Origin of the sequence: Flaviramulus multivorans, assembly GCF_021728415.1 — a bacterium.
GTDB classification, from domain to species: Bacteria; Bacteroidota; Bacteroidia; order Flavobacteriales; family Flavobacteriaceae; genus Sabulilitoribacter; species Sabulilitoribacter multivorans.
On the sequence record NZ_JAKKDV010000007.1, the window covers coordinates 57,672 to 115,342 of the forward strand.

At 31.6% G+C, this 57,671-nt stretch carries 59 protein-coding genes (2 of these 59 cut by a window edge); 32 read left to right on the top strand and 27 right to left on the bottom strand.

Annotated elements, in window-relative coordinates; translation table 11 throughout:
- Positions 1-416, bottom strand: the 5' portion of a protein-coding gene (gene folE, locus L3X39_RS13540) for a GTP cyclohydrolase I FolE (RefSeq protein ID WP_237232398.1). Its footprint begins 172 nt before the window's first position; the window shows 416 of its 588 coding nt (coding positions 1-416); the start codon lies at positions 414-416; its stop codon lies beyond the left edge, outside the window.
- 210 nt (positions 417-626) lie between these two features.
- Between folE and L3X39_RS13545 the strand changes: the two genes are divergently transcribed.
- From L3X39_RS13545 to L3X39_RS13565, 5 genes are all read left to right on the top strand, one after another.
- On the top strand, positions 627-3,062 hold the full coding sequence (locus tag L3X39_RS13545; protein WP_237232399.1) for a DUF5916 domain-containing protein: 2,436 nt from the start codon (positions 627-629) through the stop codon (positions 3,060-3,062).
- Positions 3,063-3,112: 50 nt separating this feature from the next.
- Complete coding sequence (locus L3X39_RS13550; RefSeq protein WP_237232400.1) at positions 3,113-3,775, top strand: ABC transporter ATP-binding protein; 663 nt, start codon at positions 3,113-3,115, stop codon at positions 3,773-3,775.
- A 100-nt stretch (positions 3,776-3,875) separates the two neighbouring features.
- On the top strand, positions 3,876-4,340 hold the full coding sequence (locus L3X39_RS13555) for a DUF4488 domain-containing protein (RefSeq protein WP_237232401.1): 465 nt from the start codon (positions 3,876-3,878) through the stop codon (positions 4,338-4,340).
- Between the two features lie 74 nt (positions 4,341-4,414).
- A complete protein-coding gene (locus tag L3X39_RS13560) occupies positions 4,415-5,179 on the top strand; it encodes a TIGR02757 family protein (RefSeq protein WP_237232465.1) in 765 nt (254 codons plus the stop codon).
- Between the two features lie 46 nt (positions 5,180-5,225).
- A complete protein-coding gene (locus L3X39_RS13565; protein ID WP_237232402.1) occupies positions 5,226-6,722 on the top strand; it encodes a S10 family peptidase in 1,497 nt (498 codons plus the stop codon).
- Between the two features lie 110 nt (positions 6,723-6,832).
- On the opposite strand, the gene L3X39_RS13570 is transcribed toward L3X39_RS13565, so the two are convergent.
- Positions 6,833-8,728, bottom strand: a complete 1,896-nt coding sequence (locus L3X39_RS13570) for a M61 family metallopeptidase (RefSeq protein ID WP_237232403.1) — start codon at positions 8,726-8,728, stop codon at positions 6,833-6,835.
- Between the two features lie 100 nt (positions 8,729-8,828).
- Here L3X39_RS13570 and L3X39_RS13575 point away from each other — a divergent pair, with 100 nt between their 5' ends.
- The 7 genes from L3X39_RS13575 to L3X39_RS13605 all read left to right on the top strand — a co-directional run bounded on the left by L3X39_RS13575 (position 8,829) and on the right by L3X39_RS13605 (position 15,185).
- On the top strand, positions 8,829-9,836 hold the full coding sequence (locus L3X39_RS13575) for a glycosyltransferase family 2 protein (protein ID WP_237232404.1): 1,008 nt from the start codon (positions 8,829-8,831) through the stop codon (positions 9,834-9,836).
- Between the two features lie 38 nt (positions 9,837-9,874).
- A complete protein-coding gene (locus L3X39_RS13580) occupies positions 9,875-11,800 on the top strand; it encodes a vWA domain-containing protein (RefSeq protein ID WP_237232405.1) in 1,926 nt (641 codons plus the stop codon).
- On the top strand, positions 11,797-13,053 hold the full coding sequence (locus L3X39_RS13585; RefSeq protein WP_237232406.1) for a dihydroorotase: 1,257 nt from the start codon (positions 11,797-11,799) through the stop codon (positions 13,051-13,053). The genes L3X39_RS13580 and L3X39_RS13585 overlap by 4 nt, the downstream gene beginning before the upstream one ends.
- Before the next feature lie 3 nt (positions 13,054-13,056).
- Positions 13,057-13,386: a DUF4870 domain-containing protein gene (locus L3X39_RS13590; RefSeq protein ID WP_237232407.1), complete on the top strand. Its 330-nt coding sequence runs from the start codon at positions 13,057-13,059 to the stop codon at positions 13,384-13,386.
- Positions 13,387-14,043: an alpha/beta hydrolase gene (locus tag L3X39_RS13595; protein WP_237232408.1), complete on the top strand. Its 657-nt coding sequence runs from the start codon at positions 13,387-13,389 to the stop codon at positions 14,041-14,043.
- Between the two features lie 111 nt (positions 14,044-14,154).
- Positions 14,155-14,667 carry a YybH family protein gene (locus tag L3X39_RS13600; protein WP_237232409.1) on the top strand — a complete coding sequence of 171 codons (513 nt, stop codon included), beginning with the start codon at positions 14,155-14,157 and terminating at the stop codon, positions 14,665-14,667.
- Between the two features lie 104 nt (positions 14,668-14,771).
- The gene (locus tag L3X39_RS13605; RefSeq protein ID WP_237232410.1) at positions 14,772-15,185 is read left to right on the top strand and encodes a hypothetical protein; all 414 of its coding nucleotides are present in this window, start codon (positions 14,772-14,774) and stop codon (positions 15,183-15,185) included.
- A 103-nt stretch (positions 15,186-15,288) separates the two neighbouring features.
- Here the strand turns inward: L3X39_RS13605 and L3X39_RS13610 are convergent, their stop codons facing one another.
- From L3X39_RS13610 to L3X39_RS13675, 14 genes are all read right to left on the bottom strand, one after another.
- A complete protein-coding gene (locus L3X39_RS13610; RefSeq protein ID WP_237232411.1) occupies positions 15,289-15,993 on the bottom strand; it encodes a response regulator transcription factor in 705 nt (234 codons plus the stop codon).
- Between the two features lie 2 nt (positions 15,994-15,995).
- Positions 15,996-17,528 (bottom strand): sensor histidine kinase, encoded by a 1,533-nt coding sequence (locus L3X39_RS13615; protein ID WP_237232412.1) that lies wholly within the window; start codon positions 17,526-17,528, stop codon positions 15,996-15,998.
- Between the two features lie 105 nt (positions 17,529-17,633).
- Positions 17,634-18,227, bottom strand: coding sequence for a dephospho-CoA kinase (gene coaE, locus L3X39_RS13620; protein WP_237232413.1), 594 nt, complete (start codon positions 18,225-18,227; stop codon positions 17,634-17,636).
- Positions 18,224-19,051: a CdaR family protein gene (locus tag L3X39_RS13625; protein ID WP_237232414.1), complete on the bottom strand. Its 828-nt coding sequence runs from the start codon at positions 19,049-19,051 to the stop codon at positions 18,224-18,226. The genes coaE and L3X39_RS13625 overlap by 4 nt, the downstream gene beginning before the upstream one ends.
- A 128-nt stretch (positions 19,052-19,179) precedes the next feature.
- Positions 19,180-20,187, bottom strand: coding sequence for a glycosyltransferase family 2 protein (locus tag L3X39_RS13630; protein WP_237232415.1), 1,008 nt, complete (start codon positions 20,185-20,187; stop codon positions 19,180-19,182).
- Between the two features lie 7 nt (positions 20,188-20,194).
- The gene (locus L3X39_RS13635) at positions 20,195-20,833 is read right to left on the bottom strand and encodes a hypothetical protein (RefSeq protein WP_237232416.1); all 639 of its coding nucleotides are present in this window, start codon (positions 20,831-20,833) and stop codon (positions 20,195-20,197) included.
- Positions 20,834-21,084: 251 nt separating this feature from the next.
- Positions 21,085-21,903, bottom strand: coding sequence for an enoyl-ACP reductase FabI (locus L3X39_RS13640; protein ID WP_237232417.1), 819 nt, complete (start codon positions 21,901-21,903; stop codon positions 21,085-21,087).
- 44 nt (positions 21,904-21,947) lie between these two features.
- Complete coding sequence (gene recN, locus L3X39_RS13645) at positions 21,948-23,600, bottom strand: DNA repair protein RecN (RefSeq protein ID WP_237232418.1); 1,653 nt, start codon at positions 23,598-23,600, stop codon at positions 21,948-21,950.
- A gap of 65 nt (positions 23,601-23,665) precedes the next feature.
- Positions 23,666-24,553, bottom strand: a complete 888-nt coding sequence (gene porD, locus L3X39_RS13650) for a type IX secretion system protein PorD (protein WP_237232419.1) — start codon at positions 24,551-24,553, stop codon at positions 23,666-23,668.
- Entirely contained in the window at positions 24,546-25,757 is a 1,212-nt protein-coding gene (coaBC, locus tag L3X39_RS13655) for a bifunctional phosphopantothenoylcysteine decarboxylase/phosphopantothenate--cysteine ligase CoaBC (protein ID WP_237232420.1), read from the bottom strand. Before coaBC ends, porD begins: the two co-directional genes overlap by 8 nt.
- An 8-nt stretch (positions 25,758-25,765) precedes the next feature.
- Positions 25,766-26,095: a DNA-directed RNA polymerase subunit omega gene (locus L3X39_RS13660; RefSeq protein WP_237232421.1), complete on the bottom strand. Its 330-nt coding sequence runs from the start codon at positions 26,093-26,095 to the stop codon at positions 25,766-25,768.
- Positions 26,096-26,107: 12 nt separating this feature from the next.
- Positions 26,108-26,947 (bottom strand): outer membrane protein assembly factor BamD, encoded by an 840-nt coding sequence (locus L3X39_RS13665; RefSeq protein ID WP_237232422.1) that lies wholly within the window; start codon positions 26,945-26,947, stop codon positions 26,108-26,110.
- A 118-nt stretch (positions 26,948-27,065) separates the two neighbouring features.
- Positions 27,066-27,944, bottom strand: coding sequence for a 4-hydroxy-tetrahydrodipicolinate synthase (dapA, locus tag L3X39_RS13670; protein WP_237232423.1), 879 nt, complete (start codon positions 27,942-27,944; stop codon positions 27,066-27,068).
- Between the two features lie 2 nt (positions 27,945-27,946).
- Positions 27,947-28,468 carry a DUF6913 domain-containing protein gene (locus L3X39_RS13675; RefSeq protein WP_237232424.1) on the bottom strand — a complete coding sequence of 174 codons (522 nt, stop codon included), beginning with the start codon at positions 28,466-28,468 and terminating at the stop codon, positions 27,947-27,949.
- A gap of 58 nt (positions 28,469-28,526) precedes the next feature.
- Between L3X39_RS13675 and L3X39_RS13680 the strand changes: the two genes are divergently transcribed.
- The 3 genes from L3X39_RS13680 (at position 28,527) to L3X39_RS13690 (ending at position 30,707) form a co-directional block, all read left to right on the top strand.
- Complete coding sequence (locus L3X39_RS13680) at positions 28,527-29,285, top strand: 5'-nucleotidase C-terminal domain-containing protein (RefSeq protein WP_237232425.1); 759 nt, start codon at positions 28,527-28,529, stop codon at positions 29,283-29,285.
- Positions 29,286-29,297: 12 nt separating this feature from the next.
- A complete protein-coding gene (locus L3X39_RS13685; protein ID WP_237232426.1) occupies positions 29,298-30,215 on the top strand; it encodes a bifunctional metallophosphatase/5'-nucleotidase in 918 nt (305 codons plus the stop codon).
- 111 nt (positions 30,216-30,326) lie between these two features.
- Positions 30,327-30,707, top strand: a complete 381-nt coding sequence (locus L3X39_RS13690; RefSeq protein WP_237232427.1) for a DoxX family protein — start codon at positions 30,327-30,329, stop codon at positions 30,705-30,707.
- A 5-nt stretch (positions 30,708-30,712) separates the two neighbouring features.
- Here the strand turns inward: L3X39_RS13690 and L3X39_RS13695 are convergent, their stop codons facing one another.
- The 4 genes from L3X39_RS13695 to L3X39_RS13710 form a co-directional block, all read right to left on the bottom strand.
- Complete coding sequence (locus L3X39_RS13695; RefSeq protein ID WP_237232428.1) at positions 30,713-31,465, bottom strand: hypothetical protein; 753 nt, start codon at positions 31,463-31,465, stop codon at positions 30,713-30,715.
- 83 nt (positions 31,466-31,548) lie between these two features.
- Positions 31,549-33,549 (bottom strand): NAD-dependent DNA ligase LigA, encoded by a 2,001-nt coding sequence (gene ligA, locus L3X39_RS13700; protein WP_237232429.1) that lies wholly within the window; start codon positions 33,547-33,549, stop codon positions 31,549-31,551.
- Positions 33,549-34,406: a peptide chain release factor N(5)-glutamine methyltransferase gene (gene prmC, locus L3X39_RS13705; protein WP_237232430.1), complete on the bottom strand. Its 858-nt coding sequence runs from the start codon at positions 34,404-34,406 to the stop codon at positions 33,549-33,551. Before prmC ends, ligA begins: the two co-directional genes overlap by 1 nt.
- Positions 34,403-34,894 carry a GNAT family N-acetyltransferase gene (locus L3X39_RS13710; protein WP_237232431.1) on the bottom strand — a complete coding sequence of 164 codons (492 nt, stop codon included), beginning with the start codon at positions 34,892-34,894 and terminating at the stop codon, positions 34,403-34,405. The genes prmC and L3X39_RS13710 overlap by 4 nt, the downstream gene beginning before the upstream one ends.
- A 23-nt stretch (positions 34,895-34,917) precedes the next feature.
- Between L3X39_RS13710 and ribD the strand changes: the two genes are divergently transcribed.
- The 3 genes from ribD to L3X39_RS13725 are packed head-to-tail and all read left to right on the top strand — an operon-like array spanning position 34,918 to position 37,115.
- A complete protein-coding gene (ribD, locus tag L3X39_RS13715; protein ID WP_237232432.1) occupies positions 34,918-35,901 on the top strand; it encodes a bifunctional diaminohydroxyphosphoribosylaminopyrimidine deaminase/5-amino-6-(5-phosphoribosylamino)uracil reductase RibD in 984 nt (327 codons plus the stop codon).
- Positions 35,894-36,505, top strand: coding sequence for an HAD family hydrolase (locus L3X39_RS13720; RefSeq protein WP_237232433.1), 612 nt, complete (start codon positions 35,894-35,896; stop codon positions 36,503-36,505). Before ribD ends, L3X39_RS13720 begins: the two co-directional genes overlap by 8 nt.
- Before the next feature lies 1 nt (position 36,506).
- The gene (locus tag L3X39_RS13725) at positions 36,507-37,115 is read left to right on the top strand and encodes an IMPACT family protein (protein WP_237232434.1); all 609 of its coding nucleotides are present in this window, start codon (positions 36,507-36,509) and stop codon (positions 37,113-37,115) included.
- A 1-nt stretch (position 37,116) separates the two neighbouring features.
- Here the strand turns inward: L3X39_RS13725 and L3X39_RS13730 are convergent, their stop codons facing one another.
- Positions 37,117-37,515 (bottom strand): acyl-CoA thioesterase, encoded by a 399-nt coding sequence (locus L3X39_RS13730; RefSeq protein ID WP_237232435.1) that lies wholly within the window; start codon positions 37,513-37,515, stop codon positions 37,117-37,119.
- Positions 37,516-37,707: 192 nt separating this feature from the next.
- Here L3X39_RS13730 and dnaA point away from each other — a divergent pair, with 192 nt between their 5' ends.
- The 4 genes from dnaA to L3X39_RS13750 are packed head-to-tail and all read left to right on the top strand — an operon-like array spanning position 37,708 to position 41,791.
- On the top strand, positions 37,708-39,135 hold the full coding sequence (gene dnaA, locus L3X39_RS13735; RefSeq protein WP_237232436.1) for a chromosomal replication initiator protein DnaA: 1,428 nt from the start codon (positions 37,708-37,710) through the stop codon (positions 39,133-39,135).
- 12 nt (positions 39,136-39,147) lie between these two features.
- A complete protein-coding gene (locus L3X39_RS13740; protein WP_237232437.1) occupies positions 39,148-39,603 on the top strand; it encodes a low molecular weight protein-tyrosine-phosphatase in 456 nt (151 codons plus the stop codon).
- 52 nt (positions 39,604-39,655) lie between these two features.
- The gene (locus L3X39_RS13745) at positions 39,656-41,074 is read left to right on the top strand and encodes a PQQ-dependent sugar dehydrogenase (RefSeq protein ID WP_237232438.1); all 1,419 of its coding nucleotides are present in this window, start codon (positions 39,656-39,658) and stop codon (positions 41,072-41,074) included.
- A complete protein-coding gene (locus tag L3X39_RS13750; RefSeq protein WP_237232439.1) occupies positions 41,075-41,791 on the top strand; it encodes an SAM-dependent methyltransferase in 717 nt (238 codons plus the stop codon).
- Positions 41,792-41,794: 3 nt separating this feature from the next.
- Here L3X39_RS13750 and L3X39_RS13755 read toward each other — a convergent pair whose 3' ends face one another.
- The 5 genes from L3X39_RS13755 to dapF all read right to left on the bottom strand — a co-directional run bounded on the left by L3X39_RS13755 (position 41,795) and on the right by dapF (position 45,821).
- Positions 41,795-42,457 (bottom strand): peptidoglycan-binding protein LysM, encoded by a 663-nt coding sequence (locus L3X39_RS13755; RefSeq protein WP_379840351.1) that lies wholly within the window; start codon positions 42,455-42,457, stop codon positions 41,795-41,797.
- Between the two features lie 110 nt (positions 42,458-42,567).
- Positions 42,568-43,467 carry a DUF2279 domain-containing protein gene (locus L3X39_RS13760; RefSeq protein ID WP_237232441.1) on the bottom strand — a complete coding sequence of 300 codons (900 nt, stop codon included), beginning with the start codon at positions 43,465-43,467 and terminating at the stop codon, positions 42,568-42,570.
- Positions 43,468-43,478: 11 nt separating this feature from the next.
- On the bottom strand, positions 43,479-44,522 hold the full coding sequence (mltG, locus tag L3X39_RS13765) for an endolytic transglycosylase MltG (protein ID WP_237232442.1): 1,044 nt from the start codon (positions 44,520-44,522) through the stop codon (positions 43,479-43,481).
- A 4-nt stretch (positions 44,523-44,526) separates the two neighbouring features.
- Positions 44,527-45,051, bottom strand: a complete 525-nt coding sequence (locus L3X39_RS13770) for a GNAT family N-acetyltransferase (RefSeq protein WP_237232443.1) — start codon at positions 45,049-45,051, stop codon at positions 44,527-44,529.
- Positions 45,048-45,821 carry a diaminopimelate epimerase gene (gene dapF / locus L3X39_RS13775; RefSeq protein WP_237232444.1) on the bottom strand — a complete coding sequence of 258 codons (774 nt, stop codon included), beginning with the start codon at positions 45,819-45,821 and terminating at the stop codon, positions 45,048-45,050. The genes L3X39_RS13770 and dapF overlap by 4 nt, the downstream gene beginning before the upstream one ends.
- 146 nt (positions 45,822-45,967) lie before the next feature.
- Between dapF and L3X39_RS13780 the strand changes: the two genes are divergently transcribed.
- The 5 genes from L3X39_RS13780 to trmD all read left to right on the top strand — a co-directional run bounded on the left by L3X39_RS13780 (position 45,968) and on the right by trmD (position 50,826).
- Positions 45,968-47,377, top strand: coding sequence for a trypsin-like peptidase domain-containing protein (locus L3X39_RS13780; RefSeq protein WP_237232445.1), 1,410 nt, complete (start codon positions 45,968-45,970; stop codon positions 47,375-47,377).
- Between the two features lie 141 nt (positions 47,378-47,518).
- Entirely contained in the window at positions 47,519-48,967 is a 1,449-nt protein-coding gene (locus L3X39_RS13785; protein WP_237232446.1) for a glyceraldehyde-3-phosphate dehydrogenase, read from the top strand.
- A 140-nt stretch (positions 48,968-49,107) separates the two neighbouring features.
- Positions 49,108-49,734 (top strand): tRNA (guanine-N1)-methyltransferase, encoded by a 627-nt coding sequence (locus L3X39_RS13790; RefSeq protein ID WP_237232447.1) that lies wholly within the window; start codon positions 49,108-49,110, stop codon positions 49,732-49,734.
- A 101-nt stretch (positions 49,735-49,835) separates the two neighbouring features.
- Complete coding sequence (locus tag L3X39_RS13795) at positions 49,836-50,021, top strand: hypothetical protein (RefSeq protein WP_237232448.1); 186 nt, start codon at positions 49,836-49,838, stop codon at positions 50,019-50,021.
- A gap of 127 nt (positions 50,022-50,148) precedes the next feature.
- The gene (trmD, locus tag L3X39_RS13800; RefSeq protein WP_237232449.1) at positions 50,149-50,826 is read left to right on the top strand and encodes a tRNA (guanosine(37)-N1)-methyltransferase TrmD; all 678 of its coding nucleotides are present in this window, start codon (positions 50,149-50,151) and stop codon (positions 50,824-50,826) included.
- Here trmD and L3X39_RS13805 read toward each other — a convergent pair.
- Positions 50,823-50,999 carry a hypothetical protein gene (locus tag L3X39_RS13805; RefSeq protein WP_237232450.1) on the bottom strand — a complete coding sequence of 59 codons (177 nt, stop codon included), beginning with the start codon at positions 50,997-50,999 and terminating at the stop codon, positions 50,823-50,825. The genes trmD and L3X39_RS13805 overlap by 4 nt on opposite strands.
- A gap of 259 nt (positions 51,000-51,258) precedes the next feature.
- Between L3X39_RS13805 and rplS the strand changes: the two genes are divergently transcribed.
- The 5 genes from rplS to L3X39_RS13830 form a co-directional block, all read left to right on the top strand.
- On the top strand, positions 51,259-51,609 hold the full coding sequence (gene rplS, locus L3X39_RS13810) for a 50S ribosomal protein L19 (protein ID WP_237232451.1): 351 nt from the start codon (positions 51,259-51,261) through the stop codon (positions 51,607-51,609).
- A 288-nt stretch (positions 51,610-51,897) separates the two neighbouring features.
- Positions 51,898-52,041: a hypothetical protein gene (locus tag L3X39_RS13815; RefSeq protein ID WP_237232452.1), complete on the top strand. Its 144-nt coding sequence runs from the start codon at positions 51,898-51,900 to the stop codon at positions 52,039-52,041.
- Positions 52,042-52,467: 426 nt separating this feature from the next.
- Positions 52,468-54,678, top strand: a complete 2,211-nt coding sequence (locus L3X39_RS13820; protein WP_237232453.1) for an NADP-dependent isocitrate dehydrogenase — start codon at positions 52,468-52,470, stop codon at positions 54,676-54,678.
- 74 nt (positions 54,679-54,752) lie between these two features.
- Positions 54,753-57,113: a TonB-dependent receptor gene (locus tag L3X39_RS13825; RefSeq protein WP_237232454.1), complete on the top strand. Its 2,361-nt coding sequence runs from the start codon at positions 54,753-54,755 to the stop codon at positions 57,111-57,113.
- Positions 57,114-57,117: 4 nt separating this feature from the next.
- Positions 57,118-57,671 carry the 5' portion of a DUF4249 domain-containing protein gene (locus L3X39_RS13830; protein WP_237232455.1) on the top strand. It continues 259 nt past the right edge of the window, so the window shows 554 of its 813 coding nt (coding positions 1-554); its start codon is at positions 57,118-57,120; the stop codon falls past the right edge of the window.

The following is a 57,671-nucleotide window of genomic DNA, read 5'->3' on the forward strand; positions in this document are numbered from 1 at the left end:
ATACAATCTAAAATCTGTTCTGTAAGACGTTCTTGTACTTGTAATCGTCGAGCAAAAACATCAACAATCCGTGGTAACTTACTTAGCCCTACTATATAACCATTCGGTATATAGGCTATATGTGCTTTACCAAAAAATGGTAAAATATGATGTTCGCAAAGCGAGTATAGTTCTATATCCTTAACAATAACCATCTCGTTATACGACTCCTTGAACATAGCGCCTTTTAAGATTTCAACGGGGTCTTGATGATAGCCTTGAGTTAAAAATTGCATTGCTTTAGCAGCACGTTCGGGCGTTTTTAGAAGTCCATCACGCTTGGTGTTTTCCCCAAGGTCTTCAATAATATTTTTATACCTGTTTTTTACATCATCTGTAATCTGTATGTTGTATTCTTCTAATTTTTTATAAGGCATCGTGTTTCTTTTAAAGCTTAAAAATAAGCATAATTACCGTTCCCATCAAAATAACCAAAACATTAACAAAATCTAAGTTTTTTTAACGTTTAGTTATGAATATCATTTTAAAAGCAATCTTAGATTTGTAATACAAAACTGTAACGTTTTGTTTTTTCTATGGTCTTTTTTTTAAAGATTATAGTACTGTCATCAATCAAAAATCATCAAATGAAAATACGCCACTACGTATTTATTGTCACTCTTTTTAGTATTTCATCAATACTGGCACAAGTAGAAAAAAAATCGCTTAAAATTGAAAAAACAAATACACCGCCTAAAATAGATGGTATTTTAGATGATGGTGTTTGGGAAATCGCTGACGAAGCTAAAGACTTTACACAATTTAGGCCTGAAATGGGTGTTGTTGAAAAACAGCATCAAAAAACCATTGTAAAAATGACTTATGATGACCAAGCCATATATATTGCAGCCTATCTAAAAGACAAACCAGAAGATATACAAAAGCAATTTACTAGTAGAGATAATTTCGGGCAATCAGATTTTTTTGCAGTAGCTTTAAACCCCAATAATGATGCACAAAACGACACTATGTTTTTTGTTTTTAGCTCTGGAACCCAAGCTGATGCTACAGCTTCACCAAGTAACGGAGAGGATTTTGGATGGAATGCTGTTTGGGATAGTGCGGTTAAAATTGTTGATGATGGTTGGATAGTTGAAATGAAAATACCTTATCGGGCTTTACGTTTTTCAAATGACGAAGTACAGACTTGGGGCTTACAATTTCATAGGCGTTTTAGAATTGATAATTCACAATATTCATGGAACCCAATTGATCGTACTAAAGGTAATGTTGGTTTGTATCATGGAGAGCTTACTGGAATAAGAAATATTGAACCACCAACACGATTAAGTTTTTATCCTTTTACCTCGGTAATTTATGACAACATGGATACGCCTAATTATAATATTGGGATGGACGTAAAATATGGTATTACGGAAAATTTCACATTGGATGCGACTCTTATTCCCGATTTTAGTCAGGCAGCTTTTGATAATGTTAGGCTCAACTTAGGACCTTTTGAGCAAACATTTAATGAACAACGCCAGTTTTTTACTGAAGGTGTTGATCTTTTTAATAAGGGTAATTTATTTTTCTCCAGACGTATTGGTAGTAGCCCAACTGGGTCTCCGACAGTTAATGATAATGAAGAAGTTTCCGATTATCCATCAGAAGTAAAAACATTAAACGCTCTAAAAGTATCGGGTAGAACAAAAAAAGGCTTAGGAATTGGTTTTTTTAATGCTATAACCGATGTTACAGAAGCTACTATTACCGATACCCTAACTGGCATATCACGAAAGGAAGTTGTAGAACCATTGGCTAACTACAATATTTTAGTAGTAGACCAACAGTTTAATGGAAATTCATCTGTAAGTCTTATAAATACTAATGTAACTAGAGATGGACATTTTAGAGATGCCAATGTAACGGGGCTTTTAGCTGATATTTCTAATAAAAGAAATACCTATAACATTATTGGGCAAATAAAAATGAGTAATCTAAACTTAACAGAAGGTATTCAAACGGGTTTAAGTTCCCTTTTCTATATTGGAAAATCTCACGGGAAATTTAGATATAGTTTTGATCATAGCTTTGCAAACGAAGGTTACGATATAAATGATTTAGGGCTAAATTTTAGAAATAATTACAGCAATTTTGGGGTTGATGCCAGCTATCAAATTTTCGAACCTACTAAAAAATTAAACAATTTCTCAATAAATACTTATGTAAATTACAGGAGATTATACAAACCTGACACGTTTACGGGTGCCAATTTTGGAATTAATTTAAATGCGCAAACAAAAAAGTTGTTGTGGTATGGATTCAATATTAATTTTGAACCTGGTAAGCAATATGACTATTTTGAACCCAGAGATTTTGAAAACAAACGTTTTTTTATTTATGAAAATTTTGGATTTATTGGAGGGTGGTTTCAAACCAATTCTAATAAAATGTTATCATTAGATTTTAATACTGGAAGCTTTGCCATATTTGATGGCGAAAGGGATTTATTTGGGTATAATTTTAATCTAGAACCAACGGTTCGATTTAATGATAAGTTTAGAATATCTTATGAGTATTCCTATAGAAATAATAAAGGAAGTCGGGGGTTTGTAAATAATATAGGTAATGATATTATATTTGGGGAACGCGACATAATATCGGTTGAAAACAGTTTTTCTGGAGCCTATAATTTTAATCCTTTTCATGCGCTTTCGCTAACACTAAGAAATTTTTGGAGTACCGTTACGTACGATACGGGATTATTTAGTTTAGAACTAGATGGTACCTTAAGTAGAGAAGATGGTTACACAACAGATGATGTTGATAATCCAAATATTAACTTTAATACCTGGAACTTTGATTTAAGATACTCATGGCAATTTGCCCCTGGAAGTCAGTTAACGGCACTATATAGAAACTCGCTGTTTAATTCTAATAATGCATCCAAAGATTCTTATTTTGATAGCTTAAATACCCTATTTGATAAACCTTTGCAGCATATCTTCTCTTTGAGATTGCAGTATTTTATAGATTACAACAATATTAAAGGTGCGTTTAAAAAGAAACCTACTTCATAATTGTGCATCACATCATAATGTAGTAAATTCACAGCTGTTATTTTTTATAAATGATTCAAGCAAAAAATATTCATAAATATTACGGCGATTTACAAGTTTTAAAAGGTGTTGATATTCACATCAAAAAGGGGGAAATCGTATCTATTGTTGGAGCATCTGGTGCTGGTAAAACAACGTTGCTTCAAATTTTAGGCACTTTAGACCGAGCCTCAAAAAAAGAAGAATTTGAATTAATTATCAATAATACCAACATAAACACGCTTGGTGATAAAGCCTTAGCTAAATTTAGAAATGAACACATTGGTTTTATATTTCAATTTCATCAATTATTACCAGAATTTACGGCCTTGGAAAACGTTTGTTTACCAGCATTTATAAAAGGCACTAAAAAAAGTGATGCAGAAAATCGTGCCAAGGAGTTACTCGATTTTTTAGGGTTATCGCATCGTCATCATCACAAACCAAGTGAACTTTCTGGAGGAGAACAACAACGTGTAGCAGTTGCTAGAGCCCTGATTAATAATCCTGATTTAATTTTTGCTGATGAGCCTTCAGGCAATTTAGATAGCGAGTCGGCAGAGAATTTACATAATCTCTTTTTTAAACTGCGTGATGAGTTTGGTCAAACTTTCGTAATTGTAACACACAATGAAGAATTTGCAAATATGGCCGATAGAAAATTAACCATGGTTGATGGAAATATAGTTTCTTGATTTGATTCCTTTCAAAAAATTATTAATGTATTAATAATTAAAGTGTTAAAATTTTTCGTAAATTAGAAGGTATATTTTCGAACTCCTTAATTTTTTAACTATGAGATTTTTCTTCACCACCGTATTAATAGCCCTTTTATTAGTTTCATGTAAAAATGATAAAGCATTAGAAAAAAAAGATGTTTCTCCAGAAAAAGAAAAGCATAGTCTAGTAGGCGTATGGAAAATGGTAGGTTATTATAACTACCAAGATAATAAAGTATCGGATTCTTTTATGAGTAATGAAAGATACCAACAGATAAAGATTTATTCCCCTTCAAAAGTTATGTGGAGCCGTTTAAACAGAATTGACTCTACAGATTGGTTTGGGTATGGCGATTATAAAATTACAGATAGCACGCTAGTAGAATCACTTGTTTATGGTTCAAATACCATGAAACCTGCTATTGAAACTAATAATGTTTTCAGTTTTGAGCTTATTCTAAATGGAGATACATTTAGCCAAATTTCCATTGATGAAAATGGCGATCGTGTATTAGCCGAAAATTATATTAGAATAGAATAGTTTACCCCAAAATAAAGGTTGTTATTTAAAAACTGTTGTTACTTTTGTTGAGTAAAGCTCAATAATTGACAAATATTAACGCTTCTGAATTAAAGGATTTCCTCGATAGTAAGGTCGAACAATACAACAATCCAAAGTTTATTGAAAGTGACCCCATTCAAATACCTCATCAGTTTTCGATAAAAGAAGACATAGAAATTGCTGGTTTTTTAACTGCAACTATCGCTTGGGGTAATCGCAAAAGTATTATTAATAATGCTAGCAAACTGATGTGTTTGCTTGACAATACTCCTTATGATTTTGTGGTGAATCATCAAGAAAGCGATTTGGAAAAACTACTCCCTTTTGTTCACAGAACTTTTAATGGCGATGATTGCATTCAGTTTGTCAAGTGTCTAAAACATATCTATACGAATCATGGCGGACTTGAAAAACTATTCGCCAAAAACGCGGAAGAATATTCCCTTCAAAAATCCATATCAAAATTTAAAGCCACTTTTTTCGAAATTGAGCATTTACGACGCACACAAAAACATGTAAGTGATCCCTTTAAAAATTCAGCCGCTAAACGTATAAACATGTTTTTACGCTGGATGGTTAGAAATGATAAAACAGGCGTTGATTTCGGAATATGGAAAAGCCTCTCTCCCACTCAACTCTCTTGTCCTTTAGATGTGCATTCAGGAAATGTAGCCAGAAAATTAGGTTTGTTAAAACGAAAACAAAATGACGCTAAAGCTCTATTAGAGCTTGATCAAAGCTTAAGAAAATTCGATAAAAACGATCCCGTAAAATATGATTTCGCTTTGTTTGGTTTAGGTGTTTTTGAAGGCTTTTAACAGTTTCTTTTCATATATTTATAAATTATAAACTAACATTATTAAAATGAAATATTATTTAGTTTTTCTTGTATCGTTATCTACTGTAATTGTGTTTTCACAAAAAAGAAAAATTCCTTTAGACACAACTGTTGTCACTAAACATAATACCACTATTAAAGGGGTCAGTTTTTCATATACAGCAACCACTGGTACACAACCCGTTTGGAATACTAAAGATGAGCCAATAGCCACTTTATATTACACGTATTATGAGCGAGACAATGTTAAAGATAGAGCTAACAGACCACTTATTATTTCCTTTAATGGTGGTCCAGGGTCAGCTTCTGTTTGGATGCACGTTGCATATACCGGCCCTAAAATTTTAAACATTGATGATGAAGGTTACCCAGTGCAACCATATGGTGTTAAAAATAACCCAAACTCCATTTTGGATGTTGCCGATATTGTTTATGTAAATCCTGTAAATACTGCGTATTCAAGAATGGTTGAAGACAAAGATGGTAACCTGCCAAAGCGCGAAACCTTTTTTGGTATTAATGCCGATATCAAATACTTAGCAGAATGGATTAACACTTTTGTTTCAAGAAAAAATAGATGGGAATCCCCTAAATATATTATTGGTGAAAGTTACGGTGGCACTCGTGTTATGGGTTTAGCTGAAGAGTTACAAAATAGTCAATGGATGTATTTAAATGGTGTCATTTTAGTATCTCCAGCCGATTATAAATTGTATAGTACGTCTCAACCCATATATTCTGCATTAAACTTACCTTATTATACCGCAGCCGCTTGGTATCAACAAGTTTTACCGGCTGAGTTACAGCAAAAAGATTTATTAGATATATTACCAGAAGTTGAAGATTATACTATAAATAATGTCATGCCAGCCATTGCTAAAGGCGGATTTATATCTGACAGTGAAAGACAAAATGTAGCTGAAAAAATGGCTTATTATTCAGGATTGTCAAAAAAGTCTATTTTACAACATAACTTAGATATTCCTACCTCCTTTTTTTGGAAAGAATTATTACGTGATGAAACTGGACATACTATTGGGCGTTTAGACTCTAGATATTTGGGCATCGATAAGACTGAAGCTGGTAACTCACCCGATTATAGCCCAGAATTAACCATGTGGAATCATGCCTTTACACCTGCAATAAACTATTATATTAGAGAACATTTAAACTTTAAAACAGATACAAAATATAATGTTTTTGGTGATGTGCATCCTTGGGATAGAAGAAATGACAATACGCGTGAAGGTTTACGACAAGCTATGGCACAAAATCCGTATTTAAAAGTATTAATACAATCTGGATATTATGATGGTGCTACAACCTATTTTGCTGCAAAATATACGATGTGGCAAGTAGATCCGAGCGGTAAAATGAAGGATAGATTTACTTTTAAAGGCTATAGAAGTGGACATATGATGTATTTAAGAAAAGACGATTTAATCTCAGCTAATGATGATTTACGTGAGTTTATAAATAACTCATTATCAAAAGGGAAACCTGCGAAATATATTAAAGAATAAAAATAGTCTGGATTTAAATGAAATTTCTGCCTTCGCAGGAATGATAAAAAGAAAAACGACTGACAAATAATAATTCGTCAGTCGTTTTTATATTTAAAAATTTAACTCGATTAACCCTTCAACCAGGCTTTACGCAATGCTTTTTGTGCATCGGTAGCATCTGCTTTTTCCATAATAGCTTCACCAGTTGTATAAGTTGGTGTAACAGTTGTTTTTATAACTACTTCTTCACCATTTCTATCTAATTTAACTTCAATTTCTTGCCCTGGTTTCCAGCTAAACACTTTTTGCAATAATTGGTTAGCATTTTGCAACGTTAAATCTTCACCGTTAATCGTTTTAATAACATCATTTGGCTGTGCCCCATTTTCTGCCCAAAAACTATTTTCCAATATTACATCTGTAAAGAAAATAGTTCCTTTTTGTGGGTCGCCACTCACTATGGGCGCACCATTCATCATAATATAGTTGGTTTCAGTTCTTCCTTCTCCAATTTCTAAACCAACTTTAGCAAAAAACTCATTATAATTTATAGGTAAATCTCCAACAACATGCGTATTTAAAAACTCACCAACTGAAGGATAAGTCATCGCGGTTATTTCATCAATAAGCTTATCGTCCTCAAACGGTTTATTTTTACCGTATTTGTTTGATAACTCTTTCATTAAAGATAAAATACCTCTATTGCCGTTACTTTCTTCGCGCATAATAATATCAATACACATTCCAATTAAAGCGCCCTTTAAGTATACATTATAGTATTGATCTTTATAAGGAGCTTTAAGAACATTCTCACTCATTACAGTAAAACTCATAGCATCATTCAAACGTCTTGAACTCTGAATTTTACCCATGATTTTATTAAGAAACTCCGTTTCATCAACTAAACCTTGATCGACTTGAAATAAATTTGCAAAATACTCAGTAACGCCTTCGTACATCCATAAATGCTTGGAGAATGTTGGATTGTTATAATCAAAATAATGTACATCTTCCGAATGCACACTTAAAGGTGTTACAATATGAAAAAATTCATGTGCTATCGTCTCTATTAAAGCTTCGTTTAATGCATCTTCTTCCATAGCTTCTGGAAAAACAGCTACTGTAGATGTGTGGTGCTCAAGAGCTCCGTAGCCTTTCGCAGATTGTTCCCCTCCATCAGATAGATAAAGAAAAATATGATAGCTAGGTGTACTATTAATGTCTCCCAAATATGTTTTCTGAGCTTGCATCATCTTATACATGGCCTCCTTTATTGAAGCAGCAGAATGTGTTTTGTTTTGAGAATATACACTTAAAACTACTTTTATATCACCCACTTGAAACTCTTCAACTTCTAAGTTTCCGTACATCATTGGGTTATCGGTAATGTCAAAATATCTTGGCGCAAAATAGGTGGTGGTGATATTTTTACCATCATCACTCATTTTAGAACTCACACTTTTTAGTGCAGACGTACGAACAAAACTAGCATCAGCGGTAACATCAAGCTTGTATTGATTGTTCTTTAGAGAATCAAAATAACCAATAAAACCATGTAGGTTTAAAACATAATTTTCGGGTTCAATATTTGTTCCTGATGGCGAGAAAGGTGTGTCTTCACCTATACCTCCATTTTTTTCAATATCAAAAGTATCGTTTACTAAATAAGTAATTTTATCCAATTGTTTTGCATTGGAAATTGTCCATGTATTAGTATCAACTTTGTTTAAAGCCATTTCATTGCCTTGATAATCAAAAGCTTTGAAATCGTCTACATATTTACCAAAATCACTTACAGCATAGGTTCCTTGAACTACTTTAGGTAATCGGTAAGTTACTGTTTCAACAGTAAAACGTCCAGGGTTTATAGTAACTGGCGCCTTATCATTTGCGACATTTGCTAAGTTTATTGAAGTCTCAATCGGTACATTTATGGCTAAATCGTTACTCGTGTTTTTAGTTGAAGTACAACTTACCAACAAAATACTAACCATTAATAATGAAGAAAAAAATCTTGTTTTCATGTATATATTTTAAGTTTTTTAAGTGACGTGCAAATTACTATTATGTTACGTCCTAACTTCTTAATATTATGTTAAAAGAGTAAATATGTATATTCGCTTTATGCAAAAAAAACTAGTTAGCATACTTATACCTTTTAAGAATACTGAAGCCTTTATAAGCGACTGTATGACCTCTATATTACAACAGACCTATAAAAATTGGGAGGTGATTATTGTAGACGATAATTCAATTGATAATAGTTATAATATAGTTAATGGTTTTGCGGAAAAAGATGCTAGAATAAGGCTTTTAAAAAATTCAGGAAACGGTATTATTGATGCCCTTCAGTTGGCTTTTAAACACAGTAAAGGTGAGTTTATAACCCGAATGGATAGCGACGATATAATGCGCCCAAACAAATTGGAAGTTTTAGTGAATAAATTATTAAGCCATGGCAAAGAACATCTTGCTACAGGCCTTGTTAAATATTTTTCTAAAGATGGTGTTAATGACGGGTATAAAAAATATGAAGCTTGGTTAAACAAGCTAACAAAATCAGGAAACAACTACGCTGAAATCTATAAAGAATGTGTAATTCCATCGCCATGTTGGATGGTACATCGAGATGATCTTATTGCTTGTGATGGTTTTAACCCACATCGCTATCCTGAAGATTATGACTTAACTTTTAGGTTTTATAAGCATCAACTTAAATGTATCCCGTGTAGCGACATTTTACACGATTGGCGTGATTATAGCTATCGTACTTCACGTACAGATGAGCATTATGCTTTAAACCATTTTTTAGATATTAAGTTACACTATTTTTTAGAGTTAGATTATATCCCAGAAAAAACATTAGTAGTTTGGGGAGCAGGTAAAAAAGGCAAAAAAGTGGCTAGTACATTTATAGAAAAAAACATACCTTTTGAATGGATTTGTGACAACCCAAAAAAAATTGGTAAAGAAATTTATGGCGTTGTTTTAAAACCATTTAATTTTTTGGAACGAATAAGCAATACCCAAAGTATTATTACCGTTGCTAATGAAAATTCACAAAAGGAAATATTAACCTACATGGAAAAACTAAATATGAAATCATTTGAAGATTATATCTTCTTTTGTTAATTGAAAAAAATATGTAGCTTTGACAAATCTAAACAAGCATGCAGTTTAAACACCCCGAAATTCTTTACGCTTTATTTTTACTGCTTATTCCTATTATTGTTCATTTATTTCAATTACGTAAATTTCAAAAAGTAGCCTTTACCAATGTGGCTTTTTTAAAAGAAGCAACCTTGCAAACACGCAAAAGTTCGCAAATTAAAAAATGGCTTATTCTGTGTACTAGACTTTTACTTTTAGCTGCACTCGTACTAGCTTTTGCTCAACCTTTTACTTCAAAAACGGATGCTTTTAAAACCGAAAAGGAAACGGTTATTTATTTAGATAATTCTTTTAGTATGCAAGCTAAAGGTGATAAAGGTCAACTTTTAAAACGTGCTATCCAAGATATAATTAGCAATGTTTCTGAAAACGAAAATCTCACATTACTTACAAATGATAATGTTTATAAAAACACTAATATAAAAGCGATTAAGAATGATTTATTGCAACTGGATTATTCATCAAATCCATTAAATCTTGAAGCTGCGCTTTTAAAAAGCAAAGCCGCTTTTAGTGATAAAAAGGGCGTACTAAAAAATCTAGTTTTTATCAGTGATTTTCAAAATGGTCAATCTAATTTTCAACCTACACCAGATTCTCTTTTAAATTTAAACATAGTAAAATTACAACCCGTAAATAAAAACAATATTGCTATTGATAGTGTTTTTATCTCTGAAGTTACTGCCACTACTATAGAGTTAAAAGTATTATTAAAAAATAGTGGTGTTACAATTGATAACCTACCTATATCTTTATTTAATGATGATAAGCTTATAGCTAAAACTTCCGTTGCCATTGAAAAAGATGCCGAAACTACTTTTTCGCTTCCTGCAAACCAAGTTATAAACGGTGTGATTACTATTGACGATTCCAATTTACAATTTGATAATACATTATACTTTAACATAAACAATGCCTCAAAAATTAATGTTTTAGTTATAAATGCTAATGATGATACTTTTTTAAAACGGATTTACACTAATGATGAATTTAATTATACATCATCATCCGAAAATCAGTTGAATTATAATGATATTGATAAACAAAACCTGATTGTTTTAAATGAATTAAATGATATTCCTGTGGCATTAAGCACAATTTTAAAACAGTTTACCAATCAAGGTGGGCATGTGGTTATTATTCCTTCAAATGATATAGATTCAAGTTCTTACAACCAATTTTTAGTCAATTATAGAACGAGTTTGAGCAATTTAGTGACCTCTGAAAAAAGAATAACAAAAATTAGCTATTCACATCCTCTATACAGTAATGGTGTTTTTGAAAAACAGGTAAGTAATTTTCAATACCCAAAAGTAAATAGCTTTTATAATGTGACTTCAAATAATATGTCGGATGTATTGCAGTTTGAAGATGGTAAATTCTTCCTAGGAGCCCAACAAAACCTCTATGTGTTTACATCAGCATTAAATGAAGACAATTCAAGTTTTAAAAACTCACCTTTAATTGTACCAACGCTCTATAATATCGCAAAACAGAGTTTTAAAATTCCTGAATTATATTATAGTATTGGTAAAGAAAACACTTTTGATGTAGACACACAATTACAACAAGATGCCGTATTGTCGCTTGTAAAAGATGATATAAACATTATACCAAAACAACAATACTTTAATAACAAGGTGGTTATTGAAACCTCGGAAAACCCAACAATTGCTGGCACTTATTCCATAAAAAATAAAAATGAAACTATTAAAAATGTAAGTTACAACTATAATAGAAGTGAAAGTGATTTGGTTTATTCTGAAGTTTCAAGTTCTAATAATGTTACCGTGAGTAATTCTATTAACGAAATTTTCGACACAATAAAAAGTGATACTAAAGTTAACGCCTTATGGAAATGGTTTGTTATTTTTGCGCTAGCGTTAATGCTTGTTGAAATGCTCATATTAAAATTCTTTAAATGAACATACTTATAAAATCTGCTACCATTATAGACTCAAAGAGCGAGTTTCATAATACCACTCAAGATGTATTAATTGAAAATGGTGTGATTACAAAAATTGCTAAGCGTGTTACTAATCCTAAAAATTATCAGGAAATTAAGCTAGAAAATTTGCATATTTCTCAAGGTTGGTTTGATAGTAGCGTAAGTTTTGGTGAGCCTGGTTTTGAAGAACGCGATACCATTTTAAACGGTCTTAAAACTGCAGCAGCATCAGGTTTTACAGCAGTTGCTTTAAACCCAAACACAAATCCAGTAATAGATTCTAATGCTGATATTACGTTTATAAACTCCAAAGCGCATAGAAATGTGGTTACGTTATTACCTATTGGGGCCTTAACGGCATCCAGTAAAGGTATCGATTTAGCAGAACTGTACGATATGAATACCGCGGGAGCAGTTGCGTTTTACGATTATAAAAAGCCTATTTCTAACCCTAACTTGATGAAAATTGCTTTGCAGTATGCGAGTAATTTTGACGGGTTGGTATGTTCATTTCCCCAAGAGCATAAAATTTCTGGAAATGGTGTTATGAACGAAAACATAACAAGTACAACTTTAGGTTTAAAAGGAATTCCTGCTTTAGCAGAAGAATTACAAGTAGCCCGCGATTTGTTTTTACTGGAATATACAGGTGGAAAACTACATATCCCAACTATCTCAACAGCTACTTCGGTAGCCCTTATTAGAGAAGCAAAAAAGAAAAAATTGGATGTTACTTGTAGTGTAGCTATTCATAATTTATACTTTACAGATGAAGCGTTAAACGACTTTAACACACACTTTAAAGTATTACCTCCGTTGCGAACTCAAACGGACGTTGATGCCTTAATTGAAGGCGTAAAAGATGGAACCATTGATATGGTTACTACCGACCATAACCCTATTGATGTAGAACAAAAGAAAGTAGAGTTCGATTATGCAGAATATGGTTCTATTGGTTTAGAAAGTGCTTTTGGAGCGCTTCAAAACATATTTACTTTAAAGAAAACCATCGAAATATTAACAAAAGGAAAATCTAGATTTGGGGTTACAGCTACTTCAATTAATGTTGGCGAAAAATCGAATATTACCCTGTTTAATCCTGATACCAAGTATACCTTTTCGAAGCAAGATATTGTTTCAAAATCTAATAATACCATTTTCGAGAATGAAACTCTTAAAGGAAAAGTTTATGGTATTATATCTAATAATAAAGTGCATTTAAATTCATAATTAATGACTCAACACGATATTCAAGAAGGAAAAACACTTGCTATTGTAGCCTATTTTACTTTTGTTGGACTTATTGTAGCCATTATACAAAATCTTAATAAAAAGAATCCCTTTACTGCGTTTCACTGCAGGCAAATGCTAGGACTTATACTATTGCTTATTTTCTCTAATGTTACTGAAAAATATGTAAATAGTTGGCTAGGAACTTTTCTTTGGTTTGGAACCTTTGGTTTTTGGATATTTGGTTTAGTAAATGCTTTAAAAGGAGAAACAAAATTAGTGCCTTTCTTCGGGAAATTATTTCAAGATTGGTTTACAAACATTGGTAAATAAATGGTTAACACATCACTTTCTTTAAATCATATTATTAGAAAATCTACTTTAACGGATAATGCACCGTTATTAATTATGCTCCATGGTTATGGTAGTGATGAGAACGATTTGTTTTCGTTTGCTAATGAATTGCCTGAAGAACTTTTCATCATTGCAGCAAGAGCACCTTACACCATGCAGCCCTTTGGTAATGCTTGGTATGCTATTAATTTTGATGCTGAAAAAGGTAAATGGAGTGACAATGAACAAGCAAAAAAATCACGAGATTTAATTGCAACATTTATTGATGAAGCAGTGGCTTCGTATCCCATTGATAAAAACAATGTGACGCTTTTAGGCTTTAGTCAAGGTACTATTTTAAGTTATGCCGTAGCTTTAACCTATCCTGAAAAGGTAAAAAACATTGTTGCCTTAAGCGGTTACGTAAATACAGGTATTTTACCTGAAAATCTTGAGCAAAAAGATTATAAAAATTTAGATTTTTATTGCTCACATGGTAGTGTAGACCAAGTTATTCCGGTGGATTGGGCGAGACAAACGGTTCCATTTTTAAAAGCCCTAAATATAAAACACCAATATTCCGAATTTCCAGTAGGACACGGTGTTGCCCCACAAAATTTTTACGAATTTAAGGATTGGTTGAGTAAACGCATCTAATATTTTCATATCTTAAATCTCTAAAAGTTTAAATATGGAAGCCCATAATGGGCATTACGAGCCAGTATAATCAAATTATTTATTCACAGGTTCTTGAAAATTTTTAAATAGATGAAAATATTAACAATTTACATTAGTCTGTTTCTTTGTTTTGGAAACATTGTAACCTCGCAAGAAACGAATCATTTAAAGGCTATTAATACCGACGTTTGGAGCCCTTTTACAAAAGCTTTTGAAACTTTTGATTACATTTTATTTGCAAGCATACATAGCGAGGATTTAGTTCGGGTTAGCGGGGACTCTAAAAATGTAAAAGGAAAAACCACTTATATAGAAGGTTATAAAAAGCGTTGGGTTAATAAAAACTCAAATCAAACTATTTCGTTTCGGTTTTTAGAGCGTATTGCAAATGATATTAGTGCTTCTGAACGAGGTATTTATAAGCTAACCGTAAACCCTAATACAGCGAATGAACAATCGTATTATGGAAAATTTCATGTGATTTTAAGAAAGGAAAACGGTACGTGGAAATTATTGGTAGATTATGATTCATCAGAAAGCAACACTATTAACGAAACCTCCTATAATGAGGCTTTTGCTATAGATGATTTTGATAAATATTAAAGTTTGAATTTGAGAGAAAAAATGATAACTTCGTTTAACTCTAGAATGAAAAACATTGATGCGTTTTTTTTTCGTAGACTATTATAAGTTTGAAAATAATTAATATGAAAAAATTCTTAATTCTATTATTAGTAGTCCCTCTTTTATCTTTAACAGTTAACAAAGTCAATACCAAGTTTATAGGAAAATGGGTTGGAGAAGATGAAAAAGAAATTGGATACATGAATTTTGATTCAGACGGTTACGCATATTTCGAAATTCAAGGACAAATTCTAGGAGGAAAGGAATTTGTTATGAACGGAAAAAAAGGAAAAATGACTTATGAAATAAATAGTGAATCCAATCCAATTCAAATAGACTTTATAGTTACTTTATTGGAAAGTGGAGAACAAAAAAGATTACTTTGCATTGCCAATTTTATTGATAATGACATCATGGAATTTGCTATAGATTTTGAGGAAAATCGACCAACGGAATTCAATTCGGAAAACTCAATAATTTTTAAAAGAGAAAAATAAAGCATTTTAAAAACACCTAACGAATTCCCATAAATCTCATCCTAAATAAACAAAAAATCCAGCAAATTGCTGGATTTTATTTTATATATAAGTATTATTATTATTAGCTATTAATAACCAATCTAAACCCTTCACCATGTATGTTTAGAATTTCTACTTTTGGGTCAAGTTTTAAGTATTTACGCAGTTTAGCAATATACACATCCATACTACGTGAAGTAAAGTAATTGTCGTCTCTCCAAATTTTAGTTAGTGCTAATTCGCGAGGCATTAAATCGTTTTCATGTAATGCTAATAAACGCAATAACTCATTTTCTTTTGGAGATAGTTTTACAGGTTCGCCACCATCAAACTTTAAAAAACGTAGTTTAGAGTTTAAATCGAAACGTCCAATTTTAAACTCAAATTGTTTACTATCCGAAATGGTTTCTGTAGCTTTACGTTGAATAATAGCTTTAATTTTCATAAGTAAAACTTCACTATCAAACGGTTTGTTTAAATAATCGTCTGCTCCTACTTTATAACCTTTTAAAACGTCTTCTTTCATCGTTTTAGCAGTTAAAAATATAATAGGCACATCGGTATTTTTTTCTCTTATTTCTTTGGCTAGTGTAAAGCCATCTTTATAAGGCATCATAACGTCTAGAATACACAAATCGAAATCGTCTTTTTTAAACTTCTCAAAGCCTTCCATACCATTTTTAGCATGGGTAACTTCGTAATCATTCATCATTAAATAATCTTTAAGTACGGTTCCAAAATTTGGATCGTCTTCCACTAATAAAATTCTCTTTTTGTTCTCTTCCATAGTTATGATATTAAGGGAAGCTTTATTGTAAAGGTGCTTCCTTTGTCTTTTTCTGTTTCTACTGACACATGACCTTGATGGTCTTCAACTATTCTTTTAACGTAAGCTAAACCTAAACCGTGGCCTTTTACGTTATGAATATTTCCGGTGTGTTCTCTATAAAATTTTTCAAACACTTTTTTGGCAGCCGCTTTACTCATACCGCTACCGTGATCTTTTATTTTTAAGAAAATGTTAGTACCAACATTTTCAGTATATACTTCAATTTTTGGTGCATCTGGAGAATACTTAATGGCATTATCCAGTATATTAACTATTACATTGGTAAAGTGCGTTTCGTTAGCTAAAATAGATGACTTTTCAGCGTCTAAAAACGTTTTTATATAGCCTTTTCTATCTTCTACAATTAGCTCTACATGCGTTATAGCTTCCTCAATTAAGTCGTGTAGCTTAACTCTATCCTTACTAATGTTTAGTTCGTTCTTTTCTAATTTAGATATTCTTAATACATTCTCAACCTGCGCATGCATACGTTTATTCTCTTCTTTAATCATGGTTAAGTAACGCTTTACTTTATCCTTGTCATCAATTACCTTCGGGTTCTTTATCGCATCCAACGCCAAATTTATGGTTGCTATGGGTGTTTTAAACTCATGCGTCATATTATTGATAAAATCACTCTTAATTTCTGAAATTTTACGCTGTTTCATCAATTGATATAGAGCACTTGAATACGCAATTATAATAATGGATGTGAAAATTATTGATAATAAAATCATACCCATTATAGATGATAAAATAAACTTCCTATCATCTGGAAAATTTACCAGAAGCTTGTAAAGGCTTTGGTTATTTTCATCATAAAATATAGGAACGCTAAAGGTTGAGTTTTTTATATTTTCAAAATTATCACTCCTAACTTTAGTGGCTAAATCGTTACCAAAAACGGCAAACTCAAAATCTATGTTTATTCCAAATTTATTGAGTTTTTCTGATAATAGTTCTTTTATTTTATCTGCCGAAACCCTTTTATGTATAGGTGTTCGCTTTGAAATTTCTTTAAAACTTCTTTCAAAATTTATACGCTGAGCCTCGTCTATAGTCCCACTTCTAATGATGTTAGTTATAGGGCTTTTTAAATCTATTTCAGACGCATCTGTATTTCTATAAATTTCAGTACTCGAATTTCCTATGATATTTGATATATCTAGACTATCTAAACCTATGTCAAAGAGCGAAGAAGATAATTTATAGTTCTCTTCTAAAACATTGCTTTTGTAAATGAGCGTTTCTTTGGTGCTATTGTTTTTTTGATAAATTAATAACTGAGAAACGGCTTCTTCATCTACTTTTTGATCACTATCTAAATTAAAATATTTAGCGTAATAGTTTTCAAATTCATTCTCTTCAATGGTGTTTGATACGTTATTTAGTACCGTAACCACATTATATTTAAAACGTTCTTTTTCGTTTTTAACTGAATCGTTTATGTAATAAGCCTGAATAGCTATAATGCCTACCAATGATAAACTCATTAATATTATAAGTAGGATAAATATTCGTTTGCTCATCATTCAAAATTAACATTTTAACATTTAGTAGTCCTATGTTTTAACCTTACATTAACAAAAATGTTAAAATTAGGTTATACCAGCCTTTTGTAGAATATCATTATGCACTCTTAACACCTGTAGTTTGGTGGTTTCGAAAGTGTTATTATTAATAACAAAGTCTGATTTATTAATTTTCTGCTCATCAGACCATTGGTTTTTCATAATGGCTTCAATCTTTTCTTTGGTAGTATCATCACGCTTTAGTAAGCGTTTAATTCGTAATGCTTTGTCTGCAACAACCGTAATAATAAAATCGCAAGCCTTATCGCCACCATTCTCAAATAAAATAGCTACTTCTTTAATAACGTAAGGAGCGTCTTGTTTTTGTACCCACTTTTGAAAATGTTTTGCCACTTTAGGATGCACAATGGCATTCATTTTTTCCAAGTAACTCTTATCATTAAAAATGATGTTTGCTAAATAGGGTCTGTTTAATTCCTCATTAATATAAGCTTTTTCACCAAACAACTGGATAAGTTTACGTTTAATTATTTTAGACCTATTCATGAGTTTTTTAGCTTCCTCATCGGCAATATAAACAGGAATTCCTAAAAGATTAAATTCTTTTGCAACAGTTGTTTTACCGCTTCCTATGCCTCCTGTAAGTCCTACAATAATCATTTGGTTATAATAAATTCAATACGCTGTTGATTAATTTTTGCGTTTTTAACTTTATCGGGCGTTTTTGCAAACTCTGGAACTAAAAACGATCGGTTTTCGCTTACTTTACTGTAGTCGCAAATCACTTTAAAATCCTTATTTGTGATACTGCTATAATCGGATAAGCTCACATAATAGGAAACGTTAACCATCTTAGGAAAGTACTTTAAAGTTATGTTTTTAGGCTGATTTATTACAGTAATGGGCACATTTAACGTTCCTTCTGTAAACTTTTCTACTTTAGCTTTAATAATCACATCTTGAAGTGAAAATTTTAAGTCGGACTTGTTTTTGGGTAATTTTAGCTTTACTTTTTCTGATAAATCTGATTTTATATTGTCGAAGGTAACAGCTTCAGTTTCTAAAAAGTCTATTTCTGATACTAAAACATTGGGACCAACCACGACAATAGAATCTGGCTGCGAAACTAACTCGTTAGACATATTATAGCCCGGGCTAAAGTTTAAATTGGCCTTAAGTTTAACAGGTACTTTTTTAACCGAATTTATACCGAAGCGAAAACTTAATGTATCTGGCGACATATTAAGTAATTCTACTTGTTTATCAAATTGTGTATTGTTTAAATAAGCTTTGGACTTATTCCATACAAAAATCCCATCCTTTTTATAAACATCTTTACTAAAGTCCACCTTAATTTTAGGTTGTGAAAAATAGAATTTAAGCCATTTAAAACCATGTGTTTTTAAGGTGATGTTTAAATTAACAGAATCCTTTAAAATAATATTTTCTTGTGGTACGTTTAACTTCTCAATTTCAAAAGTCAACGTATTTGTGTATTGTTTTGAGAGTTTTGTAAATATTAAAATGATAAATGCAGAAAGCAAGAATACAATGAAAACATTGATTCTTTTATTCTTAATTGAACTTAGTATTTTATATCTAACGTGTTTTATCATTTTGCTTTAAAAAATAATTGAGGAAATTGCTTTTCAGGTGTTTTATTTAAAACTGAAACCGCCAAAGTAGCTTTTAAAAATCCATAACCGTATCCAAAAAACTGCACTAATATTGCTACCAAAGCATATATTGAAACTAACGCGCTTTTTGTTGAAACTAATGCTATTAAAAAAGCCATAATAAAGTACAAAATATAAACTAATAACACCCATTTTATGTTAATGAAAAACAACAAAATAGATACAATTAAACCGACGCAAAAAATGGTTGGAAACCAATAAGTGATTTTTTTAGTTTCTGGATGCCACTTATTTAAAATGGGGCGTACTAAACCAAATTTATACACCTGTTTGTAAAATTTGCTCCAAGAAATGCGGCGTTTATGATACACAAACGCTTCAGGAATTAATTTAGTTTTAAAGCCTAAGCTCCAAAGTCGTATAGACAAATCAGGGTCTTCACCAGGATGGATTCTACCGAATCCATTAGAAGCTTCAAATGCTTTTTTTGAAAGCCCCATATTAAAACTACGTGGTTGAAATTTATCTACACTTTTTTTATTACCACGAATACCACCTGTGGTAATAAATGATGTCATTGAAAAATTAATAGCCTTCTGAAGATTGGTAAACGATTGGTGAGCTGCATCAGGACCGCCAAAACAATCCACATAATCAGCCTTTAAACTCTTCTCAACTTCGTTCAAATAGTTATTGGGTAAAATACAATCGGAATCTAGAATAATAAAATAATTGCCTTTTGCATGCTGCATACCGTAGTTTCTAGAATCACCAGGACCTGAATTTTCCTTAAAAAAATAAGAAATGTTCAGTTTGTTTTTATAAATATCAACAACCTGTTTTGAAGTTTTTGTAGAACCGTCTTCAACGATGACAATTTCATAAATCGTTTCCGTTTTTAAAGCCTCAAAACTTTGCAATAATTCTTGTATCTCGTCAGGACGATTAAAAACAGGAATGATAAATGAAAATTGTAATTGCATGAAAAGTCTATTTTATTTGAATATGAATGTGGTCATCATGTCTCACAGCTTTACATCCATGAAATCGTATTTTATCACCCTGTAAACCCATCCTTCTTTTTAAATGTGGTTCAATAAATATTTTAGATAATTCATTTTGATTTAAAATGGAGTTAATCATATCTCTGGTTGCTGTTTCAGAGAGTTTTATCCCTTTATTTATCTTTCCAAAAGTTAAATATTTAGTAAAGTCATATTGCCAATGACCTCTTCCCTTGCAAATTTCATTTTGATTAAATTCATTTTTTTTAGCACTTTCAAAAACTCCATACCCGCTAATTGATGGCTTTTTATTTGTTACTGCACCATTTTCCAATTGATAGACTAAAGATAAATCAATTTTCTTTCCATCATTATGACTTAAATGTGGTAATAGAGGAAAGTCATCAATAAAAGGAAAGTTAGCATCTAGATAAATCAATTGAATTCCTTTATGTTTTTGTTCAAAATCAATAGAAACTTTATCAAGTACTTTGTTTAATTCAGGGTTTACATAGTTTCTATTCAAAAACTTGGTGAAAAATGTATTTGCCTTTATAAATTCGGTTTCTTTAATTTTTTCTCGTCCGAAAAATTCAGCAAAATATGGAACAACTATAAATGTCATAAAAATATATAAAACCAAAAATGTCAAAAATCTTTTTAGTTTACTTCTTCTTGTCTTTTTATTAATTGTTAAAATTGATATTAAATAAATAATTCCTCCTATTTGCGTTAGTGCCGTTAGAATTATGATTATCAAAAAATGGAAGAAGAATTTCAATTTTATAAATTACATGCTTTACACAACAAATGTAACGAAACCAAACAAAAAAGCCACCTTAATAAAGATGGCTCATTTTTATATTTAAAAATAAATTATTCGTCTCCTACAAAGGTACTCATTACGGCATCACTTACTCCCATATTACTAAAACCACCATCGTTATATAAGTTTTGTAGTGTTACTCTTTTAGTTAAATCACTAAACATAGCAACAGTGTAGTTTGCACAATCTAAAGCAGTTGCATTCCCTAGCGGTGACATTTTTTCTGCGTAAGCAATAAACCCATCAAAACCTTTTACACCACTACCGGCTGTAGTTGGTGTTGGTGATTGAGAAATGGTATTTACACGCACTTTTTTATCACGACCGAAGAAATACCCAAAACTACGAGCAATACTCTCTAAATAAGCTTTATTATCAGCCATATCATTATAATCAGGGAATACACGTTGCGCCGCCATATAGGTTAAAGCCACGATACTACCCCACTCATTCATCGCATCACTCTTGTAAAGTGTTTGCATTAGTTTATGAAAAGACATCGCAGATACATCGGTACCTTTTTGTGTCCAATCATAATTTTGATCGGTATAATGTTTGCCTTTTCTAACGTTTATAGACATTCCAATAGAATGTAATACAAAATCAATCTTTCCACCTAAAATTTCCATAGACTGGTCGATTAAATTCTGTAAGTCCTCTAAAGACGTAGCATCTGCAGGAATAATTTGTGAGCCTGTTTTTTCAGCAAGTTCATTAATCTGTCCCATACGCATTGCCACTGGTGCATTGGTTAAAACAAATTGCCCACCTTCTTCATGAACACGTTCTGCAGTTTTCCAAGCAATAGAGTTAGAATCTAACGCTCCAAAAATGATTCCTCTTTTTCCTTTTAATAAGTTATATGACATACTGGTTAGTTTATGTGTTTAATTTTATAATTCAAAGATAGTAATTAATTCAGCAATTCTTTTGCATGAGCTATGGCTGATGATGACATTTGCACGCCGCCTAACATTTGTGCTATTTCTACAATGCGTTCGTCGTGATTAAGTTTTACTAAATTTGTTTGTGTAACCTCATCAACATCTTCCTTATATACTTTAAAATGCGAATGCCCTTTGGCTGCAATTTGTGGTAAATGCGTAATGGAAAACACTTGCATAGTTTTACTCATTTGCAACATAATATCACCCATTTTATTTGAAATTTCTCCAGAAACACCCGAATCAATTTCATCAAACATGATAGTTGGTAACTGAATATATTTTGCTAAAACCGATTTAATTGCCAACATAATTCGAGATAACTCACCACCAGAAGCTGCTTTTTTAAGCTCGTTAAAGCTACCACCTTTGTTAGCTGAAAATAAAAATGATAATTCATCTTTTCCATTAGCAAAAAAAGTATCGCTAAAATTTAATTCAATTTTAAACTGTGCATTCGGCATGCCTAAATCATTCAAAATATTTTCTAATTGTGCTTTTAATTGTGGAATAACATCTCCTCGCTTAGCATGAATTGATTTAGCAAGTGTATTCAACTCACTTTTTTTAGTTGTAATTTCAGTTTCCTTTTTTATAATGGTTTCATCTAAGTTTTCAGTAAAAGACACCTTTTCTTCGAGCTGATTTTTAATAGCAATTAATTCTGAAATATCAGTTGCCACATGTTTTTGCATTAAATTATGAAGCACTTTTAGTTTAGAATCAACCTCTTCAAGCCTTTTGGGGTCTGCATCTAAGCTATCTTGTAATGTATTTATTTCACTAAACACATCATCCATTTCAATCAAACTACTCTGCGTTCTTTTTAAAATATCTTCATATTTTGAAGCATATGCAGCTAACTTTTGAAGCGCATTCTTCAACGAAGTGAGCGACGTTAAAACACCTATTTGTTCTTCGCTTAATAGTTGATACGCTTCAGCCAATTTTTCTTGAATACTTTCAACATTATTTAAAGTTTCGTATTCTTCTTCAAGGGTTTCTAATTCTCCTTCTATTAAATTAGCCTCAGCCAATTCATTTAATAAAAAAGAATTATAATCATGTTCCTTTATAGCTTCTGTCTGAAACCTTAAAAGTTCATCAAGTTCTTTTTGGAGACTTTTATATGTTTTTAATTCTTGTTTATAAGTTTGTAAACTTGATTCATTATTTGCTAATGCATCAATAACTTGAAACTGAAAATCGTTGCTCGTAAGCTCTAAAGTTTGGTGTTGCGAATGTATATCCACTAAACGCTCGCCTAAGAGTTGCAAACTATTTAAGTTTACAGGAGAGTCGTTTACAAAAGCCCTTGATTTGCCTGATGGTAAAATCTCTCTACGAATAATAGTTTGCGTTTCGTAATCAAAATCTTCCGCTTTAAAAAGGGATTTTAGGTTATAGTTTGAAATATTAAAAACGGCTTCAATAACACACTTTTCTTCAGTATTTTTTAGGCTACTTAAATCGGCGCGTTTACCTAAAATTAACGACAAGCCTCCTAACAAAATAGATTTTCCCGCTCCAGTTTCTCCAGTAATTATAGAAAATCCATCATTAAATTCTACTTGAAGATTATCAATTAACGCATAATTTTTTATTGAAAGTGAGGTTAGCAAAACTTATAAATGGATTTACAATTTGAAAATTAAATATAATGAAAGCGTTTTAAATAAAGACCAAATTAAAACGTAATATTTTGCCATTTACTGTTGTGCATGGGTGCAACTTTTTGAAGTGTTTCTTTCACTTTTGCTATATTAACATTTGGTCCGTCAGTAAAAATTTGCTCGATTTCATCTGCCTTGGCATCAAAAAACGTACGCAATATAAAGGAGTTTGGTCTACGGCTATTCATGGTTTGAAATTGCTGTAACGTATTAGCTATAACATCTTTTCCTTGTTTTGCATTATCGCTCATAACATCTAAACCATTTCGATGATAATCATACATAACCGTTCTGTATTCTTTAAAAGTAGGAGACAAAACGTTATCAATAAGTGCAAATCTACTTTGTAAACCATCTTCAAGCTTCCAACCTTTAAAATTACCTTGTTGCGAGTAATTCACTATAGTCTGTGCTTGTTTATAATATGGATCGCCACCCTTTTCAGAAAAAGAATCAGCATCCAAAGCTAAAATCATATAGACATGAAATGCCAAAACCGATACCAAATTAGATTCGAACTGATTGGAGTTAAAAATTAAGTTTTGGAATTCTAAATACCTAAAACTAAAATCATTGTCATTGAAATTATAAATTGGAGTGCTAAATGAAGATCCAAAAATTGGTCGTGACGATTGTACTTGCAATGATGCTTGGAAGTTTTCACCGCTATAACTCGTCACATTAATGACCATACTACAATCAATACGTTCTTGAAACTTAAAGGTTTTATTAGTCCATTTAGTATTGTTAATAAATTCTGTAAGTTGCTTTTCTAAAGTTTTAAAAATAGGAAAGTTCTCGTTCCCTGTTTGTTGAGCATTAACAACTAAATTACAGTTTAATTCTTGTGAAAACCCTTTAGAAATAAGGCAAAATATGAATAAAAATAGAATGTTACGCATCAATCTCTTTTATGATTTTATTTAACAAGTCAGTAGCAACTTCAGTTTTTGATTTTAATTGAAACTCGGTGATATTTTCTTTATCATCAATAAATGTTACTTTATTGGTGTCTCCTTTAAAACCTGCTCCTTTATCATTTAACGAATTTAAAACAATTAAATTTAAATTCTTCCTTTTTAATTTTCCTTTAGCATTTTCAATTTCATTATTAGTTTCTAAGGCAAACCCTACCAAATATTGATGTTTTTTATTTGCTCCTAAAGATGCTAAAATATCTTTTGTTTTCTCTAACTCTAAAGTTAACGTAGAATCTTTCTTTTTTATTTTTTGAGAGGCCACTTGTTTTGGTTTAAAATCGGCTACCGCAGCAGAAAGTATAGCTACATCAACGTCTTTAAAATAGTTATGTGTTTCAGAATACATTTCCTGTGCGCTTGTAACTGGAACAATTTTAATTAAACTATGAGATGCTGTTTGATGAGTCGGTCCGGTAATTAAAATTACTTCAGCACCATTATTGGCAGCAGCCTTAGCAATTTCAAACCCCATTTTTCCACTAGAATGATTTCCTATAAAACGAACAGGGTCGATAGCTTCATAAGTTGGACCAGCCGTAATTAATACTTTTTTATTACGAAGTGGAAGTTTCCCTAAAATATCATCCTCAATAAAAGCAACAATATCTTCAGGTTCTGCCATTCGGCCCTCTCCTACTAAACCACTAGCTAATTCGCCACTTGTAGCAGGAATCAGAATATTTCCGAAGCTTTTTAAAACTTTAAAAGACCGCAATGTACTTTCATGTTTGTACATATCCAAATCCATTGCTGGGGCAAAATACACAGGGCATTTAGCAGATAAATAGGTGGCTAATAACAAGTTGTCGCAAACACCATTTGCCATTTTAGACAAGGTATTTGCTGTTGCAGGAGCTATAATAAATAAGTCTGCCCAAAGTCCTAAATCTACATGATTGTTCCAAATAGCATTATCATCATCTTCATTAGTAAAAGATGAATATACAGGATTTTTCGAAAGAGTTGATAAGGTTAAAGGTGTAATAAAATCTTTTGAAGAAGGCGTCATAACTACTTTTACGTTCGCACCAGATTTTATAAAAAGCCTAACTAATGAGGCTGTTTTATAAGCGGCAATACCACCACTAATTCCTAATAGTATGTTCTTGCCGCTTAATATTGACATTTTAAAAACTATTCCTGATTATCTTGCTCAGTATTTCTAAAATAAATTTTGTCTGTTAACCATTCTTGAACAGCTAACGCATGAGGTTTTGGTAATTTTTCGTAAAATTTAGAAACCTCAATTTGCTCTTTGTTTTCAAAGATTTCTTCAAGACTATCATTGTAAGTAGCAAACTCTTCTAACTTATCAATTAACTCTTTTTTAATCTCTGTGTTAATTTGTTCTGCACGTCTTGCTATAATAGAAATTGACTCGTAGATGTTCTCAGTTGGTTCATCTATTTGATTTCTATCGTAAGTTACGGTATTAACAGGGGCGTTAGTTTTCTTTAAATCCATGTCTTTAATTATTTAACTTTCTGAACTATATTTTTTTAATTCTTCTTCAATATTAATTGTCATATCGTTAACTTGCTCTATATAATTAGAGTTTGGAAACGCTTTCTTAAACGCATTGGCGTATTCCTTAGCATTTTCTAGACGATCTTTCTTTAAATTAACGATACCAAATTGAATGGTATTTTTATATTCTAAACTATTTATGGCTAATTTATAAGCAGAATCTAATCTATAATAAAGTGCATCTTCTCTTAAAGTAGATCCTGGAAAATCGAAAAGAAAATTATCAAAAGATTTTACTGAAGCAGGGAAATCCGATATTCTATTATACTGCTTTGCTATCTCAAAAGCCTTTTTCTCTAACTTAAAATCTAGTTCTTTTATTAAAGTATTCGCTTCAGCTACATATTGAGAATCTGGAAATAAATTGATAAACTCTTGTAGTTTCTCAATAGCTTCTTTCGTTTCTTTTTGGTCTTTTGTATAAGCAGGCGAAAGCATGTAATAACTTCTTGCACTTAAAAAGGCCGCTTCTTCTAACTTCTCACTATTAGGATAACTTGACACAAAACGTTCAAACTGATAACCTGCAACATAGTAATCTTTCATTTGGTAGAATGAATTAGAATACAAATACATTAATTTTTCAGCTTGAGGTTTTCCTCTATAATTTGGTACAATTTGAGCAAAAAGTCTATTCGCTTTGGCAAATTTGCCCTCATTATATAAATCTTCACCCATCTTAAATTTTACAGCTATGGCGTCTTCTCCATCAGCTTTTAAAGCCTTTTGGTATTCGCTACAACTAGTTAAAACAGTGATTGTTAGTAAAATATAAAAAAAATGCTTCATAGATTTTTAAACAGGATGCAAAATTACGTTATTAATATGGATTTAAAAAATATTATTTTGGGGCTAAAATAACAGCTAAAAGCCAGTATTAATAAGGTTTAAGTAATATTTAACAATACTAAAACGAACTTACAAACTGTTGAATTTTGTTTTTTAAACCGTGTGATGCTGGAACAAGCGGTAGCCTAACCGTATCTCGACATAATTTCAAGGCTTCAAAAACAGCTTTAATTCCTGCCGGATTATTTTCTTCAAAAATATAACCAATTACATCCATCAATTTAAAATGCAGTTGGTATGCAGCCTTAGCTTTTCCGTTTAAACCTAAACGAATCATTTCTGAGAATTCCTTTGGGAATCCTTGTCCAATTACAGAAATTACCCCAGAACCACCTGCTAAAACTACCCCTAAAGCTAAATCATCATCGCCAGAAATAATCATAAAATCTTCAGGCTTGTTTTTTATTAACTCAAGATATTGCGCCATATTGTTTCCAGCTTCTTTTACTGCAATAATGTTACTAAAATCGTTAGCTAATCTTAAAGTGGTTGAAGGCTCCATATTTTTTGAAGTTCTTCCAGGTACATTATATAAAATAATATCAATTGGCGAAGCTTCAGCAATAGCTCTAAAATGCTGATATAACCCTTCTTGGGTTGGTTTACTGTAATATGGAGATACCGATAGTATGGCATCAATACCACTTAAATCTGTTGATTTAATTTCCTCTATTACTTGCATGGTATTATTGCCACCAATGCCTAAAACCATGGGTACACGACCCTTATTAGCTTCAGATATAGTTTTAATTACAGCCTTCTTTTCTTCTTTTGTAATAGTTACACTTTCACCTGTTGTACCACAAATTACAAGATATTCCACACCATTTTCAATATTGAAATTTACAATATTTGATAAGGCTTCGTGATCTATAGTTAAATCTGATTTAAAAGGTGTAACCAAAGCCACTCCTGTTCCTAGAAACTTAGTATTCATTATTAATTAATTTTATTTAGTATCGTTAAATATTTAAAAACCTCTGTTTTAAATTGATCAAATTGCTTTTTATCAGTTTTTATAATCAAATCGTTTAAACGCTCATCGGTTTGTAAAATACCTATTTTTAATTTAGCTTTTGAAAGCGTTGTTATCAGTTTTAATTCTAAAACTTCTTTTTCGTAATAACTTATTAAAGCATCAAAGCTACTGTCTAAAAACTCTTGAAGTTCTAAATTTTTTATAGCTCCGTTCCAACCAAAATCTTTAGAGTTAAAACAAGAATCCCATGAATTTAAATCCTCTTTTTTGTTTTCAGAAAATGCAATGATTTTAAGTTTATTTGGGCGTACCTTAATATATTCAGCGAGTTTTCTAAACATTTCAAAATCATCAACCTCATCAATATTGAGGACAACACCTAAACTTTCAACTTTGCTATCTGCAACATTTACTTGTCTTTCTGATAACAATTTGTTTAAGTACTTTTTATTTGATTTTTCTTTAAAACCCTTTAAAATCATTTATCTTTATACTTTGCGCAAAGGTAGCAAAAGTACATTCAAATTTTATGTTTTACATATGAGGTTTACACATTTATTTATTTTGTTAATTTTTTTTATTTTTTCTGGATGCAAGCATAAAAAATTAACACTTTCAAAAATTGAAGGAAGCCAAATTCAAATAACAGATTCCTTAATTCCAGACTCCGAAATTGAAGCTTACATAAAACCCTTTAGAGATAATATTCAAAAAGATTTAGATAGTGTTTTAGCTTATTCAGCCGATACTTATTCAAAAACTGATGGTGAACTAAATACGGCTATTGGTAATTTTATGGCTGATGCAGTTTATGATGAAGCAAATCCAGTTTTCAAAAGCAGAACCGGACATGAGATTGATATGGTACTGCTAAATCATGGCGGTATTCGTTCCATTTTATCAAAAGGTAGCGTTAGCAAAAGAACAGCTTTTGAGTTGATGCCATTTGAGAATAGCGTTGTTGTAGTTGCCTTAAAAAGCCAACAAATAGATAGCCTAATAAATTATCTCGTCAGGGCTAAAAGAGCTCACCCTATTTCAAATCTAAAATTAACATTAGATAAAGATTTTAATGTTATTGAAGCCAAAATAAAAGGCGAACCTATTAAGCCAGATAAAACATATTATGTTGCTACAAATGACTATTTATACAATGGTGGTGATAATATGACTTTCTTTAAAAATAATGATAGTTTGTATGTTTTAAATTATAAAATTAGAAATGCTTTAATTGATAATTTTATGAAAAAAGACACTATTAAACCTGTGAGAGACGATAGGTTTATTCAAATTAAATAATAAAAAGAGCAGATGAAACGTAGATATTTTATTCAGCAAGCATCAGCAGGTACCGCTTTAGTAACTCTTGGAAGTTTAGGACTGCAATCTTTTACTTCGGTCGAAAAAACTTCAAAAATAACTATACTTCATACCAACGATGTTCACAGTCACATTGATGCTTTTGGTCCTGAGGATGGTAGAAATGCTAATAAAGGAGGTGTGGCTAGACGTGCAAGTTTAGTTGAATCTATTAGAAAAGAAAACCCGAATACCTTACTGCTAGATGCTGGTGATATTTTTCAAGGTACACCTTACTTTAATTATTATGGGGGTGAATTGGAATTTAAACTCATGAGTAAATTAAAATACGATGCTGCTACCATAGGAAATCATGATTTTGATAATGGTATTGATGGTTTATTTGCTCAATTACCACACGCTGAATTTCAATTTGTTTCAGCAAATTATGATTTTTCAAATACCATCATGGATACACACACAAAACCTTACAAAATATTTAAAAAAGATGGTATTACAATAGGTGTTTTTGGTTTAGGTATAGAACTAGCTGGTTTAGTAGACCCAAGTCTTTATAAAGAAACCAAATATTTGGATCCTATTGAAATAACTCAAGATATGTCGCGTATTCTAAAAGAAGACGAACAGTGCGATTTAATAATTTGCTTATCACATTTGGGATATCATTACAGAAACAATCAATCGAAAATAAGTGATTTAAAACTCGCATCAACAACTAAAAATATAGATTTAATTATTGGCGGACATACACATACTTTTTTACCAAAACCTACAATTGTAAAAAATATTGAGGGTAAAAATATGTTGGTCAACCAAGTTGGGTGTTATGGCATTAATCTTGGAAAAATTGATTTTTATTTTGATTCTGACAAAAATAAATCGGCCAATGGAACTTCAATAATTGTTTAGAAAATATCGATATCTAGACAAAAACATTTCTTCATCTGTGATTATTTTTTTTCAATCCTGAAATGTTGACTTAAAACAAACGTCTAACATTTTAACTAAATAATCAAAATAATGAAAAAACATATTCCTTTAATTTTAAGAATTATTGTTGCGTTTATTTTAATTCAAACCCTTCGCTTTAAATTTACAGCGCATGCTGATAGCATCTATATTTTTGAGAAAGTAGGATTAGAGCCTTACGGTAGAATTGGCATTGGCGTTTTAGAGCTAATTGCTGGCATTTTACTACTCATACCAAAAACGGTTTGGGTGGGAGCTTCTTTAACTTTAGGTGTTATTGGTGGGGCAATAATGATGCACTTAGCACAATTAGGTATAGAAGTAAAAAATGATGGAGGCACACTTTTTATAACGGCCCTAATAACATTTATACTTTCTGCTGTAATTCTTTACTTATATAGAAAAGATATTCCGTTTCTAAATTTAAAATAAGAAGTTTATTCAGCTACCATATACTTACTTTCTTCATTAGCTGTATACAACAATTTGGACTGCTGGTAGTAAAAATAAAACGCAACAAGTGCTAATGTAGTTCCTAAGAAATTTATAAAACTTCTTTGAGCAATATATATATAAGCGATGTCTAAAACTTCAGAAAAAACAATACATAAAGAGCCTATAAATAAAAATAAAGACTTCTTATTTTCTTTGTGAAAAAAGTTAAGCAATGATACTGAAAGTACTAATAGCATTACAATATTATAAACTAACTCAAAACCATATTCATATTTATAGATAAGATGTGGTTCAACTACAATCTGCAAAACATATACTAAGTAAATGTTTAATACACTTAGAACAAATAAATGAATTTTAAAATTTCTTAAGACGTGCTTCACACATAAAGACTGAGATATTTTAACAAACAAAAATATATAAGCTATAATGTATAGAGCAGTTCCTAGATAATAGTCATATTCATAAAAAATGGCGTCTTCATCACTTGACACATTATAATACAACCAATTATCCGTAACAATTCCTATTAAATCTGATATTGAAAAAAATATTAGAAATAATGAAAAAAGCCTACTTTTTCTTCTTACAAATAGTAAATAGATGAGAGTAATTAACGGTATAATGAGAGAGTCTAAATAAAATGCTACTGTGTATTGTTCTATCGCTTCAAAAAAGGCAAATAGTATATATACGAGCAGAACACAACCTATCAAGACTTTAGACTTGTACATAACAGCAATTTGGGGTTACTAGGCAAATATAAAAATATTTTACAAATAAACGATAATATTTACATTTTATCGATATTTTTTTGTTAAATATTTAATTTTTGTAAGAATTGATACTCGTTTATAAGTTCAATATTCAGCTTTTCAGCCTTTTCTTTTTTACTAGGCCCCATATTAGCTCCTGCAACTATAAAACTTGTTTTGGATGAAATAGAACTACTTACTTTACCACCATTATCTTCAATCAACTTTTTAAGTTCATCTCTGGATAAAGATTCAAAAACACCAGAAATAACTATAGATAAGCCCTCCAATTTATTAGTTTTTCCAACTAACTCTTCTTCAGACATTTCCAACTGAACTCCAAATTCTTTTAATCTATTTACAATAAAGACATTCTCTGTTGATGCAAAAAAAGCACTGACACTTTCAGCAATCTTTACCCCAATCTCATCTACATTTACCAAGGCTTCTTCGGATGCATGAGCAATAGCATCAATACTTTTATAATGTCTTGCCAGTTTTTTGGCAACCGTTTCACCCACATATCGAATTCCTAAAGCATACAATACGCGCTCAAACGGAATAGTTTTAGATTTTTCAATGCCTTGAATTAAATTATCTGCACTTTTTTCAGCCATCCTTTCCAAAGGAATAACCTGCTCTTTTTTTAATTCATATAAATCAGAATAATTAGTTATCAAACCCTCATTTACCAAAAGCGCGACTGTTTCGCCTCCTAAGCCTTCAATATCCATGGCCTTTCTAGAAATAAAATGTTGAATACGACCAATAATTTGCGGATTGCAACCATTATAATTTGGGCAATAGTGTTGAGCTTCTCCTTCTTCCCTAACGAGTTCTGTATGACATTCAGGACAATGATTAATATATGTTGTTGGAACTGAACCAGAAGGGCGCTTAGTTAAATCTACTCCAAGTATTTTTGGAATAATTTCTCCGCCTTTTTCAACATAAACTTCGTCTCCTACCCTAATATCTAATTTTGCTATCTGATCTGCGTTATGAAGCGATGCACGTTTAACAGTGGTACCCGCTAGTTCAACAGGTTCTAAATTTGCTACTGGTGTAATAGCACCTGTTCTACCAACTTGATACGTGATACTATTCAATTTTGTTGATACTTGTTCTGCTTTAAATTTATAGGCCATTGCCCAACGAGGTGCTTTGGCTGTATATCCAAGCTCTTCTTGTTGTTGCAAACTATTAACTTTAATAACAACACCATCCGTTTCATACGGTAAGTTGTGGCGATGTGTATTCCAATAATCAACAAACTCCAAAACCTCATCAATTGAATGGGCTAACGTGGCTGCATCTGGTACTTTAAAACCCCATTCTCTAGCTTTTTTTAAACTTTCAAATTGCGTTTTTATACCCAAATTAGACCCTGTAAGGTTATAAAGTAAGCATTCCAATGGTCGTTTGGCAACCTCAGCACTGTCTTGTAATTTCAAGCTTCCTGAAGCAGTGTTTCGCGGGTTTCTATAAGGCTCCTCTCCTATTTCAATACGCTCCTCATTCATTTTATTAAAGCCCTCAAAAGGCAATACTATTTCACCACGAATATCAAATTTTTCTGGGTAATCACCTTTTAATTGAAGCGGAACAGACTTAATAGTTTTTACGTTTGCAGTAACATTATCACCCTGAAAACCATCTCCACGGGTAACCGCCTTTACCAATTTGCCATTTTCGTAAGTTAAACTAATAGAAGCACCATCATATTTTAATTCGCAGGTATACTGAACTTCTCCATCAACCAATTTCTTAATACGCTTTTCCCAATCTAGCAAATCTTCTTTTGAATAAGAATTATCTAAAGAATACATACGATGCTCATGTGGAATGGTTTCAAAATTTTTAGTCACCTCACCTCCAACACGCTGTGTAGGCGAATTAGCATCAAAAAACTCAGGGTGTTTTGCTTCAAGCTCTTGAAGTTCTTTAAGTTTTACATCAAACTCATAATCTGAAATTGTAGCGTTATCAAGTACATAATAATTGTAATTGTGCTCGCGTAATTCATTGCGTAGGTTTTCTATGCGTTCTTCTATCGGATTCATTAACTTTTATTTCCTTTTATCATTCTATCTTTTTTATAGATGTCTTGCTTTAATTCTATATTAAAAAAATTGTGATTACGTAATACAGTTATCATATCGTTACCAAGATACTCATTGATTTCAAAAAATAACAAACCCTTGTTTGATAAATTAATAACAGCAAATTCTGAAATAGCTTCATAAAACCTTAGTGGGTTATCATCTTTAACAAATAGTGCTAAATGTGGCTCGTTATCTAATACATTAGGTTTCATAAGATTTTTTTCTTTTTCTCGCACATATGGTGGATTTGATACAATAATATCGAATTTTAAGTCTTGAAATTCCAAATTTATAGCTTCAGAATTTAGAATATCAGCTTCAATAAATTCAACATTTACGGTATTTAGTCTCGCATTTTCTTTGGCTACTTCTAGTGCTTCTTTACTAACATCTAAAGCATATACTTTTGCGTTTGGTAAATGCTTAGCCAAAGTAATTGCTATACATCCACTACCAGTACCCATATCCAAAATATTATTTGAGCTATTTTTATCAACATGTTTTAAAATCCACTCAACTAATTCTTCTGTTTCTGGACGTGGAATTAAAACGTTCTTACTCACTTTAAAAGGCAAACCATAAAATTCGGTTTCACCTAATATATACTGTATTGGTTTCTGTTGTTTTAATAACTCTAAAGCGTTTAAAATGCCATCAGCATTCTCAACTTCTAAGGTTGAATTTAGTGCCAATTCTATTCTTTTTACTTTATAGAAAGAGTCAGCTAACATATAAAAGAAGTTGTCTACCTCTTCCGTTAAATAAATAGTATCTAATTCCTGATGAAATTTATATTGAATAGCCTTTAATTTCATAAATCCTTTATCATCCAAACACCACAAGAATAATGACCAGTATTACCTAAAGGTCCATCTAAATGCTTAAATCCGTAACTTTCATAAATATGAATGGCAGCCTTAAGTTGAGATGCCGATTCTAAATAACACTGCTTATAACCCAATTCTTTTGCAGTTTCCATACATTTTTCAAACAACTTTCGTCCAAAACCTTTTCCTCTTACTTTAGGGGAAAAATACATTTTTTGAATTTCACACACATCACTTTCAAAATCTTTTAAAGGTTTAATGCCGCCGCCACCCAAAACTTCTCCGTTTGCATCAATTACATAATAAACATCATTATCGTTTTGATAAGATTGATACATTCTAGGAGTTTCAGCATCAGAATAAGCAGTTCCTTTTAAAGGAATTTTAAATTCATGAAAACAACCCCTAATCACTTGCTCTATTTGGGTATTATCCTGAGGTTCAATTTCTCGAATAACTATAGTATCTTTGCTCACTTTAAAATGGTATTTTTATAGCTGTGAATATACATGAAAAATACATAAAACGCTGCCTAGAAATTGCAAAAAATGGTTTGGGAACTACTCGACCGAATCCCATGGTTGGTTGTGTTATTGTATATAATAATAAAATTATCGGAGAAGGTTTTACAAGTGCTTACGGTGGTAATCATGCTGAAGTAAATGCCATAAATTCTACTAAAAATAAAGACTTATTAAAAGAGGCAATTCTTTATGTTACTTTAGAACCCTGTTCGCATTATGGAAAAACACCACCTTGTAGCGATTTAATTATAAAATATAATATACCAAATGTGGTTATTGGTTGTGTTGATGATAATGAAAAAGTAGCTGGAAAAGGGATTGAAAAACTCAAAAATGGTGGTGTAAACGTCACTATAGGAGTTTTGGAACAAGAATGTAAAACTCATCACAAACGCTTTTTTACATTTCACAATAAAAAACGACCCTATATCATTTTAAAGTGGGCACAAACCAAAGATGGATTTATTGCTCCAGAAACCAAAAGCAAAAAAAAACCTGTTTGGATCACAAATGAATATTCTCAACAGTTAGTGCATAAATGGCGTGCGGAAGAACAAGCTATTTTAGTTGGTACCAATACCGTTTTAGAAGATAACCCGAGCTTAACGGCTAGACATTGGATTGGTAAAAATCCTGTTCGTGTGGTTTTAGATAAAAAAGAAATATTATCAAAAGATTTTAATGTCTTTAATGCCGAAGCTGTAACTATGTTATTAAAGGAAAATTCAGCTAAAGGGATTTGTAAAAAACTGCACGAAAAAGATATCAATTCAATAATAATTGAAGGAGGCTCCAAAACACTGCAAATGTTTATTGATGAAAATATTTGGGATGAAGCGAGGGTTTTTACAGGAGCTTCATCATTTCAAAAAGGTATAAAATCCCCTAATTTTTCGGGTAAATTGATTTCTGAAGAACAGATTGATTCTGATATTCTTAAAACTTATATGAATGATTAAAACCATTATTTTCGATTTTGGGAACGTTTTTATTAATCTTGATATTGAAGGCGCAAAAAAATATGCTCTAGAAAAATTTGGGGTTGATTCTTTCTCAGAAGAAATGATCGCATTTAATAGCTTTTATGAGCAAGGTCTTATTTCTACCGACGAGTTTGTCGAGTTTTATAGAAACAATTTCCCTGAACTTTCAGAAGAAGAATTAATTGAAGTTTGGAATTATATTCTCAAAGATTTTCCTGAACACAGGTTAACCTTTTTAAAGGCGTTAAAAAATACTTCAAAATATAAACTAATCCTTTTAAGTAACACTAATGAGCTTCACATAAATTGGATTAAAGAAGATATTTCCTTTTATGATGACTTCAAACAATGTTTTGATTCGTTTTATTTATCCCAAGAGATTAAACTACGAAAACCTAATCAAGATATTTTTGAGTTTGTTTTGAATAAAAATAATTTAAAAGCCAACGAATGCCTTTTTATTGATGACAATTTAGATAACATTAATACGGCTAAACAGTTAGGTTTTAAGACATGGCACATCAACCCCAACTCCGAAGATGTAACCAATTTACTCAAAACTAAAAGCGACTTGCTCTAAATTGACTGAAAAGGATACATATAATACGATAACCGTTGCCCCAGAACCAATTTTGTTTAAGGATAAGAAAAGTAAATTTTATGGTTACGCATTTCCTGTTAGCAATGAAGTAGATGTAAGAGAGCATCTTGATGTTTTAAAGAAGGAACATTCTGCTGCAAGACATTGGTGCTATGCTTACCAACTAGGAACTGAGAACATTGAGTATCGCGCCAGTGACGACGGTGAACCTTATAATAGTGCTGGAATGCCAATTTACGGACAAATACAATCATTTGAAGTTACCAATATTTTAGTTGTGGTTGTTCGATATTTTGGAGGTGTAAAATTAGGGGTTGGTGGTTTAATAAATGCTTACAGGACTGCCGCGCAATTGGTTTTGGAAGAAGCTAAAATTATTGAAAAGACTATAAACGTTGATTTTCTTATAAGTTTTGATTACAAAAACATGAATACAGTTATGCGCATTTTAAAAGAAAAGCAACTAAATATAATAAATCAAAAATTTGAAATCGGTTGTCAAATAATGATTTCAGTCAGAAAAAAAGAAGCAGAATCAATTTATGATATTTTCAATAACCTATTTGAAATAAACATTAAAACGCTATAAACTAACTTTCAATAGCTTTTAGTATATAATCGGGTGCTTTTATTGGTCGATTAGTTTTCATATCGATAAATACCAAAGTGGTACTAGCAGTTGTTAAAATTTCACCTAATTCATTCGTAATTTTATAGTCAAATTCAATCTTTGCAGTAGGTGTATTTTTAAGTTGAGTTTTTACATTAATTACATCGTCATAACCCGCTGATTTTTTATAGTTTATGCTTAAAGAAACAACAGGTAACATGACACCACTTTCTTCCATTGATTTGTAAGAAATCCCTAATTTCCTCAACCACTCAATTCGCCCCATTTCAAGATATAATGCGTAATTGCCATGATGTACCACTCCCATCTGGTCTGTTTCGCCATATCTCACTCTTATTTGTATTTCATCGAATTTCATGGGCAAATCTAAATATTTTTTTGTAGTTTCGGCAAAGGGCTAAACATGAGAAAAAAAATCTAGAAATTCAATAGCAATTCATTTTTTTTTTTAGAATTTTGTTCACATATTTGCCTCACTATAAAAGGGGGATATGAAAATGTCATTTTCATAACAATTCTAACTAACTAAGAAAACCAAATAAATTAACAAATGAGTGTAACTGCGCAATCGGTATGGAATAATTGTCTGGAATTTATAAAGGATAATATTCAACCGCAAGCTTATAAAACTTGGTTTGAACCCATAGTTGCAGTTAAACTCACTGATAAAGCTCTAAGTATTCAAGTTCCCAGTAAATTCTTTTATGAATGGCTTGAAGAACACTACGTTAAAATCCTTAAAGTTTCTCTTACTAAAGAATTAGGTGAAAGTGCCAAACTTGTTTACATAATTAAAATGGAAAACACCTATGGTAACAAACAACCTTTTACCGAAAAAATCCCTAGTTCAAATAGAAGTGCTTTAAAATCCCAGGATGTTGATGTTCCTTTAAATAATAAAAACCCAGAATTACGAAATCCTTTTGTTATTCCAGGTATTAGAAATGTAAAGATTGAATCTCAATTAAATCCTAATTACAGTTTTGAAAATTTCCTAGAAGGTGATTCTAATAGATTAGCAAGAAGTGCCGGTTTAGCGGTTGCAGCAAAACCAGGTGGCACCTCATTTAATCCTCTATTAATTTTTGGTGGTGTAGGTTTAGGGAAAACACATTTAGCACATGCTATTGGTGTTGATATTAAAGATAAATATCCAGAAAAAACGGTTTTATATATTTCTGCTGAAAAGTTTACTCAACAGTATATTGAGGCAGTAAAGAAAAATAATAGAAATGATTTCATTCATTTTTATCAGATTATTGATGTGTTGATTATTGACGATGTGCAATTTCTTTCTGGAAAAACAGGAACTCAAGACGTTTTCTTCCACATATTCAATCATTTACATCAAAACGGCAAGCAAGTTATTTTAACAAGTGACAAAGCACCTGTGGATATGCAAGATATTGAACAACGTTTACTATCTCGCTTTAAATGGGGGTTATCTGCTGAATTACAAAACCCTGATTTTGAAACAAGAGTTTCAATCTTAAAAAATAAATTATATCGTGATGGTGTTGAAATGCCTGATGAGATTATTGAATATGTTGCAAAAAACATTAAAACTAATGTAAGAGAACTTGAAGGAGCGATCATTTCTTTAATCGCTCAATCCTCATTCAACAAAAAGGAAATCACTATAGATTTAGCAAGAATTATTGTTGAGAAATTTGTTAAAAATACGAAACGCGAAGTTTCTATAGATTATATACAAAAAGTGGTGTCCGATTACTTCCAAATGGATATTGACACTTTACAATCAAAAACTAGAAAACGCCATATCGTACAAGCGAGACAATTGGCTATGTTTTTTGCTAAAAAATTCACTAAAGCATCTTTAGCAAGTATTGGTTCTCAAATAGGGAAACGTGATCATGCAACTGTTTTACATGCTTGTAAAACTGTAGATAATTTATCTTCAACCGATAAGCAGTTTAGAAAATACGTTGAGGATATTACCAAAAAACTTTCCGTTTAAAAACTTTTCATAATGACTAAAATTCTAATGGTTTGCTTGGGAAACATTTGTCGTTCTCCACTAGCCGAAGGTATTTTAAAATCAAAACTTTCTAAAGATTCTTTTACCGTTGATTCTGCTGGAACAGCCAATTACCATATTGGAAATCCTCCTGATAAACGTTCTATTGCGGTAGCCAAAAAATATGGCATTGATATTTCAAATTTAAAAGGTCGTCAATTTAATGCTTCAGATTTTGATGCGTTCGATTTAATATATGTCATGGATGAATCAAATTTCAAAAATGTCATAAAAATAGCTAGAAATGATGAGGATATTGCTAAAGTAAAATTCATTTTAAATGAAGTCTATCCGAATCAAAATTATGACGTGCCAGATCCATACTACGGCGGTGATGAAGGTTTTGAGAATGTTTACAAGATGTTAGACGAAGCATGTGATATAATAGTCCAAAAGCTAAATCATTAATATACATTTAAAATAGCAGCATATTTATTAACTTTACATAAAAAGCTGCTTTATGAAACTTCTACAACTTATTTTATTTTTTTGCAGTTTTAATTTATTGTGTTTTTCTCAAACAATTGAATTGCAATCATTTGGAACTGGCTTTTCTAGCCCTGTCGAGATTACTCATGCTGGTGATGATAGACTTTTTATTGTAGAACAAGCTGGCGTCACTAAAATACTTAATTCAAATGGAATGGTGAACGCAACCCCTTTTCTAGATATAAGCTCGAAAGTGGGCTCTGGTGGCGAGCGTGGTTTACTTGGTTTAGCTTTTGCACCGGACTATACAACTTCAGGTAGATTTTATGTTTGCTATACTGATAATTCAAGTACTTCGCAACCAAATAGTATAATTGCGCGATATACTGTAAGTGCAAACCCAGATATTGCAAATACCTCAGAAACAATCTTGCTAACTATTAGTCAACCTTTTAGCAATCATAATGGCGGAAAAATGGCTTTTGGAACTGATGGTTTTTTATTTATATCTACGGGTGATGGCGGCAGCGGAGGCGACCCTGGAGATAGAGCACAAAACACTACGACACTTTTAGGAAAGCTTTTACGAATTGATGTTAGTGGAGCAACATATAGTATTCCAGTCAGCAACCCCTTTTCAAGTTCAGCAAATGGTTCCAATGACCCACGACCAGAAATTTTTGCCATTGGGTTGAGGAATCCATGGAAATTCTCTTTTGATAAATCTAATGGCGATTTGTGGATTGCCGATGTGGGTCAGAATGCTTATGAAGAAATAAATAAAGTTACAGGTTATGGCAGTCCGGGAGATAACTATGGTTGGAGATGTTATGAAGGTGACAACCATGTATATAACAGTACTGGTAATTGTCCAGCTGGAGGTTTTAGCGCGACTATTAGGCCTGTTGCAGAATACCCTCATGTTGGCAGCGGGTGCTCTGGATCAGTTACTGGTGGCTATGTTTACAGAGGTTCAACTTATTCTAGCTTTGTAGGTAAATATTTCTTTGCTGATTATTGTACTAGAGAGGTTGGAATTTTAACCGATATAGGGTCATACCAATGGTCAATGACTATGCAGACTCCTAATATCACTCATGGATGGACAACTTTTGGAGAAGATGTTAATGGTGAACTTTATATTGCTGGTGGTGGAAATGTGTATAAAATTACAGATGCTAATTTAAGTACATCAGAAACTGATTCTTTTAAGTTTAAATTATACCCAAACCCCTCAAAAGAAAGCATTTTTATTGATTTTGATAATCGATTTAATGATGTTGAATTCGTTTCTATTTATAACATTCAAGGGCAAAAAGTGACAGATATTTCAAAGCCATTTAAAAAAGTACTTAATATTTCAACCCATAACTTTAAAAGTGGTATATATTTTTTAGAAATCAGTTTAAAGAACAAACCAAAAACTACTAAAAAACTCATTATTAATTAAATGAAAAACCTATTAGGTAAATTATACCTTATTCCAACCACTTTAGGCGATACTAATCCGTTAGAGGTATTGCCTATTTCAGTTAAACAGACGATTGAAAAAACAAATACTTTTATAGTAGAAAACGAAAAAACAGCTAGACGTTTCATAAAAAGCATATGTCCAGAAAAATCGCAACCTTCTCTTAAATTATTTTTATTGAATAAACACACTAATGAAGTTGAGTTACCCACTTTTTTAGAACCATGCACTAATGGCGTTGATGTTGGCTTATTATCAGAAGCTGGTTGTCCTGGTATTGCTGATCCTGGAGCAGATGTTGTAAAAATAGCACATGAAAAAAATATTAAAGTAGTTCCTTTGGTAGGACCGTCATCCATTTTACTGGCTATTATGAGTTCTGGAATGAACGGACAAAGTTTTGCTTTTAATGGATATTTACCTATTGACAAAGGTGAAAGAAAAAATGAAATTAAGCGATTGGAAAGGTTGTCATTTGAAAACAATCAATCACAGGTATTTATTGAAACACCTTATAGAAATAATAATATGCTGGAAGACTTAGCATCTTATTTAGAAAACAATACTAATATTTGCGTTGCTTGTGACATAACACTTTCATCAGAATTTATAAAAACACAATCAGCAAACTCTTGGAAAAAAAATATGGTAGACCTTCATAAAAGACCTACCATATTTATTATTCATAAAAACTAAATTTTACATAGCTTTTGCTAGTCTATCTGGTTTTATAAATGATGTGTCATATCCAGAAAAACGTTTCATATAATAATGAACCGTCGTACCATATCCATCAGCAAAATTATCTAATCCATAACTTCTTAAATAATTTTTTACACTACCTGGGCCAGCTAAATGTGCAGCTGCTAAAATTCCAGATTCTGTAACAATGATTCCATTAATACGCTTACCAACAAAATTCTTAATATCACGTCTTAGAATCCATTTGTTACGAGCTGTATTAGCAATAAATGCTTTTTCTTGTAAACTTGGGTTCTTTAAAAATTGATCTGGGTTTTTAATTCCAATCATTTTTAATGTTTCAGTACCAAATTGATATTTTCCTAAATACCCATAAGTATTAACCGAAAAATAATTACCACCTGACTCTTTAAAAGCTAAAGCTTCTTTAAAGCCTACAAATGATTTACCTAAGTATGGAGAAAATTCAAAATCAGGAGCTGTATTTGAAGCTATAAGATTTTTATTTTCATCTATACCATCATTTACATTATAATCTAAGTTTAAACCCTTAGTAGAGTACTTGCTTAAATCAATTGTTTCATTTGAGCGAAACGAAATATGTACTAGTATACATATTGTAAGTGCTATTGTAATATAACTTGCAATATTTCTTACCATAGTTTTAAATTTTTTTAGCATATTTTAAAACAAAATACACCTTGAAATTTGAGCGTGCAAAATTACATTTTTTTTTAATACTATCAAAACTAATCGTTTATGTGCTATTTTTAATTGTAGAATAGATGAAAAACACCTCCATTTTTATTAATTTCTAATGTCGGAAATGGTATTTTTATCATATTAAAAACATCAAAAATAGACTTCAACAATTTTGAATTTGTTCTAATGCCATTCAAATTTACATCAAAACTCAAATAGTATTGCCTGTAACGCGAATTACTTGTTAACACTTGGTTGTCAATATCTTCAACACCCGTAAGCATACCTTCAGCGCCATACCCTATTGCAATATTTAACCATTTTGGAATCTTACTATTTTTAAAAAACGAATGTAAATTAAAACTCAACCAATAAGTTTGCCCATTATAATCTTTCAAAGCTTGCTCTAGATACGTATAACCTAGCTTATCTGGACGTTGTGAAGCATATTTTGTTTGATGAAAAGAATATTTTAAGGCTATTCTTTGTTCTTTCCATAGTAATTCTTGCCCAATATACAGTCCTGTACCTGCTCCATTAGCTGCAATATCACCCCAAGAAAACCCCCATTCCTTTGAGAAACCATCAAGCACCTCTACAGCTGTTAAAAATGTAAAACCCAAAGTAGCACCGTAAAGCAGTTGATTTTTTTCACTTACCCCGCTCCAATCTAATAATTGAGCACCATGTTTACCTAGTTGATACGAAGTAAACACATGTCCAAACTTATCCATTTGCAACCACTCATCATTATCATTAATGGTGTGGAATTTAGACCTATCAAAATCTGAATACCAAAGTTGGTTAAGTCCAATAAGCGTTATTCCAGCGAAAGAAGCTTCAGAAATTACTACTAAATTCCGTCTAGGTTTGTTTAAGCTATCGCTTTTTGTTAGAAAAGAATCTAATTTAGATTGTGAAAAAGTTAATATGGGTAATAAAACAAAAAAAATGATATGTTTTATCAAGGCATTATTCACTATCTATTAATACCTTGTGATGATAAATACCTATGATATTCTCTAGCATTTACATTATGCTGTGCCAGTGTTTTTGCGAACTTATGATAACCTAAACGTTGTGCATCGGCAGCAAAATATAAATAATTGTGCTTTTCGTGGTTTAAAACTGCATCAATGGCTGAAATATCTGGCATAGCGATAAGTCCTGGTGGTAATCCCAAGTTTTTATATGTGTTGTATGGCGATTCAATATCTTTATGAATATTTAAAACACGTTTTATAACGGTATTTTTGTATTGCGGAAGTTGATATGCAGCAAATTTTAATGTTGGGTCTGCCTGTAGTGGCATGCCTATTCTTAATCTATTCATGTAGACACCAGCAATTCGAGGTTGCTCACTAGTCTGTTTCGACTCTTCATAAACAATTGATGCTAATGCAATTACTTGATCTGGAGATAAGCCGATATCATGTGCTTTTTGCATTCTCGACTCCGTCCAAAAACGCTTGTACTCTGTTAACATTCTGTCTCTAAATCTTTCAGCTGAAGTATTCCAAAAAAATTCATAGCTATTAGGTAAATACATTCCCAATACGGTTTCTTCTTTAAAATCGTTTTCATTTAAAAAAGTGGTGTCTTTCATAGCTTTTAAAAGCGATAAGCTGTCTGCTTCAATCTGACTTGCCACACGACCTGCCAACTTTTCTAGCGTTTCTTGATTATTAAAAGACAATTTTATTGGTAAATTCTTGCTTCTTATAGAATTGATGATATCATTATTGCTCATCCCTTTTCTAATTTCAAAACGACCTGCTTTAATATTAGTAGTATACTTTTTTCTTTCAGCTAAATTGTCAAAAGAGTCTATATCGTCTAACAAAGGTATTAATTGACTCCTTACTTCCTGATATGTTGCATTTGAAGGAATAAAAACATAGGCCACTTCATTATTAAATGACGTATTGGGTTTTAACATAGCCTTATAAACAAAGTTTGCAAAAAAAGCAGCAACCACTAACCCAATTAAAACTATGGCGATAAGTATTTTTTTTATATACATTTATTTATTGATTTATTAATTGAAACATATATTCATTTTTAAAGGAACCATTTACCTTATTCCAATCCTTCTTGAGTCCTATTTTTTCGAACCCTTGATTAGTGAAAAGTTTAATACTTGCCTTATTATCTTCAGATATATTACAATATAATTGATGTAATCCTAAATGGGTGAAACAATAACCAGTTAATAGCTTAAGCGCTTCCTTCCCGTATCCTTTTAGTCTATCTCCAGTTTCCTTAACCAAAATACCTACTCCAGCTTTACTATTTTTAAAATCGAAATCGAACAAATCAATCATTCCCAAAGCATTATTATCATAACTTGAAATAACTAGTCTTAATTGTTTGACTTCAAAAACATCTTTATGGGCATTTTCTAAATATTGTTTTAGCAAAAATTTTGAATATGGTGTCTGGGTATTACTTATTTCCCAAACATTTTCATCGTTTTCAATACTATGAATAAACTCTAAATCCTCTGGTTCTAAAGCACGTAAGTATATATGTTCTCCTTTTAAGGTAATCATATTTCTCCTTTAAAAACAAATGTTGCATGCCCAATGAGTAATACATTCTTATATTCATTATTTTCAACTTCAAATGAGACTTGTAATTGTCCACCTTCTACATTAAGGTTTACAATATTATTTTTAGTTTCCCCTAAATAATGCATTGCAATGGCTACGGCAGTAACACCTGTACCACATGACAAAGTTTCATCTTCAACGCCTCGTTCGTAGGTTCGAACCCTGAAGGTAGAATCAGATACTCTTTTTACAAAATTAACGTTGCTCCCTGCTTTATTATAAGGCTCTCCAAATCTAATTTTTGACCCTTTGGCTCTAATGTCAAAATCATCAATAGCATCTTCAAACTGTACATGATGAGGCGAACCTGTGTTTAAAAAGACATGATTTTCATGCTTTTCAATAGTGCTTACATCCAGCATTTGTAGCTTAACCATATTTTCATCTATAGTTGCTTGATGCAAACCATCAATCGCCTCGAAAACCGCATTGTTTTTAATAACACCCAAATGTTTAGCAAAAGCTACAATACACCTTCCACCATTTCCGCACATAGAACTTTCATTCCCATCGGCATTATAATAAACCATTTTGAAATCTAAATCATCATGGTTTTCTAATAAAATAAGTCCGTCAGCCCCTATGCCAAAACGTCTGTCACATAAAAATGCGATATGTTTGGTATTATTTTTGTCGAATTTTTGTTGACGATTATCTATCATCACAAAATCGTTACCTGTTCCTTGATATTTATAAAAAGTCTGTAGCATAATAAAGCACAAATATAGGAATATAAACCGTTTTTTTGATTGTTAAATAGTCGTTAAAATCCAAGTTAAAAATCGTTAAAAGAAGATTAACAACTCAATAAATATTTAATTTTAATCGTTGATATTATATTTAAATTTTAATAATTATGAAGAAGATTTTAACCCTAGTATTGGTTTCGGCATTAGGAGGTATTATTACCCTGGGAGCTTACAAACTATTTTTAGAAGAAAATAAACCTATTGTAGTAACTTCAACGGAAACAAATCCTGCGTTTTTACCAACTAATAATGTGAGCAATTTATTTAATACTGCAGAAAATCCAGATTTTACAGTGGCTGCTGAAAATACTGTGAATGCTGTGGTACACGTAAAAAACGTATCAATTAGTAAAGGACAATTAACACTGCAAGATTTATTTTCTGGTAGAAGCCCTCAACGTGCTCAAATGGGAACAGGTTCGGGTGTTATAATTAATGCTGACGGATACATTATTACAAATAATCATGTTATAAATAACTCGGATGAATTATCGGTAACATTAAATAATAACAAAACCTACAAAGCTGAAATAGTAGGTTCAGACGCAAAAACTGATATTGCTCTTTTAAAAATTGAAGCAGATGAAGATTTACCCTATGTAACGTTTGCTGATTCAGATAACGCAAAAATCGGTGAATGGGTATTGGCAGTTGGTAATCCTTTTAATTTAACGTCCACAGTAACAGCAGGCATTATAAGTGCAAAGGCTAGAAATTTAGATCCTACAGGAACTTATGCACAATCGTTCATTCAAACAGATGCTGCAGTAAACCCAGGAAATTCTGGTGGTGCCTTGGTAAATACTAATGGTGAACTTATTGGTATTAATACTGCTATTTCCTCTCAAACAGGATCTTATATTGGGTATTCTTTTGCAGTACCAAGTAATATTGCTCGTAGAGTTATTGAAGATATTATGGAATACGGTAATGTACAAAACGGTATTCTTGGTATTAGTGGTGGCGCCTTAAATAGCAGATATGCAGACGAATTGGGTATAAATGACACCGAAGGAATATATGTGGCTGAAGTAGTTGAAGATTCAGGTGCGGAAAAAGCTGGTATTGAAAAAGGTGATATTATTAAAGAAATTAACCATATTAAAGTTTCAAAATTTGCTGATTTAACGGGGCAAATTAATGCAAAACGTGTTGGTGATGTTGTAACCGTTACGCTATCAAAAAATGGTAAATTAAAAACGATTCCAGTAACTTTAACAAGAAATGAAACGTACACTTTACCATTGGTAGGACGAATTAAGAATGCTAAAAAAGAAGACTTAAAGAAGCTTAACGCGACTAATGGTGTAAAAATAATTGAGTTAAATAATGAATATGAATCCTATTGGAAAAAGAATGGTGTTGAAACAGGATCTATAATTACGTCAATAAATGACAAAAAAATTAACTCGGTTGATGATGCTCAAAACGCATTAAAAAGTAAATCACCTTACGAACCTTTAAGAATTGAGCTTATTAATAAAAATGGCGAAAAAGAACGTTATAACTTTAGATAATAAAACATTACCAAATAAATTTCAAACCCTTCAAAAAATAATTTTTGAAGGGTTATTTTTTTATTAAAAATATGCTACGAAAACGTTTGAGTTGTGCTATTTTTGCAAAAAATTTATCAACACAACCTAAACTATTTAATTATGAGTTTTAATAAAACTTATGAAAACGAATTAGCTTTTCAGGCTGATCGTAGAAAAGCAACAGTAGAATTTATTAAAATAATTAGTGATTTGTGGTACGACAAATCAATTGAATTAGTGCTTTTCAGAAATCAATTAATCGATAGAAACGTAAGTCAAATTTTAAACTTACATGAATATGCTGGTCAGTTTGTTCAAAAGCCCATTTCAATTTTTGATTCTGTTGAAATTGCTCAAGCAATTAAAACGCTTAATATTCCGCCAGCAAAATTAGATATCGGTAAATTAACTTACGAATATCATTTAGAAGATAATAAACATAATAATACTACAGCCTTTGTTGCTTCTAAACTAAAAGATGCTAGTAAAAATAATAGTATAAAACCTAAAGATGTCGTTCTTTACGGTTTTGGTAGAATTGGTCGTTTAGTGGCTCGTGAGTTAATGGCTCGTACAGGAAAAGGAAGTCAATTACGTTTAAGAGCTATTGTTACTCGCGGAAATATTGATAACCAAACACTTGAAAAAAGGGCGTCATTACTTAGAAATGATTCTGTTCATGGAGACTTTCCAGGTACCGTAATTATAGATGAAAAAAATAGCGCACTAATTATTAATGGCACGACCGTAAATATAATTTCAGCAGATGCTCCAGAAGATATAGATTATACAAAATTTGATATTAAAGACGCCTTAGTTATTGATAATACAGGTGCTTTTAGAGACCATGATGCTTTAAGCAGACATTTAAAATCTAAAGGAATTGATAAAGTATTACTTACCGCACCCGGGAAAGGTGTACCAAATATTGTTTATGGTGTTAACCATCAAGAAAATGACCCAGATTTAATCGACATTTTTTCTGCAGCATCATGTACTACCAATGCTATTACACCGGTATTAAAGGCTATTGAAGATTCATTTGGTGTAAAAAGTGGTCATTTAGAAACGATTCATGCTTATACTAACGACCAAAATTTAGTCGATAACTTCCATAAAAAGTATCGTCGCGGTAGAGCTGCAGCACTAAATATGGTTATTACTGAAACTGGAGCAGGAAGCGCAGTAGCCAAGGCGTTACCAAGTCTTGAAGGCAAGTTAACGTCAAATGCCATTCGTGTACCAGTACCAAACGGGTCGTTAGCAATTCTTAACTTAGAACTAAAAAACAAAACATCTCTTGATGGTGTAAATACTATTTTAAAGAAGTATGCTTTAGAAGGGGATTTAGTTGAACAAATAAAATATGAATTAAGTGATGAACTTGTTTCTAGCGATATCGTAGGAAGTTCAGCGCCTTCAATTTATGATAGTAAAGCTACCATTGTTAGAAAAGATGGTAAAAACATTATCCTATATATATGGTATGACAACGAATATGGTTATAGCCACCAGGTAATTAGGCTTGCAAAATATATTGCTAAAGTTAGACGTTATACGTATTATTAATTGCTAAGATCTAAATTATAAATTTAGTCGTATATACATTAGCCTCATTTTATGAGGCTTTTTATTTAATTATAGACGTATAGTAAACAATATTTTATAAATTAGTAAACCAAATAAAACTATTAAACCCTATCAAAAAAATGAATCCTATTAAATCTGCAGTTTTCTTAATCTTTTTTAGCCTATTTACTTTTACTTCTTTTGCTCAAACTACAAGTGATGACGAAGATAAATTATCTTTGAATAGTGGTACTATTGACAATCAATTTGAATATGTTCTTAGAAAATCTGGTAACTTTAGAGGTACTAACGGACAAATGTATGAGGCTGTAAAACTGAGCATGTTACTTACTTTACGCGCCCATGCCATAGATTCTTTAAAAACTCTTCGCAAAGATTTGGCAGACACGCAAGCAATTGTTGATGCACAGGCAAAAGAAATTACAGATTTAAAATCTAATCTTGGTGCTACTAAGGAAACTTTAGACAAAACAAATGCTGAAAAAAATAGTATGTCTTTTTTTGGCGCTCAAATGAGTAAAACAGGTTATAATGTATTAATGTGGACTATTATAGCTGGCTTATTAGCTTTACTTCTATTTTTTATATACAAATTTAAAAACAGTAACGCCATTACTAGAAATGCAAAAAAAGCTCTTGAAGAAATAGAAGAAGAGTTTGATGAGCATCGTAAAACGGCTTTAGAGCGCGAACAAAAAGTTAGACGTCAATTACAAGACGAGATTAATAAACAGAAAAAGGCATAAACTGTCAAAATTTCATAATCAAATAAGAAGGAAGTTTTGGAATAAATATTGCAATTATATACATGTTGATTTTTATAGTTTAATTTTAAAATATTTAAATTATGGATAAGAAACCTGTAACAAAAGTGCAATTAGTTGGGAAAGAAAAACAGTACTACTTTATTAAATTCCCAGATTTAAAAATCCCAGTAAAAGTTAACGACAACTTATACACCAAAATGCTTCATAGCAACGAATATGAGTTTTGTAACTTGAAAGAAGAACAACTTAAAACACAAGTTTCTTAAACCTTAAAATTTGGTAAAAAAGGTTGAATTCATAATAAAATGGATTCGACCTTTTTGTTTATATAAACGCCATTTATTAAATATCTTTTTAATTAATTTATCTTTGTGTCACTTAAATTAATGCTTTATGCGTATTGATATAATTACAGTTTTGCCTGAACTATTAAAAAGTCCTTTTGAGGCTTCTATTTTAAAACGTGCTATTGAAGCTGGTTTGGTAGAAGTTCATTTTCATAATTTAAGAGATTATACCACAGATAATTACAAATCTGTTGACGACACACAATTTGGAGGTGGTGCAGGCATGGTAATGATGATTGAGCCCATTGATAAATGTATTTCTAAATTAAAGACAGAACGCGACTATGATGAAGTAATTTATATGACGCCAGATGGCGAAACTTTAAAACAAGGTATTGCCAACCAACTATCATTAAAAGAGAATATCATTATTTTATGTGGCCACTATAAAGGGGTTGACCAACGTGTACGTGACCATTTTATAACCCGAGAAATATCAATAGGCGACTATGTCTTATCTGGAGGTGAATTGGGTGCTGCCGTACTTTGTGATGCTGTTATAAGATTAATACCAGGAGTTTTAGGTAATGAAACCTCTGCCCTTACCGATTCGTTTCAAGATAATTTACTAGCGCCACCAATTTATACTAAACCACGTGAGTATAAAGGCTTGAAAGTGCCCGAACTACTGTTTGGTGGTAACTTTGTAAAAATTGAAAAATGGCGAGAAGAACAAGCTTATCTTAGAACTAAAGAACGACGACCAGATTTGTTGAAGGATTAATTATAATCGTCGAAGTCATCATCAAATTTTCCTGTCATTCCATAATTACTACCTCCTCCATATTTTGTATACTTTGTTACTAGAAATGCTACTAACAATAAAATAAAAACACCACCACCTACAGTAATCCATTCTTCAAAAGTTGGGTCGTAATTAAATAAGAGCATTTTCATATTGTAAAATTAAATAATTACTTATTAAAATGAATTAATTGTAGTAAAAAGTGTTAAGGATAATAGCGACATCCTTTTGCGCAAGCAAAAGATACAGCGGTTAGTCTGACCTTTTGTTAAGCAAAAGGGAACACCATAAAAAATATAAATAAAAACGTTGCAAATTATTAATTAATACTTATTTTTGCACCCAATTTCGGGTTAACCTCTGGCGAAAATCGTGAATGTTGTTCTGAATTAATTAAATAATTTTAAAGATATGGAATCTTTAGTAAAGTATATACAAGACGAATTTGTAACAAAGAAAGAATTCCCAGAATTTAGTGCTGGTGACACCATTACTGTTTATTATGAAATTAGAGAGGGCGATAAAGTGCGTACTCAGTTTTTTAGAGGTGTTGTAATTCAAAGAAAAGGAACAGGAACATCTGAAACTTTTACCATTAGAAAAATGTCTGGTACTATTGGGGTAGAGCGTATTTTTCCTGTTAACTTACCAGCGTTACAAAAGATTGAAGTTAATAAGCGTGGTAAAGTGCGTAGAGCAAGAATTTACTACTTTAGAGGTCTTACTGGTAAAAAAGCTAGAATTAAAGAAAGTAGACACTAAGAATATATTGCTGCATATACAGCCCAAAAAAGCCTTGATACGTATCAAGGCTTTTTTTATTAACTTTTGTTAATAAGTATGGTTCATAAATAGTTGATATCTAATATCTTAAAAAGTTTGTTTTTTTGATTTGTAATTCTAAATTAGCAAAAGAAATAATAACAAACTTATGTTTGGTTTCGTCTCAACAACGAATTTGTATTATTTTCTAAATAAGGTAACGTTCTTTATAAAAATTGTTTTTTGAGGTTTTGTTATAACATGTGTATGCGTGGTACATAGCAAACCATGAAACCACAAAGTAGTCTAGCATGTGTAAACAGGCAAAAACTATGGTGGTGGAAAGCTTTGAAAGCAACATTAGCGAAAGCGAGGGTTGAAACAAGAGCAATGCTAATAGCAAATTTAACGCGCAAGCGAAGAGGGAGCTAAAGGCATCAAGAAAAACAGTTACTGAAACATGTAGGTAATAGGTCAATACATTTTGAAAATTACTGAAATGTTTCGTTGAAATAACAGCATTTAACTGAATGAATTTAGATGAAAATTTAAAATCACTTTAGTAGTAAATACTAAATAGGTTATATTATGTTATTTCGAGAAAGCCATGTCAACAGTAGATTAAATTCTGCAATGATATGGCTTTTGTTTTTTTACGACTTTTTGCGTTGTTTTTTAATGAATTCTTACCCTTGTTCCTCTTTTTTATTTTTATAATAAAACTAACTTATCTGAGTGTTTTCATAAGTTTATAGACTATTTTTAAAGTTCATTTTTTTGTATATTCGCAACGCTAAATTCAAGGCGTGTATAAAATGCGGCTTTATAGCAAAACATAATTCCAAAAAAATAACACCAATGTCTAAAATCATTTACACAAAAACTGACGAAGCACCAGCGCTAGCAACCCGATCTTTATTACCTATTGTACAGGCATTTATAAAATCTTCAGGCATTAATATTGAAACTAAAGATATTTCTTTAGCAGCCAGAATTCTTGCTGTATTTCCTGATTTTTTAAATGAAAATCAACGTGTTTCAGATGATTTAATGATGCTTGGTGAATTGGCAAAAAAGCCAGAAGCTAATATTATAAAACTACCAAATATAAGTGCTTCAATTCCTCAGTTAAAGGCAGCCATAAAGGAATTACAATCTCAAGGGTTTAATATTCCTAACTACCCTGATGAAGCTAGAAATGATTCAGAAAAAGACATAAAATCACGCTACGACAAAATCAAAGGAAGTGCGGTAAACCCGGTGCTAAGAGAAGGAAATAGTGATAGACGTGCGCCAAAGGCGGTGAAAAACTACGCTAAGAAAAATCCACATTCAATGGGTGCATGGTCTAGCGATTCAAAAACACATGTTGCTACAATGAGCAGTGGTGATTTTGCTCATAACGAGAAATCTGTAACCCTTGCTGATGCTACAAATGTTAAAATTGAACATACAGATAGTAACGGAAATGTAACTGTTTTAAAAGATAGCTTCCCCTTACTAAAAGGAGAGATTATAGATGCTACCGTAATGAATAAAAAAGCCTTGTTAAGATTTTTTGAAGAGCAAGTAGCCGATGCAAGAGAACAAGGTGTGTTGTTTTCATTACATATGAAAGGCACTATGATGAAAGTTAGTGATCCTATTATTTTTGGTCACGCCGTAAAAATATACTTTAAAGATGTTTTTGAAAAGCATGGAAAAGTTATCGAAGAACTTGGAGTTAATGTAAACTCTGGTCTTGGAAACCTTTTAGAGCGCATCAAAGAACTGCCTGATTCAAAAAGACAAGAAATTGAATCAGATATTGAGGCAACTTATAAAAATGGGCCTTCTATAGCCATGGTAAATTCCGATAAAGGGATTACCAATTTACATGTTCCAAGCGATGTTATAATTGATGCTTCCATGCCAGCTATGATTCGTACTTCGGGGCAAATGTGGAATTCTGAAGGTAAATTACAAGATACAAAAGCAGTAATTCCAGACAGTAGTTATGCTGGTGTTTATGCAGCAACTATTGATTTTTGTAAGAAGAATGGCGCTTTTGATCCAACAACCATGGGTACAGTTCCTAATGTAGGGCTTATGGCTCAAAAAGCTGAAGAGTACGGTTCGCATGATAAAACTTTCGAAATTTCATCAAATGGTGTAGCTCGTGTTGTTGATGCTTCAGGGAATGTTTTATTACAACACAATGTTGAAACCGGCGACATTTGGAGAATGTGTCAAACAAAAGACGCTCCAATTCAAGACTGGGTAAAACTAGCTATTACCCGTGCCAAAGCATCAGAAACTCCTGCAGTTTTTTGGTTAGATAAAAATAGAGCGCATGATGCAGAATTGATTAAAAAAGTTAATACTTATTTAAAGGAATACGATACTTCTAATCTAGACTTAAGAATTTTATCTCCAATAGATGCAACTATTTTTACTTGTGAAAGACTTAAAGAAGGAAAAGATACTATATCAGTTTCTGGAAACGTATTACGTGATTATTTAACTGATTTATTCCCGATTTTAGAAGTTGGAACAAGTGCAAAAATGTTATCTATTGTACCTTTAATGAACGGTGGTGGTTTATTTGAAACGGGTGCTGGTGGATCTGCTCCAAAACATGTTGAACAATTACTTGAAGAAAACCACTTACGTTGGGATTCTTTAGGAGAATTTTTAGCTTTAGCAGTTTCTTTAGAGCATTATAGCGAAGTAAACAACAATAATAAAGCAAAAGTTTTAAGTGAAACCTTAGACGATGCTACTGAAACATTATTGGAGAATAAAAAAGGTCCTTCTAGAAATGCTGGTGAATTAGACAATAGAGGTAGCCATTTCTATTTAGCTATGTATTGGGCTCAAGAATTGGCAAATCAAAATAAAGATGAAGCTTTAAAAGCTGAATTTACACCTATTGCAAAGCAGCTGTTAGACAATGAATCTATCATAGTCAACGAACTGAACGCTGTTCAAGGTAAAGCGGTGAGTATAGGTGGTTATTATGAGCCAAATGAAGCTCTCATTAACCAGGTGATGAGACCTAGCAAAACTTTTAATGCTATATTAGGTTAATTTAACTTTAACAATATTTTAAAGCTCCTTATTTAGGAGCTTTTTTTATACTTTTATAAAAAATTGCTTTTTTCATGAAAAACCTATTTTGGTTTGTTTTTACATTGTGTTTTTCTTTAAATGCCCAACAAAAGTTCACTTTAAGTGGTACGGTTTCCGAAGAAAAAAGTAATGAAACTCTAATCGGGGTTAATATAATTTTTCCTGAAATTCAATCAGGTGCAACTACAAATGAGTATGGTTTTTATTCTATAACCTTGCCAGAAGGAACATATAAAATCATAATTAGTTATTTAGGATACGAAACTATTTATGAAACCATTTTTCTCACAGAAAACATCACAAAAAGTTTTAGTCTTGTTGATGCTCTCGAAAATTTAGATGAAGTAATTATAACTGATAATATTGAAAAACTCAATATAAAAACACCTCAAATGAGTGTTAACAAACTCACTTCTAGCACCATAAAAAACATACCAGTTGTATTGGGAGAATCCGATATTATCAAAGCTATAACTTTACTTCCTGGTGTTACAAATGCTGGTGAAGGGTCTTCAGGATTTAACGTTCGTGGTGGTAGTGCAGATCAAAATTTAATACTTTTAGATGAAGCTACCATTTATAACTCTTCACATCTATTTGGATTCTTTTCGGTTTTCAACCCTGATGCCATAAAAGATTTAAGGCTTTACAAAGGCGGAATTCCAGCACGTTATGGAGGCAGAGTATCATCAGTATTAGACATTTATCAAAAAGAAGGGAATAATAAAGAATTTCATATGAACGGCGGAATTGGATTAGTTTCTAGTAGATTACTTGCCGAAGGTCCAATTATTAAAGAAAAAGGTTCATTTCTATTGGCTGGTCGTTCAAGTTACGCACATTTATTCTTACCACTTTTTGATATTAATAACATTGCTTACTTCTATGATTTAAACACCAAACTAAGTTATAAATTGAACGACCGAAACAATATCTATATGTCGGGTTATTTTGGTCGTGATGTTTTTAGAATTGAAGACACTTTTGAAAACATTTATGGAAACTCCGTTTTAAACTTTAGATGGAATCATCTTTTTTCAGACAAACTATTTTCAAATCTCTCATTAATTTATTCAGACTACTATTATAATTTAGAACTTAGTTTTGTTGAATTTGATTGGGTTTCAGGCATTCAAAACTTTAATTTAAAATACGATTTCAAACATTACATAAGCAATAAAATAAAATTACAATACGGATTAAACAGCATTTATCATAGATTTAATCCTGGTGACATAAAACCAACTGTGGAATCTTCGGGTATAAACCCATTCAAACTTATTGATAAATATGCTTTTGAAAATGCTATTTATTTAGACGCAGAACATAATATTTCTGATAAAATATCGCTTTCTTATGGATTACGCCTTAGTTCATTTCACCGTTTAGGACAAGATGGACTCAATGTTTATGAAAATGATGAAGCAGTACTATTTAATGAAGATTTTCAAATTTATGAAAAAGCATCACCCATTGGTACTGAAACATTTAAAAGAAGTGATGTTATTGCTAAGTTTTTTAATTTAGAACCAAGAGCTTCTTTAGCATATGAAATAACAGATAACAGCTCTTTTAAAATTAGTTATAATAGAATGAGTCAATATTTACATTTACTCTCAAATACAAACTCACCTACTCCACTAGACATATGGACTCCAAGCGGAAAATATATTAAACCGCAATTACTCGACCAATATGCTGTTGGGTATTTTAAAAATTTCAACAGCAACTATTCTTTAGAATTAGAAAGTTTTTATAAAACTGTAAAAAACAGAATCGACTATATTGATGGCGCCGATTTAATAGCTAACAACGCCATTGAGCAGGTAATACTTAATGGGCGCGCAAGGGCCTATGGATTGGAAGTTCTTTTAAGAAAAAATGAAGGCAAGTTTAAAGGGTGGATAGCTTATACATTATCAAAATCCGAACAACAAACTAAAGGCAGAAACGAAACAGAATTAGGAATAAATAATGGGAATTGGTACAACACACCCTATGATAAAACACATGATATTTCCTTTACGGGTAGCTACCAATGGAACGAAAAATGGCAAATAAATTCTAATTTTTTATTTCAAACAGGGCAGCCAACAACTTTTCCTAACGCTCAATATGTTTACAATGGCATGAATATACCGAGTTATAGTGGAAGAAACTCTGATAGGTTACCAACGTATAATAGATTAGATATTTCATTAAATTATACGCCAAATCCTAAAAAAAGCAAAGAGCTGCAAAGTAATTGGGTATTTAGCATTTATAATATTTATAATCGAAGAAACGCCAGTTCCATTTCGTTTAATAGAAATACAGATATTGGAAGAAATGAAGCAACCCGTTTGGCTATTTTCGGAATTGTTCCATCAATATCCTATAATTTTAAACTTTAGTTTTATGAAAAAAATTGTAATCATACTGTTAAGTTTAATTTTTGTTTCTTGTGAAGATGTTATTGATGTGGACTTAAAAACTTCCGAACCAAGACTGGTTATAGATGCTTCAATCAATTGGATTAAAGGAACACAAGGCGAAATTCAACTTATAAAACTTTCACTTACAGCACCCTACTTTGACGAGACTATACCTGCAGCCACTGGAGCATCGGTTATTGTTACAGATTCAAATAATAATACTTTCAATTTTATTGAAGAAGGAAGTTCTGGCGTTTATATAAATGATTCGTTTATTCCAGAAATTGGAGCGACCTATAATCTTACAATCAATTATAACAATGAAATATATTTAGCTAGCGAAACATTAATACCTGTTGTTCCAATTGAATTCGTAGAACAGAAAAATGATGGCGGATTTGCTGGTGATGAAGTAGAAATAAAAGCATTTTATACTGACCCAGGAGGAATTGAAAACTTTTATTTCTTTGAGTTTATTAAAACTTCTACAAGCGCCCAAAACCTAGAAGTCTATGACGATGAATTTACAGATGGAAA

Bases quoted from the DNA above. Each gene is read 5' to 3' on its own strand.
- L3X39_RS13545 (WP_237232399.1), top strand. From the start codon at position 627: ATGAAAATACGCCACTACGTATTTATTGTCACTCTTTTTAGTATTTCA.
- L3X39_RS13550 (WP_237232400.1), top strand. From the start codon at position 3,113: ATGATTCAAGCAAAAAATATTCATAAATATTACGGCGATTTACAAGTT.
- L3X39_RS13555 (WP_237232401.1), top strand. From the start codon at position 3,876: ATGAGATTTTTCTTCACCACCGTATTAATAGCCCTTTTATTAGTTTCA.
- L3X39_RS13565 (WP_237232402.1), top strand. From the start codon at position 5,226: ATGAAATATTATTTAGTTTTTCTTGTATCGTTATCTACTGTAATTGTG.
- L3X39_RS13570 (WP_237232403.1), bottom strand. From the start codon at position 8,728: ATGAAAACAAGATTTTTTTCTTCATTATTAATGGTTAGTATTTTGTTG.
- L3X39_RS13575 (WP_237232404.1), top strand. From the start codon at position 8,829: ATGCAAAAAAAACTAGTTAGCATACTTATACCTTTTAAGAATACTGAA.
- L3X39_RS13580 (WP_237232405.1), top strand. From the start codon at position 9,875: ATGCAGTTTAAACACCCCGAAATTCTTTACGCTTTATTTTTACTGCTT.
- L3X39_RS13585 (WP_237232406.1), top strand. From the start codon at position 11,797: ATGAACATACTTATAAAATCTGCTACCATTATAGACTCAAAGAGCGAG.
- L3X39_RS13590 (WP_237232407.1), top strand. From the start codon at position 13,057: ATGACTCAACACGATATTCAAGAAGGAAAAACACTTGCTATTGTAGCC.
- L3X39_RS13595 (WP_237232408.1), top strand. From the start codon at position 13,387: ATGGTTAACACATCACTTTCTTTAAATCATATTATTAGAAAATCTACT.
- L3X39_RS13600 (WP_237232409.1), top strand. From the start codon at position 14,155: ATGAAAATATTAACAATTTACATTAGTCTGTTTCTTTGTTTTGGAAAC.
- L3X39_RS13605 (WP_237232410.1), top strand. From the start codon at position 14,772: ATGAAAAAATTCTTAATTCTATTATTAGTAGTCCCTCTTTTATCTTTA.
- L3X39_RS13610 (WP_237232411.1), bottom strand. From the start codon at position 15,993: ATGGAAGAGAACAAAAAGAGAATTTTATTAGTGGAAGACGATCCAAAT.
- L3X39_RS13615 (WP_237232412.1), bottom strand. From the start codon at position 17,528: ATGAGTTTATCATTGGTAGGCATTATAGCTATTCAGGCTTATTACATA.
- coaE (WP_237232413.1), bottom strand. From the start codon at position 18,227: ATGATTATTGTAGGACTTACAGGAGGCATAGGAAGCGGTAAAACAACT.
- L3X39_RS13630 (WP_237232415.1), bottom strand. From the start codon at position 20,187: ATGCAATTACAATTTTCATTTATCATTCCTGTTTTTAATCGTCCTGAC.
- L3X39_RS13635 (WP_237232416.1), bottom strand. From the start codon at position 20,833: ATGACATTTATAGTTGTTCCATATTTTGCTGAATTTTTCGGACGAGAA.
- L3X39_RS13640 (WP_237232417.1), bottom strand. From the start codon at position 21,903: ATGTCATATAACTTATTAAAAGGAAAAAGAGGAATCATTTTTGGAGCG.
- porD (WP_237232419.1), bottom strand. From the start codon at position 24,553: ATGCGTAACATTCTATTTTTATTCATATTTTGCCTTATTTCTAAAGGG.
- coaBC (WP_237232420.1), bottom strand. From the start codon at position 25,757: ATGTCAATATTAAGCGGCAAGAACATACTATTAGGAATTAGTGGTGGT.
- L3X39_RS13660 (WP_237232421.1), bottom strand. From the start codon at position 26,095: ATGGATTTAAAGAAAACTAACGCCCCTGTTAATACCGTAACTTACGAT.
- L3X39_RS13665 (WP_237232422.1), bottom strand. From the start codon at position 26,947: ATGAAGCATTTTTTTTATATTTTACTAACAATCACTGTTTTAACTAGT.
- dapA (WP_237232423.1), bottom strand. From the start codon at position 27,944: ATGAATACTAAGTTTCTAGGAACAGGAGTGGCTTTGGTTACACCTTTT.
- L3X39_RS13675 (WP_237232424.1), bottom strand. From the start codon at position 28,468: ATGATTTTAAAGGGTTTTAAAGAAAAATCAAATAAAAAGTACTTAAAC.
- L3X39_RS13680 (WP_237232425.1), top strand. From the start codon at position 28,527: ATGAGGTTTACACATTTATTTATTTTGTTAATTTTTTTTATTTTTTCT.
- L3X39_RS13685 (WP_237232426.1), top strand. From the start codon at position 29,298: ATGAAACGTAGATATTTTATTCAGCAAGCATCAGCAGGTACCGCTTTA.
- L3X39_RS13690 (WP_237232427.1), top strand. From the start codon at position 30,327: ATGAAAAAACATATTCCTTTAATTTTAAGAATTATTGTTGCGTTTATT.
- L3X39_RS13695 (WP_237232428.1), bottom strand. From the start codon at position 31,465: ATGTACAAGTCTAAAGTCTTGATAGGTTGTGTTCTGCTCGTATATATA.
- ligA (WP_237232429.1), bottom strand. From the start codon at position 33,549: ATGAATCCGATAGAAGAACGCATAGAAAACCTACGCAATGAATTACGC.
- prmC (WP_237232430.1), bottom strand. From the start codon at position 34,406: ATGAAATTAAAGGCTATTCAATATAAATTTCATCAGGAATTAGATACT.
- L3X39_RS13720 (WP_237232433.1), top strand. From the start codon at position 35,894: ATGATTAAAACCATTATTTTCGATTTTGGGAACGTTTTTATTAATCTT.
- L3X39_RS13730 (WP_237232435.1), bottom strand. From the start codon at position 37,515: ATGAAATTCGATGAAATACAAATAAGAGTGAGATATGGCGAAACAGAC.
- dnaA (WP_237232436.1), top strand. From the start codon at position 37,708: ATGAGTGTAACTGCGCAATCGGTATGGAATAATTGTCTGGAATTTATA.
- L3X39_RS13740 (WP_237232437.1), top strand. From the start codon at position 39,148: ATGACTAAAATTCTAATGGTTTGCTTGGGAAACATTTGTCGTTCTCCA.
- L3X39_RS13745 (WP_237232438.1), top strand. From the start codon at position 39,656: ATGAAACTTCTACAACTTATTTTATTTTTTTGCAGTTTTAATTTATTG.
- L3X39_RS13750 (WP_237232439.1), top strand. From the start codon at position 41,075: ATGAAAAACCTATTAGGTAAATTATACCTTATTCCAACCACTTTAGGC.
- L3X39_RS13755 (WP_379840351.1), bottom strand. From the start codon at position 42,457: ATGGTAAGAAATATTGCAAGTTATATTACAATAGCACTTACAATATGT.
- mltG (WP_237232442.1), bottom strand. From the start codon at position 44,522: ATGTATATAAAAAAAATACTTATCGCCATAGTTTTAATTGGGTTAGTG.
- L3X39_RS13770 (WP_237232443.1), bottom strand. From the start codon at position 45,051: ATGATTACCTTAAAAGGAGAACATATATACTTACGTGCTTTAGAACCA.
- dapF (WP_237232444.1), bottom strand. From the start codon at position 45,821: ATGCTACAGACTTTTTATAAATATCAAGGAACAGGTAACGATTTTGTG.
- L3X39_RS13780 (WP_237232445.1), top strand. From the start codon at position 45,968: ATGAAGAAGATTTTAACCCTAGTATTGGTTTCGGCATTAGGAGGTATT.
- L3X39_RS13785 (WP_237232446.1), top strand. From the start codon at position 47,519: ATGAGTTTTAATAAAACTTATGAAAACGAATTAGCTTTTCAGGCTGAT.
- L3X39_RS13790 (WP_237232447.1), top strand. From the start codon at position 49,108: ATGAATCCTATTAAATCTGCAGTTTTCTTAATCTTTTTTAGCCTATTT.
- L3X39_RS13795 (WP_237232448.1), top strand. From the start codon at position 49,836: ATGGATAAGAAACCTGTAACAAAAGTGCAATTAGTTGGGAAAGAAAAA.
- trmD (WP_237232449.1), top strand. From the start codon at position 50,149: ATGCGTATTGATATAATTACAGTTTTGCCTGAACTATTAAAAAGTCCT.
- L3X39_RS13805 (WP_237232450.1), bottom strand. From the start codon at position 50,999: ATGAAAATGCTCTTATTTAATTACGACCCAACTTTTGAAGAATGGATT.
- rplS (WP_237232451.1), top strand. From the start codon at position 51,259: ATGGAATCTTTAGTAAAGTATATACAAGACGAATTTGTAACAAAGAAA.
- L3X39_RS13815 (WP_237232452.1), top strand. From the start codon at position 51,898: ATGAAACCACAAAGTAGTCTAGCATGTGTAAACAGGCAAAAACTATGG.
- L3X39_RS13820 (WP_237232453.1), top strand. From the start codon at position 52,468: ATGTCTAAAATCATTTACACAAAAACTGACGAAGCACCAGCGCTAGCA.
- L3X39_RS13825 (WP_237232454.1), top strand. From the start codon at position 54,753: ATGAAAAACCTATTTTGGTTTGTTTTTACATTGTGTTTTTCTTTAAAT.